The 57,671-nt window shown below is 70.4% G+C and carries 46 protein-coding genes (1 of these 46 running past the window's edge); 22 read left to right on the top strand and 24 right to left on the bottom strand.

The genetic code is table 11. The features are described from left to right. The 8 genes from J2S22_RS25425 to J2S22_RS25390 form a co-directional block, all read right to left on the bottom strand. On the bottom strand, nucleotides 1-450 hold the 5' portion of the coding sequence (locus J2S22_RS25425; RefSeq protein WP_272777585.1) for a MarR family winged helix-turn-helix transcriptional regulator. It extends 48 nt beyond the left edge of the window; only the first 450 of its 498 coding nucleotides appear in the window; its start codon is at nucleotides 448-450; the stop codon falls past the left edge of the window. Nucleotides 451-675: 225 nt separating this feature from the next. After that, on the bottom strand, nucleotides 676-990 hold the full coding sequence (locus J2S22_RS25420; RefSeq protein ID WP_272777584.1) for a flagellar biosynthesis regulator FlaF: 315 nt from the start codon (nucleotides 988-990) through the stop codon (nucleotides 676-678). Beyond that, nucleotides 935-1,366 (bottom strand): flagellar biosynthesis repressor FlbT, encoded by a 432-nt coding sequence (gene flbT / locus J2S22_RS25415; protein WP_272777583.1) that lies wholly within the window; start codon nucleotides 1,364-1,366, stop codon nucleotides 935-937. Before flbT ends, J2S22_RS25420 begins: the two co-directional genes overlap by 56 nt. 362 nt (nucleotides 1,367-1,728) lie before the next feature. Beyond that, nucleotides 1,729-2,094, bottom strand: a complete 366-nt coding sequence (flaF, locus tag J2S22_RS25410) for a flagellar biosynthesis regulator FlaF (protein WP_272777582.1) — start codon at nucleotides 2,092-2,094, stop codon at nucleotides 1,729-1,731. A 277-nt stretch (nucleotides 2,095-2,371) separates the two neighbouring features. Then, on the bottom strand, nucleotides 2,372-4,648 hold the full coding sequence (locus J2S22_RS25405; protein ID WP_272777581.1) for a flagellin N-terminal helical domain-containing protein: 2,277 nt from the start codon (nucleotides 4,646-4,648) through the stop codon (nucleotides 2,372-2,374). Between the two features lie 427 nt (nucleotides 4,649-5,075). Beyond that, on the bottom strand, nucleotides 5,076-7,349 hold the full coding sequence (locus J2S22_RS25400; RefSeq protein ID WP_272777580.1) for a flagellin N-terminal helical domain-containing protein: 2,274 nt from the start codon (nucleotides 7,347-7,349) through the stop codon (nucleotides 5,076-5,078). A 416-nt stretch (nucleotides 7,350-7,765) separates the two neighbouring features. Further along, the gene (locus tag J2S22_RS25395; RefSeq protein ID WP_272777579.1) at nucleotides 7,766-8,185 is read right to left on the bottom strand and encodes a FlaG family protein; all 420 of its coding nucleotides are present in this window, start codon (nucleotides 8,183-8,185) and stop codon (nucleotides 7,766-7,768) included. A gap of 210 nt (nucleotides 8,186-8,395) precedes the next feature. Further along, entirely contained in the window at nucleotides 8,396-9,124 is a 729-nt protein-coding gene (locus J2S22_RS25390; protein WP_272777578.1) for a DUF1045 domain-containing protein, read from the bottom strand. A 224-nt stretch (nucleotides 9,125-9,348) separates the two neighbouring features. On the opposite strand from J2S22_RS25390, the gene J2S22_RS25385 reads away from it, so the two are divergent. After that, entirely contained in the window at nucleotides 9,349-10,503 is a 1,155-nt protein-coding gene (locus tag J2S22_RS25385; RefSeq protein ID WP_272777577.1) for an alpha-D-ribose 1-methylphosphonate 5-triphosphate diphosphatase, read from the top strand. A 113-nt stretch (nucleotides 10,504-10,616) separates the two neighbouring features. Continuing rightward, the gene (locus J2S22_RS25380) at nucleotides 10,617-10,919 is read left to right on the top strand and encodes a hypothetical protein (RefSeq protein ID WP_272777576.1); all 303 of its coding nucleotides are present in this window, start codon (nucleotides 10,617-10,619) and stop codon (nucleotides 10,917-10,919) included. Between the two features lie 114 nt (nucleotides 10,920-11,033). On the opposite strand, the gene J2S22_RS25375 is transcribed toward J2S22_RS25380, so the two are convergent. Beyond that, nucleotides 11,034-11,651 (bottom strand): transglutaminase-like cysteine peptidase, encoded by a 618-nt coding sequence (locus J2S22_RS25375; RefSeq protein ID WP_272777575.1) that lies wholly within the window; start codon nucleotides 11,649-11,651, stop codon nucleotides 11,034-11,036. A gap of 293 nt (nucleotides 11,652-11,944) precedes the next feature. On the opposite strand from J2S22_RS25375, the gene J2S22_RS25370 reads away from it, so the two are divergent. Next, complete coding sequence (locus J2S22_RS25370; protein WP_272777574.1) at nucleotides 11,945-12,688, top strand: metallophosphoesterase family protein; 744 nt, start codon at nucleotides 11,945-11,947, stop codon at nucleotides 12,686-12,688. A gap of 642 nt (nucleotides 12,689-13,330) precedes the next feature. On the opposite strand, the gene J2S22_RS25365 is transcribed toward J2S22_RS25370, so the two are convergent. The 3 genes from J2S22_RS25365 to J2S22_RS25355 all read right to left on the bottom strand — a co-directional run bounded on the left by J2S22_RS25365 (nucleotide 13,331) and on the right by J2S22_RS25355 (nucleotide 16,898). After that, complete coding sequence (locus tag J2S22_RS25365) at nucleotides 13,331-14,209, bottom strand: Crp/Fnr family transcriptional regulator (protein WP_272777573.1); 879 nt, start codon at nucleotides 14,207-14,209, stop codon at nucleotides 13,331-13,333. Nucleotides 14,210-14,805: 596 nt separating this feature from the next. After that, on the bottom strand, nucleotides 14,806-15,192 hold the full coding sequence (locus J2S22_RS25360) for a helix-turn-helix domain-containing protein (protein ID WP_272777572.1): 387 nt from the start codon (nucleotides 15,190-15,192) through the stop codon (nucleotides 14,806-14,808). A gap of 266 nt (nucleotides 15,193-15,458) precedes the next feature. Further along, nucleotides 15,459-16,898 carry an undecaprenyl-phosphate glucose phosphotransferase gene (locus J2S22_RS25355; RefSeq protein ID WP_272777571.1) on the bottom strand — a complete coding sequence of 480 codons (1,440 nt, stop codon included), beginning with the start codon at nucleotides 16,896-16,898 and terminating at the stop codon, nucleotides 15,459-15,461. A gap of 456 nt (nucleotides 16,899-17,354) precedes the next feature. Between J2S22_RS25355 and J2S22_RS25350 the strand changes: the two genes are divergently transcribed. From J2S22_RS25350 to J2S22_RS25325, 6 genes are all read left to right on the top strand, one after another. Then, nucleotides 17,355-18,575, top strand: coding sequence for a polysaccharide biosynthesis/export family protein (locus J2S22_RS25350; RefSeq protein ID WP_272777570.1), 1,221 nt, complete (start codon nucleotides 17,355-17,357; stop codon nucleotides 18,573-18,575). Further along, on the top strand, nucleotides 18,565-20,013 hold the full coding sequence (locus J2S22_RS25345; RefSeq protein WP_272777569.1) for an O-antigen ligase family protein: 1,449 nt from the start codon (nucleotides 18,565-18,567) through the stop codon (nucleotides 20,011-20,013). Before J2S22_RS25350 ends, J2S22_RS25345 begins: the two co-directional genes overlap by 11 nt. Before the next feature lie 123 nt (nucleotides 20,014-20,136). Continuing rightward, nucleotides 20,137-20,754: a hypothetical protein gene (locus tag J2S22_RS25340; protein WP_272777568.1), complete on the top strand. Its 618-nt coding sequence runs from the start codon at nucleotides 20,137-20,139 to the stop codon at nucleotides 20,752-20,754. A gap of 94 nt (nucleotides 20,755-20,848) precedes the next feature. Further along, nucleotides 20,849-23,110 (top strand): AAA family ATPase, encoded by a 2,262-nt coding sequence (locus tag J2S22_RS25335; RefSeq protein WP_272777567.1) that lies wholly within the window; start codon nucleotides 20,849-20,851, stop codon nucleotides 23,108-23,110. A gap of 17 nt (nucleotides 23,111-23,127) precedes the next feature. Beyond that, on the top strand, nucleotides 23,128-23,880 hold the full coding sequence (locus tag J2S22_RS25330) for a hypothetical protein (RefSeq protein WP_272777566.1): 753 nt from the start codon (nucleotides 23,128-23,130) through the stop codon (nucleotides 23,878-23,880). Next, nucleotides 23,868-24,260 (top strand): hypothetical protein, encoded by a 393-nt coding sequence (locus J2S22_RS25325; protein WP_272777565.1) that lies wholly within the window; start codon nucleotides 23,868-23,870, stop codon nucleotides 24,258-24,260. The genes J2S22_RS25330 and J2S22_RS25325 overlap by 13 nt, the downstream gene beginning before the upstream one ends. Here the strand turns inward: J2S22_RS25325 and J2S22_RS25320 are convergent. The 6 genes from J2S22_RS25320 to J2S22_RS25295 are packed head-to-tail and all read right to left on the bottom strand — an operon-like array spanning nucleotide 24,242 to nucleotide 30,827. Next, nucleotides 24,242-24,856: a DapH/DapD/GlmU-related protein gene (locus J2S22_RS25320; protein WP_272777564.1), complete on the bottom strand. Its 615-nt coding sequence runs from the start codon at nucleotides 24,854-24,856 to the stop codon at nucleotides 24,242-24,244. The genes J2S22_RS25325 and J2S22_RS25320 overlap by 19 nt on opposite strands. Next, nucleotides 24,853-26,208, bottom strand: a complete 1,356-nt coding sequence (locus J2S22_RS25315) for an endo-1,3-alpha-glucanase family glycosylhydrolase (protein ID WP_272777563.1) — start codon at nucleotides 26,206-26,208, stop codon at nucleotides 24,853-24,855. The genes J2S22_RS25320 and J2S22_RS25315 overlap by 4 nt, the downstream gene beginning before the upstream one ends. Next, nucleotides 26,205-26,885: an acyltransferase gene (locus J2S22_RS25310; protein WP_272777562.1), complete on the bottom strand. Its 681-nt coding sequence runs from the start codon at nucleotides 26,883-26,885 to the stop codon at nucleotides 26,205-26,207. Before J2S22_RS25310 ends, J2S22_RS25315 begins: the two co-directional genes overlap by 4 nt. Then, nucleotides 26,882-28,219 carry a hypothetical protein gene (locus J2S22_RS25305; protein ID WP_272777561.1) on the bottom strand — a complete coding sequence of 446 codons (1,338 nt, stop codon included), beginning with the start codon at nucleotides 28,217-28,219 and terminating at the stop codon, nucleotides 26,882-26,884. Before J2S22_RS25305 ends, J2S22_RS25310 begins: the two co-directional genes overlap by 4 nt. Continuing rightward, nucleotides 28,212-29,486 (bottom strand): glycosyltransferase family 4 protein, encoded by a 1,275-nt coding sequence (locus tag J2S22_RS25300; RefSeq protein ID WP_272777560.1) that lies wholly within the window; start codon nucleotides 29,484-29,486, stop codon nucleotides 28,212-28,214. The genes J2S22_RS25305 and J2S22_RS25300 overlap by 8 nt, the downstream gene beginning before the upstream one ends. A 30-nt stretch (nucleotides 29,487-29,516) precedes the next feature. After that, a complete protein-coding gene (locus tag J2S22_RS25295) occupies nucleotides 29,517-30,827 on the bottom strand; it encodes a lipopolysaccharide biosynthesis protein (RefSeq protein ID WP_272777559.1) in 1,311 nt (436 codons plus the stop codon). 284 nt (nucleotides 30,828-31,111) lie between these two features. On the opposite strand from J2S22_RS25295, the gene J2S22_RS25290 reads away from it, so the two are divergent. Beyond that, entirely contained in the window at nucleotides 31,112-32,248 is a 1,137-nt protein-coding gene (locus J2S22_RS25290; RefSeq protein ID WP_272777558.1) for a glycosyltransferase family 4 protein, read from the top strand. 235 nt (nucleotides 32,249-32,483) lie between these two features. Next, a complete protein-coding gene (locus tag J2S22_RS25285; protein ID WP_272777557.1) occupies nucleotides 32,484-33,779 on the top strand; it encodes a WcaI family glycosyltransferase in 1,296 nt (431 codons plus the stop codon). A gap of 9 nt (nucleotides 33,780-33,788) precedes the next feature. Here J2S22_RS25285 and J2S22_RS25280 read toward each other — a convergent pair whose 3' ends face one another. The 3 genes from J2S22_RS25280 to J2S22_RS25270 form a co-directional block, all read right to left on the bottom strand. Continuing rightward, nucleotides 33,789-36,149, bottom strand: coding sequence for a glycosyltransferase family 2 protein (locus tag J2S22_RS25280; RefSeq protein WP_272777556.1), 2,361 nt, complete (start codon nucleotides 36,147-36,149; stop codon nucleotides 33,789-33,791). Then, nucleotides 36,146-38,596 carry a glycosyltransferase gene (locus J2S22_RS25275; RefSeq protein WP_272777555.1) on the bottom strand — a complete coding sequence of 817 codons (2,451 nt, stop codon included), beginning with the start codon at nucleotides 38,594-38,596 and terminating at the stop codon, nucleotides 36,146-36,148. The genes J2S22_RS25280 and J2S22_RS25275 overlap by 4 nt, the downstream gene beginning before the upstream one ends. A 160-nt stretch (nucleotides 38,597-38,756) precedes the next feature. Then, the gene (locus J2S22_RS25270; RefSeq protein ID WP_272777554.1) at nucleotides 38,757-39,644 is read right to left on the bottom strand and encodes a hypothetical protein; all 888 of its coding nucleotides are present in this window, start codon (nucleotides 39,642-39,644) and stop codon (nucleotides 38,757-38,759) included. Nucleotides 39,645-39,885: 241 nt separating this feature from the next. On the opposite strand from J2S22_RS25270, the gene J2S22_RS25265 reads away from it, so the two are divergent. From J2S22_RS25265 to J2S22_RS25250, 4 genes are all read left to right on the top strand, one after another. After that, a complete protein-coding gene (locus J2S22_RS25265; RefSeq protein WP_272777553.1) occupies nucleotides 39,886-41,181 on the top strand; it encodes a glycosyltransferase family 4 protein in 1,296 nt (431 codons plus the stop codon). Between the two features lie 563 nt (nucleotides 41,182-41,744). Beyond that, the gene (locus J2S22_RS25260) at nucleotides 41,745-43,241 is read left to right on the top strand and encodes a calcium-binding protein (RefSeq protein WP_272777552.1); all 1,497 of its coding nucleotides are present in this window, start codon (nucleotides 41,745-41,747) and stop codon (nucleotides 43,239-43,241) included. Between the two features lie 275 nt (nucleotides 43,242-43,516). Further along, nucleotides 43,517-45,256 carry a type I secretion system permease/ATPase gene (locus J2S22_RS25255; RefSeq protein WP_272777551.1) on the top strand — a complete coding sequence of 580 codons (1,740 nt, stop codon included), beginning with the start codon at nucleotides 43,517-43,519 and terminating at the stop codon, nucleotides 45,254-45,256. 1 nt (nucleotide 45,257) lies between these two features. Further along, nucleotides 45,258-46,583: an HlyD family type I secretion periplasmic adaptor subunit gene (locus tag J2S22_RS25250; RefSeq protein ID WP_272777550.1), complete on the top strand. Its 1,326-nt coding sequence runs from the start codon at nucleotides 45,258-45,260 to the stop codon at nucleotides 46,581-46,583. Here J2S22_RS25250 and J2S22_RS25245 read toward each other — a convergent pair. The 3 genes from J2S22_RS25245 to J2S22_RS25235 form a co-directional block, all read right to left on the bottom strand. After that, a complete protein-coding gene (locus J2S22_RS25245) occupies nucleotides 46,539-47,444 on the bottom strand; it encodes a SapC family protein (RefSeq protein ID WP_272777549.1) in 906 nt (301 codons plus the stop codon). The genes J2S22_RS25250 and J2S22_RS25245 overlap by 45 nt on opposite strands. Beyond that, entirely contained in the window at nucleotides 47,441-48,226 is a 786-nt protein-coding gene (locus J2S22_RS25240; protein WP_272777548.1) for a SapC family protein, read from the bottom strand. Before J2S22_RS25240 ends, J2S22_RS25245 begins: the two co-directional genes overlap by 4 nt. A gap of 79 nt (nucleotides 48,227-48,305) precedes the next feature. Next, nucleotides 48,306-48,968, bottom strand: a complete 663-nt coding sequence (locus J2S22_RS25235; RefSeq protein ID WP_336417754.1) for a class I SAM-dependent methyltransferase — start codon at nucleotides 48,966-48,968, stop codon at nucleotides 48,306-48,308. Nucleotides 48,969-49,353: 385 nt separating this feature from the next. On the opposite strand from J2S22_RS25235, the gene J2S22_RS25230 reads away from it, so the two are divergent. From J2S22_RS25230 to rfbC, 7 genes are all read left to right on the top strand, one after another. Beyond that, on the top strand, nucleotides 49,354-51,237 hold the full coding sequence (locus J2S22_RS25230; RefSeq protein ID WP_272777546.1) for a glycosyltransferase: 1,884 nt from the start codon (nucleotides 49,354-49,356) through the stop codon (nucleotides 51,235-51,237). Next, nucleotides 51,234-52,469: a glycosyltransferase family 4 protein gene (locus tag J2S22_RS25225; protein ID WP_272777545.1), complete on the top strand. Its 1,236-nt coding sequence runs from the start codon at nucleotides 51,234-51,236 to the stop codon at nucleotides 52,467-52,469. The genes J2S22_RS25230 and J2S22_RS25225 overlap by 4 nt, the downstream gene beginning before the upstream one ends. Before the next feature lie 89 nt (nucleotides 52,470-52,558). Beyond that, nucleotides 52,559-53,677, top strand: a complete 1,119-nt coding sequence (locus tag J2S22_RS25220; protein ID WP_272777544.1) for a polysaccharide pyruvyl transferase family protein — start codon at nucleotides 52,559-52,561, stop codon at nucleotides 53,675-53,677. A gap of 43 nt (nucleotides 53,678-53,720) precedes the next feature. Further along, complete coding sequence (locus tag J2S22_RS25215; RefSeq protein ID WP_272777543.1) at nucleotides 53,721-54,854, top strand: polysaccharide pyruvyl transferase family protein; 1,134 nt, start codon at nucleotides 53,721-53,723, stop codon at nucleotides 54,852-54,854. 97 nt (nucleotides 54,855-54,951) lie between these two features. Then, nucleotides 54,952-55,797 (top strand): glycosyltransferase family 2 protein, encoded by an 846-nt coding sequence (locus tag J2S22_RS25210; protein WP_272777542.1) that lies wholly within the window; start codon nucleotides 54,952-54,954, stop codon nucleotides 55,795-55,797. A 99-nt stretch (nucleotides 55,798-55,896) separates the two neighbouring features. Then, nucleotides 55,897-57,054: a hypothetical protein gene (locus tag J2S22_RS25205; RefSeq protein ID WP_272777541.1), complete on the top strand. Its 1,158-nt coding sequence runs from the start codon at nucleotides 55,897-55,899 to the stop codon at nucleotides 57,052-57,054. 117 nt (nucleotides 57,055-57,171) lie between these two features. Further along, nucleotides 57,172-57,671, top strand: a 500-nt coding sequence (gene rfbC, locus J2S22_RS25200; RefSeq protein WP_307155890.1) for a dTDP-4-dehydrorhamnose 3,5-epimerase, incomplete at its 3' end; no start/stop codon positions are given.

Here is a 57,671-nt window from a genome sequence, read left to right as displayed (position 1 = left end):
CGCCGCCTTCTGCCCGCCCACGATGGCGTCGAGCCGCGCATCGTGGGCCCGGGCGATGGTCTTGAGCTTCTTCAGCATGCCGTGGCCGGCCGGCGTCAGGCTGACGCCGTAGCTCCTGCCGTCGGTGGCGTTCGCCTTGCGGGCGATCAGGCCGCGGCCGTCGAGCGCCTTGAGCGTCGAGGTGAGGGTCGAGCGATCGCGGCCGACCAGCCGGCTGATCTCGGTCGGCGTCAGCCCGGGATTCTCGGCCACCACGGTGAGGAGCGTGTACCAGCCGGGCTTCAGGCCCGCGGCGCCGGCGCCCGCCGCGAAGGCGTTGAACGACGCCTCCTGGGCGATGCGCAGATGATAGCCGACGAGATCGGCGAGGGACGGAGGAATGCGCAGGCCGGCCCCGCCGTCCGCGCCGCCCGATCCGTTCGCGACCTTCTCGGTCGACGTGCCGCGCATGCGTCCCGGTCCTCGCAGCCGCCCCCGTCCGCGAGGCGGGGGGCACGGACCGGCCGCCCGATGCGGCCAGTCCGGTCGCGAGCCTAAGCCGGCCGGGTGGGCGGACGCAAGATACTTTGATGTCCAATCAAATGCCGGCCATCCGCCACCGCCCGGCCGCGGGCGGTGTGCGCCGCCCTCAGGCGCGGCCGAGCAGGCCTTCGGCGATGTCGCGGTTGATGCCGATCAGCGGGCCGACCGCTCGGGACGCGGATCGGCGGCGATCGAGTCGGTGTGGTGCGCCACGTAGAGTCCGAGGCTCGCGAGGCTCTGGCGCACCTCGCAGGGAAGCGTCGGCCGCGGATCGCCGGCCGCCTCCACCAAGTCGTTCCAGAGGCGCCTGTTGTAGGACAGCGCCTCGTCGACGGCGGCTCGGCTGCCGTCCCAGCGGGACTGCACGGCCTGGAGCCGCAGGGCCGCGTCGAGCAGGAGACGGGCCTGGACGTCACGCGGAACGGGCGCGGCCCGTTCCGGACTGTTCGCCGTTGCGATGCAGGGCATGGTCCACCAGCTCCCGCTCGTAGGCGATCAGCTTCTTGGCCTCCTTGAGGGCCTTGTACATCTCGCCTGCGAGGATGTGGTTGTTCACGCTCTCGATCAGCGGCCAAGTGCTCGGCGCCGCCTTGAGGATGTCGCTGACCAGCTTGAAATAGATCTCGTGGTAGGCGCGCGCGTCCTTGGACGTGTACATCAGCTGGATGGCGAGATAGATGCGCTTCGCCGGCGTGTCGGCCGTCTCGGCCGTCAGGATGTCCTTTTCCCGCAGGATCGGCGTCTCCCCCTCGATCAGCAGGCGGGCCCGCTGGTCCGAGTTGGTGATGACGCAGTCCCCGAGGATGATGCGTTCGCCGGGCTTCAGTTCGACCTTGAGGGCCATGGACGCTCTCCGCGTGAGTCTCACCAATCGTTAACCATCTGGTTTAACGAACGGTTAAGGCGCGAAACATGCCCTGTCGTCAGCGGCTTGTCCGATTCGGGCGACACCGGGGAGCGGTCTTCGCGACGCGTCGCCCGTGTCGTCGGGCTGCGATTCGACCGTGGCGCGTCGCGCGGCGGACGCCCGACGGTAGACGTCGCGCGGGCGGCTCGGGGGATATCGGACGGCTGTCGGGCGCGGAGGGAGTGAGGCAGAGCCGGCAGCCGCCGGCGGGCCGCGGCCGGCCGCGGCGGGCGGGTCGGCCCGCCGCGCACCCCGCGGGCTCCGCGGGGCGTCGGTCGTCGTCGGCGTTGCCGGCGAGCTCAGGGCTGGCCGAGCAGGCCGGCCGCGATCTCGCGGTTGATGTTGATGAGGGCGACGAGCGCCTCCGGCCGCGGATCACGCTGGATGTCGAGCGTGTGGTTCATCACGAACAGGCCGAGATTGGCGACGTTCTGCCGGACCGCCGCCGGGAGCTGATGGTCGGGGCTGGTCACCGAGGTCAGGAAGACGGTCCAGAGCTTGCGATTGTAGAGAAGCGCGTCGGCGAGATCGGAGCGGTCCTTCTCCCAGTCCTCGCGCAGGTGCTGCAGGCGGGCCGCCGCCTTGAGCAGCAGGCGGGCTTCGAGCTCGCGCGGATTGGCGATCTGCTGCGCAACCTGTCCATAGGCTTTCGCCGCGCTGTGCATCTGGGGAGACTCCTGGTGCCACGTTCGGCACGATGGCTCTCGTTTTAGCCCTGTGCCGTTAAGACATGCTTATTCAGACGGCCCACTTTGAAAAGGACGCACGCCTGGTTCGTGCGGCTCGCGCGTAGCCGCGTCGATCTCTTCTGGATCGTTGGGAGAGTTTCGGGCGGGCGGCCCGCGGGAGCGCTCCGTATCCGCGCCCCGCGGGAACCGTCGCCGGGGGGAGCGGCGGCGCCGCGGGGCCGTGGCCCCGGAGCCCGCCGCGCCGTCTTCGGCGTCAGCCGAACAGCCGCAGGACGGCCTGGTTCGCCTGGTTGGCGAGCGAGAGGGCCGTGGTGGAGAGCTGCTGGCGGGTCTGCAGGGCCAGCATGTTGGCGCCCTCCTCGTTGGTGTCGGCGAGGACAAGGTTGTCGGCGCCGATCTGCAGCGTGTTCACCATCTGCTTGGTGAAGTCCTGGCGGACCTGCACGGTCGAGAGGTTCGAGCCGAACTTCGAGGCCTGGGTGCGCAGCGTGGTCAGAGCCGTGTTGATCGACTCGATCACCTGGTCGACGATGGTGTTGTCCTGGAAGGACGCGCCGTTCTGCTTGTTGAGGCCGAGGTTCGACGACGAGTAGGTGACGCCCGTGATGGTCAGCGAGCTGGTGCCGCGCTCGTTGAACGTGATCTTGAGGTCGTCGCCGTTGAGAAGGTTGATGCCGTTGTAGGAGGCGTCCTTCGACAGGCCGTCGATCTGGTTGAGGACGTCGTTGTAGTCCTTCTGCAGGCTTTCGCGGGTCGAGTTCGCCGTGCCCTCGTGCTTGACGCCCTTGAGCGTCTGGGCGCTGGTGCCGAGCGCCGTGAGCGTGTTGGTCGAGCCGCCGATGGTCAGCGTGGTCTGGCTGGTGCCCTCGGCGAGGCTGAGCGTGTAGGCGGTGCCGACCACGCTCGAGGTCACGCCGGACAGGTTGGCGAGCGCCGCCGTGAACTCGGCCAGCGTCGACACCTGGGTGGTGCTCTTGCCGAACGTGATGGTCTGGGCGAAGCCGCCGTTCGCCGACACCGTGAACACGTCGCCCTCGGCGCCGCCGGCCGCGATCAGGCGGTCCATCAGGCTGGTCGAGGCGTAGCTGCCGGCCGTCATGCTGAGGGCCGTGGTGGCGAGGCCGGCCGCGATCGAGAAGTCGACGTCGGCGGACTTGGCGACGATCTTCAGCTTTCCGGCCTCGTTCGAGATGTCGAGATTGGCCCCGAGCATCGCGTTGGCCTTGAGCTTGGTGACGACGGCGTCGAGGTCGTCGGTGCCGGCGAGGCCCACCGTCTGGGTCTGCGGGCCGGTGCCGTCGTTCGGGTCGACCGTGATGGCGATGTTGGTGCCGTTGGCGAGGTCGGTGTCGATCTCGCCCAGCGTCAGGTCGCTGTTGAAGGTCTTGCTGAGCAGCGCGCCCATGCCGCCGCGGGCGCCGGAGCCGAAGTTGTAGTCGGCCTCGGCGGCGCTGAGGCCGAGCGCGTCGGCGACGCCCACGTCGGAGAGCGTGAAGCCGATCGAGTTGCCGGTCGCCGCGGAGAGGCCGAGCGAGAAGGTGGTGCCGGAGATCGAGGCGGTCGCCGCGCCGCGATTCGAGTTGATCCACGAATTCAGCTCGGCGAGCGTCGACACCATGCCGCCGCCGTGGCCGAACGTGACGGTCTTGTCGGCCTGGCCGGAGACCTTGAGGATCATGTTCGAGGTGCCGAGCGTACCGCCGCTGTCGATGACGTTGTCGAGCAGGCTCTGCGAGTTGTGGGTCGTGGCGGTCAGGCCGACGGCGGTCAGGGTGGCGGCCGTGGAGCCGGAGCCGGCGGCGCTGATCGAGAAGTCGACGTCGGCCGAGGCCGCGGTCAGAACCATGTGGCCGGAGCCGTCGTTGGTGATGGTGATGTAGTTGTCGAGCGTGTCGCCGACGGTGCCGGACGTGGTGGCGTCGAACACCGCCTGGGTGGTGGCGAAGTCGGCCTCGGTGCCGGCCAGGGTGACGTCGAAGGTCTTGGCGACGCCCGCCACCGTGACGCGGATCTGAACCGTGCCGGCCGCGCCGGCGCCGCCCGGACCGGCGGTCAGGTCGACCGTGCCGGTCTTGGTGCCGATCGTCTCGGCCAGGTTGGTGAAGGAGAGGTTGACGGCCTTCGGCTGCAGGTCGTTGGCGCCGCCGGCGATCGCCGAGCCGATGATCTCGGTCGGCAGCGAGCCGGTGATGCTCAGCGCGTCGTAGGTGGCCGAGGGCGCCGTCGCCGAGCGGGCCTGCTGGGCGATCGACTTGGCCGACTGCACCAGCTTGGTCAGCGAGGTGATGCCGTTGTTCGCGGCCTCGATGGTCTTGATCCCCTGCGCGATCGAATCGAGGAGGGAATTGAGGTCGCCGGCCCGGTCGCCCAGAGACTGGGAGGTGAAGAAGTTCGACGGGTTGTCGAGCGCGGAATTGACCTTCTTGCCGGTGGCGAGACGGTTCTGGGTGGTCGCCATCAGGTCCGCGGTCGCCTGCAGCGAGAGCAGGTTCTGGCGGACGCCGGCGGACAGGGTGATGTTGGACGACATGGGAGCCTCTCCGTCGAAATCTCGGGCCGGCGCCGAGGGCTCGCGGTTCCGATTCGCGGTAGCCTCTTGCCGAACGTGGAGAGCGTAGGGTCGAGATCGTTAACGGCTCGATAACGACGTTCAAAAATCAGCGCCTGAATTCCGGATTCTTTACGTATAAGCAATTTTTGCCGGGTCGGTCCCCTCCGGGCGCCGCATCCACCCGTTTCGGGCGGTCCTTCGGCGCGCCTGCGATCAGGCCGGGAGGAATTCGGCGGCCGCGCGGCCGCGATCGTTAACGTATCGTAAACATCCTCGGCGTGTCGAGCGTGCGGACGTCGGACAGGGCGCGGGCGTCGGACAAAAAGAAAACGGCGGGGCCGAAGCCCCGCCGTCGATGTCGACCCGAAGGTCCCGAGCGAAGGTCCTGTGCGGCAGGACCCGGAGATCAGAACAGCCGCAGGACGGCCTGGTTCGCCTGGTTGGCGAGCGAGAGGGCCGTGGTGGACAGCTGCTGCCGGGTCTGCAGGGCCAGCATGTTGGCGCCTTCCTCGTTGCTGTCGGCCAGCACGAGGTTGTCGGCACCGGTCTGCAGGGTGTTGACCATGCTCTTGGTGAAGTCCTGACGGGTCTGCACGGTCGTCAGGTTGGAGCCGAACTTGGAGGCCTGGGTCCGCAGAGACGTCAGGGCGTCGTTGATCGCCGAGATGGTCTCGTCGATCTTCGTGTTGTCCTGGAACGTGGTGCCGTTCTGCTTGTTCAGGCCGAGGTTCGACGCATTGTAGGTGACGCCCTTGATGGTCAGCGACGAGGAGTTGTCCTCGTTGAAGGCCACCTTGAGATCGTCGCCGTTGAGGAGGTTGATGCCGTTGTAGGAGGCATCCTTCGACAGGGCGTCGATCTGCGCGAGGACGTCGTTGTAGTCCTTCTGCAGGCTCTCGCGGGTGGCGTTCGGGTCACCCTCGTGCTTCACGCCCGACTTGGTCTGGGCGCTGGTGCCGATCGCCGTGAGCGTGTTGGTCGCGCCCGCGATGGTCAGCGAGGTCTGGCTGGTGCCTTCCGCCACGCCGATCGAGAACGCCGAGCCGGTCACGCTCGCCGTGACGCCGGACAGGTTCGCGATCGCCGAAGTGAACTCGGCGATGGTCGAGACCTGGCCCGTGCCCTTGCCGAACGTGATCGTCTGGGCCGCGCCGCCGTTGGCCGCCACCGTCATGGTGTCGCCTTCGGTGCCGCCGCCGGCGATGACCTGGTCGAGGAGGCTGGTCGAGTTGTAGGAGCCGGCCGTCATGTTGAGGGCCGTGGTGGCGGTGCCGGCGGCGATCGAGAAGTCGACGTCGGCAGTCTTGGCGACCAGCTTCAGCTTGCCGGCCTGGTTGGTGATGTCGAGGTTGGCGTTCAGGGTGGCGTTGCCCTTCAGCTTCGTCACCACGTCGTCGAGGCTGTCGTCGCCCGACAGGCCGACCGTCTGGGTCTGCGCTCCGTTGCCGTCGTTGGCGTTGACGGTGATGGAGATGCTGGTCCCGTTGGCGAGGTCGGTCTCGATTTCGCCGAGCGTCAGGTCGCTGTTGAACGACTTCGAGAGCGCCGAGCCCATGCCGCCACGGGCGCCGGTGCCGAAGTTGTAGTCGGCGGTCGCCGCGCTGAGGCCGAGCGCCGTGGTGACGCCGACATCGGTCGCGTTGAAGCCGATCGCATTGCCGGATCCGGCCGCCAGGCTCAACGAGAACGTGGTGCCGGAGATCGAGCCGGTCGCCGCACCGCGGTTCGAGTTGATCCAGGTGTTCAGCTCGGAGATGGTCGAGACCTGACCACCGCTGTTGCCGAACGTGACGGTCTTGTCGGTCTGGCCGGTGACGCTCAGCACCAGGCTGGACGTGCCCGCCGTTCCACCGTTGGCGGTGATCTGGTCGAGCAGGCTGGTCGAATTGTGCGTCGTGGCGGTGAGGCCGACGGCGGTCAGGGTGGCGGCCGTGGAGCCGGAGCCGGCGGCGCTGATCGAGAAGTCGACGTCGGCCGAGGCCGCCGTCAGCACCATGTGACCCGAGCCGTCGTCGGTGATGGTGATGTAGTTGTCGAGCGTGTCGCCGACGGTGCCGGACGTGGTGGCGTCGAACACCGCCTGGGTGGCGGCGAAGTCGGCCTCGGTGCCGGCCAGCGTGACGTCGAAGGTCTTGTCGACGCCCGACGCCGTGACGCGGATCTGCACCGTGCCGGCGGCACCGGCGCCGCCCGGACCGGAGGTCAGGTCGACCGTGCCGGTCTTGGTGCCGATGGTCTCGGCCAGGTTGGTGAACGAGAGGTTGACGGCCTTCGCCGACAGGTCGTTGGCGCCGCCCGCGATGGTCGAGGAGATGGTCTCGGAGGGGAGCGTGCCGGTGACGTTGAGCGCATCGTAGGTGGCGGCCGGAGCCGTCGCCGAGCGGGCCTGCTGGGCGATCGACTTCGCGGACTGCACGAGCTTGGTCAGCGAGGTGATGCCGTTGTTGGCCGCGTCGAGCGTCTTCACCGCCTGGCCGATCGAGTCGAGGAGCGAGTTGAGGTCGCCCGCCCGGTCGCTGAGCGACTGCGAGGTGAAGAAGTTCGACGGATTGTCGAGAGCCGAGTTGACCTTCTTGCCGGTGGCGAGACGATTCTGCGTCGTCGCCATCATGTCCGCGGTCGCCTGGAGGGAGAGGAGATTCTGGCGGACGCCGGCCGAGAGGGTGATACCGGAAGACATGGAGTTCAACCTTTCTGGTTGTGTGCCGTACTGGCAGTGGTGCTTCGACCTTCATGGTCGCCGGCCGTGATCGCACGGCGGAGCGTAAGCAAGCGTAAAGACGGCCGGTTAATTCCGGGATAACATCGGGCCTCCGGTCGGAAACCGAACACATTGGTTTCGATTAGGTTTTCGTTAATCACACCGGTCCGGCGCAGCCCCGGCGCGGGTGGCGTTTCCGGGGCGTCGCGGGCGCTGCCGGGGCACTCCGGCGAGGCCGTCGGCGAGGCGCGGGCAGGGGCGACGCCGGGCGGACGACGCAGCACGGGCGCGACGGGACGGCGGGCGAGGGAAGCGGGGCGGGACGTGTCGGGTCGGCGTGGCGGCCTGACCCGTGCGCATGCGCGGACCGCCGCGGAGCCGCAGGGCGGAGCGCCTCAGATCTGCAGGTCGGCCTGCGTCAGCACGTCGGCCGGGCTCTTTCCCTCCTCGAGCGCCTTGTTGTAGGCGCGCATGCGCAGGAGGGCCTCGTCCGGAACCTGCCGCAGCACCTGGCGGGATCGCGAGTCGATCACCCGGAAGATCACCTCGCGGGTCTCCGGATTGAGGATGACGACCCGGGTGGTCTGCTCGATGGCCTGGCGCGTCTGCGCCTGCAACGGCTGCTCCTGGGCCGGCGGGTTTCCGTGCTGCGCGAGGTCGGGATCGTTCGAGGTCGAGACGTTGGTGCCGAGCGCCGCGACGGTCTGGTGGTTCGGCAGCACGGTCTGGACCGCCGGCACCTCGATGGCCGCAGGCCGAGCATAGTCGCCCATCGGGACGACGCTCGGCGGCCTTATGGTGAGGCTCGTGTCCATGTCACGTCCTGACGGCCTGCGGCCAGTCCTTCGTTCGGCCGCACGTTTCCACCTTCCAATCCCGAATTCTTAAATGTCACGCATTAAGACCTTGTTAGAAAAGATGGTTATCGAGAAATACTTTTGTACGGACAATTTTAACGATTTCCGGTGCAGCCGGGCCGCGGCGCGAATCCCCGCCCGCCAGCGGCCGGGGCGTGCGGTCGGGAATCAGGGGCGCGGCAGGGCCGGGCCGACGGCGGCCTGCGTCGGAAGATCGGCCGCGGCGATGACCCGGAACCGCGCCTGCGGTTCCGGCTGCTTCAGCAGCGCGATGCGGTCGATCGCGAGCGGTCCGGGGCCGAGATGCCGCGCGACGAGACCGGCGAGATGGTCGGCGAGACCGTCGCGGCGATCCGCCGGCAGCGGCCCGGTCAGGGTCATGTGAAAGCGGAACGACTCGAAGACCCAGGGATAGCCCCAGCTCTCGAAGTTCTCGCGCAGCCGCTCCGTGGTGAGCGCGCCCTGCCGGCGGCGGCGGTCCTCCGCGGTGAGCGGGGCACGGAAGCGATCGAGGCGGGTGACGCAGTCGGCGGCGAGACGATCGAGGGCCGGCACCCGCTCGGCCGGAACGACCGCCACGAAGCTGCCGATGGTGCGGACCACCGGCCTGATCCGCGGAATGTCTGGCTGCGCGTGGGCGAGGCGGCGGACGGCCTCGCGCAGTGCCGTCTCGTCACCGCCCTGGGCGAGCCGGAACGGCGCCTTGAGGGTGGCGTGGAAACCGTAGCGGCGCGGCTCCTCGGTCAGCGCCGGCCAGTCCTCCGGCAGGCCGGCGCCGGTCGGCGGCGGCGGCTCGGTTCCGTCGTAGCAGTCGTAGCCGAGGAGGGCGCTGCCGAGCCGATGGAGCGGGTGGGTCGGCGCGGGCACGAAATAGATCGCGTAGCGCGGTGCGGTCACGGCGGCACTCCTCGAACGGACCGGCGGCGCGCACCCATCGCATGAATCGCGGACGGCCGGGTGACGGTCCGGCCGATCCTTACCAGCGTTCCGCCCGAGCCGGAACGACGGGCCGGCTCGTGCTCCCGGCCGGCCCGTCGTATTGCTGTCACGCTGGCATCGTCCACACGGGAGACACGCTGTCGCCCCTCCGGCCTCCGCCCCTCAGACATCCCGAGCCTCGCATGACCGAACCCGCCGATCTCCTGCTCGTCAATGCCCGCCTGGTGCTCGCCGACCGGGTGATCGAGCGCGGCTGGGTCGCCGCGGTCGCGGGACGGATCGTCGAGATCGGCGAGGGGACGGCCCCGGAGCCCGGCGAGGACTGCGGCGGCGACCTGGTGATGCCGGGCCTGATCGAGCTGCACACCGATCACATCGAGGCGCATTACATGCCGCGGCCCTCGGTGACCTGGCCGGCGGCGGCGGCGGTCGTCGCCTATGACGGCCAGATCGCCACCAGCGGCATCACCACGGTGCTCGACTCGCTGCGGGTGTGGCGGGAGGAGGGTGCCGACGAGGTCGCCGGCGAGGCGGCGACGCTGGCCCAGGCGATCGACGCGGCGCGCGGCGCGGGGCTGCTCCGCGTCGAGCATTTCCTCCATCTGCGCTGCGAGGTGCCGATGCCGCATGCCGTCAGGGAGACCGAGGAGCTGATCCACCGGCCCGACGTGCGGCTCCTCTCGCTGATGGACCACACGCCGGGGCAGCGCCAGTTCCGCGACGAGGCGAAGCTGCGGGCCTATTACCGCGGCAAGAAGGCCGGGATCTCCGACGCCGAGCTCGATGCGCTGTTCGCCAGGCGCGTCGAATTCCAGGCCGCTCACGCGCAGGCGAACTACGCGGCCCTGGTCGCGCTGGCACAGGCCCGCGGGGTGCCGCTCGCGAGCCACGACGACACCACGCTCGCCCATGTCGAGGACGCGGTGCGCGACCGCATCGCCGTCGCCGAGTTCCCCACCACGCCGGACGCCGCCGTGGCGTTGCACGGCGCCGGCGTGCGGGTGCTGATGGGGGCGCCCAACCTGGTGCGTGGCGGCTCCCACACGGGCAACGTCGCCACCGTGGACCTCGCCCGCGCCGGCGTGCTCGACATCCTGTCGTCCGACTACGTGCCGTCGAGCCTTCTGTTCGCGGTGCTGCGGCTGCCCGAGATCGTTCCGGCGGTCGACCTGCCCGCCGCCGTCCGCACCGCGACCAAGGCGCCGGCCGAGGCGGTCGGCCTTTCCGACCGCGGCGAGATCGCGGTCGGCAAGCGCGCCGACCTGATCCGGGTGCGCTGGGTCGACGGCCTCTGCGCGGTCCGCCGGGTGTTCTGCGCCGGCCGGCGGGTGGCGTGAGCGCCGCTGCCGCCCGTCGTCCGCGGCGGGACCGCCGCGGATCGTCGGCTTTCGACGATATCCCTTAGAGCGGCCTTAACATTTAACATGGACCCTGCCGGGGCGAGGATCTCATGGCAGTGGCAGCGGTTCTGTTGGTCGGGCTCGTCGGCGCGGTGCTCGGCATGCGCCATGTCGTTCTCAGCGTCGTTCCGACCTTCCTGGTGATGGCGGTGGTGCTGGCGGCGGTCGCCGTGGCCACCGGAATGACGCCCGGCCGCGCCCTGGGGCTCGCGATGCTCCTCGGCTTCGTGCTCCAGGCCGGCTATCTGGCCGGCGTCGCCGTGCGCCATCTCCTCGTCTGCGCCCGCGCCCGGGCGCTCGCGGCGCCCGGGTCTGCGCCGCTGGAGACCTCCGAGAAGTCCCGCGTGTTCTGATGTCGGTCGTTCGGCCTCGCCGGCGCCGGTGTCGGTGCCCGTGAGAGTCCTCGTGCGGCATCGCGCGACGGCACGGCCGGACGGAGCCGGGACCTCGGTCGCGGCGTGTGGCCGTCAGCTCGACGGACGCGCGACCGTCGACCAGAACAGCGGGTTCCGGGGCGACTGCGCCCTCAGCCACCGATAGCGCGGCGTGGCGAGCGGGCGGATGGTGGCGGCGAGATTGTCTGCGACCAGGTCGCCGTCGGTGGTGCGGATCACCAGCACCAGGTGATGCTCGCCGGACGGGACGACGACCTCGGCCAGCAGCAGGTTGCGGGCCGGCCATCCCCGCTTCATCAGCTCGTGCCGCTTGGTCACGGCGTAGTCGTTGCAGTCTCCGGCACGCGGCGCGACCAGCCAGCGCTCGTACGCCACGCCGAGCGTGTTCGGCTCGGCCCGGATCGCCCGGTTCACCTCGATGTTGACGCTGACGAGATCGGCCCAGCGCTCGCTCGTGAGCCGGGTCGGGCCGCCCCGGAATACCATCCGGCGCACCTTGCACTGGTCGGGGTATTGCAGGCAGAAGCGGGTGTGCGCCATCGGCGCGGCCGCCGGCTCGTCGAGCTGCAGCCGGGCCGTCTGCTGCTTGAGGACGCGCGGCAGGCCGTAGAAGGCCGCTTCGGCCCCGAAGCTCCAGCAGCTCGCGAGCAAGGCCGCCGTGATCGCGACCGAACGGACACCTCGTGCCATCACCACCGCTCCATCTGGTCCGGGCGGCTGTCATCGATACACGCGGGCGATTTCGGTCGGGTTCGAGGAGAACGCGCAATTCGAGCCGTATGCGACTCGTCTTTTCGTCGAATCGGTGCGTTTCGCTTAAGCCTTCGGCAACGGCCCGGCCCTCGCGGGGCGCCTCGGGCCGGCACCACGGGAAAGTCCGGAGGCGCCGCCGCGCCGCGGCTCCGCGGTGGATGTGGCCCGACCGATCTGTTATCCGGTGACCGCGAGAACCGGCGCGGCGTGGGGCGCCGATCCGATCGGACATGGATCTGGTGTGGACGTTGGAATCATCGAGGCCGGGACCGCCGTCGCTCCCCGCGGGAGTCCGCGTCTACGCGGTCGGCGACATCCACGGGCGTGACGATCTGCTGCGCGGCGTCTTCGCCCGGATCGACGCGGACCTCGAAGCCCATCCGGTGACGCACGCGATCGAGGTCTATCTCGGCGACTACGTCGACCGCGGCGGAGGATCGCGCGAGGTGATCGAGGCGCTGATCGGCCGCAGCCGCGATCGCGACACTGTCTTCCTGAAGGGCAACCACGAGACCTACGTGACGGGCTTCCTGTCGGACCCGACGGTGCTGCGGACGTGGCGCCAGTTCGGCGGGCTCGAGACATTGATGTCGTACGGGGTGCGGCCGTCGCTGGCTCCCGCCGAGGCGGACCCGATCCAATTGTCGCGCGCCCTGTCTCGCGCGCTGCCCGATCGTCATCACGCCTTCTTCGCGACGCTGATGCCGTTCTTCAGTCTCGGCGACTATTTCTTCGTCCACGCCGGCGTTCGTCCGGGCGTGCCGCTCGAGCGGCAGGCCGAGACGGATCTGCTCTGGATCAGGCAGGACTTCCTGCTCTCGGAGGACTGGCACGGTAAGATGATCGTCCACGGGCACACGCCGGTCCGAGAGCCCGAGTTTCTCGCCAACCGGATCAACATCGACACCGGCGCCTATGCGACCGGACGGCTCACCTGCCTGATCGTCGAGCACGACCGGATGATGCTTCTCTAGAAGCCGTCCGGAACGCGAACGATGCGAATGATAATGATGCGAATGATAATCGGATCTTGTGATCCGACCGGACGGGTCGACCGGTGGCCCGCGGATCTCTCGCGCGCCGCTCCGCCGGAGCGGCGACGTCGCGGAACCTGTCTGGCCGCACCTCGCCGACTCCGCGTCGCCGCGCCTCGGCGGGGCGATCTGATGTCTATTGCGGCAGCCTGGCCGGTCCGTGGGCGGGGGAGCGGCGGTCGTGGCGAGGCGTGCGACACCTCGCTTCCACCGTGATCGTCGCCGCGCGTGGCCGAGAGGCGACCGATCGCCCGAGGGAATGGGATGTCGTCGCGGCCGCGCGCCTCACAGGCTCGTCAGTTCCTTGCGCAGACGCTCGATGTCGCGCGTGGTTTGTTTCACGATCTTCATGAGCGCGGCGTTTTCCTTTTCGAGCGCCACGATCGCGTGCGTATCGCTCCGCATTCGCGCGCTCGCGAGACAGTGGATGGTCGCTGCGGGTCGACGCGGCGGGCGCATCGATCTCGAAGTCTTCACGGATAGCAAACTTGTCCCCATCACCGGTCGGAGGTCTACTCACAAGTTTATCGTGTAGCAAATTCCCGGCCAAAAGAATGTGACACACCTCACAGCGGACGATGTTTAGATCCGGTGCACATCCTTCACGTATTGCGCAGCGATGCGAAGCTGTTCCGGACGAAGAACGCGCAACGTCCGTCCCGACACGCTGACGATCCCGTCTTCGGCCCAGGTCTTGAGCTGGCGGTTCACGGTCTCGCGCGAGACGCCGGCGAACGCTGCAATCAGACGTTGATTGGCGTCGATCGGCAGCACCGCGCCGGGCTCGGGCGCCACGCCGCCGTCTTCGAGCCGGGCGAGGATCCATCTCGCGAGGCGCGCCTTCAGGCTCTGGGACGCCAGGCCTTCGGCGAGACTGGTCGCGTGCCACACCATCTCGACGACGCGGTCGTACGCCTCCTGGGTGGCGGCGGCGTTCTCGAAAACGAGGCGATGGAACAGCATCCGTTCCACCATCAGCGCCTCGCACGACGTGATCGTGGTGACGTCGCAATGCGCGACGTTGCTCGACGCGAGACACGTCAGCCCGATGATGTCGCCGCGGCGGCAGAGGTTGTAGGCCGTCTCGCGACCGTCCGGAGACGTCGCGTGGAGCAGGACTTGACCGTCGAGCACGTAGAGCAGCCGCTCGACCGCGATGCCGCGGTTCATCAGCGGTTCGTCCGGCGGAAACGTCATTCGTCTTCCGTGCGACGTGAAGATTTCGCGGAGAACGCTGTTCTGCATCCAGGGAGAACCGGATCCGGGCGGGCTCGTCGATCTTATCGTATTCAATGCGATCATGATAAGGTCACACGAAGGCATCCCGGACATGCCGGCGGCATGCACCGCGGCGGCCGTCGTTCCGATCTCACATATCCGCACATCGCGAGCCGCCGATCTGACATCTCGCCGCGGCGGAAGCATGGCGGCGGGTCGCGACACGACCTCGTCGGCGATCACCGCTCGGTCGGACGACCGGCGGACATCCGCCGTATTCTCACGACGTGCGGGGAGTGGCGCGTAGGCTCCGTCGTGGCGCTCCCGTACGCCCCATCGGCGGGCGGGCAGTCCGGCCACGCGGCCGGTCAGACTGGACACAGCCGTGCGACGTTCCCGTGCCGTACGGCCGGATGCGCGACGGTCCCGGGACCGCCGCATGCGGGACGGCAAGGACGGGAACGACCCGATCGGATGATATCGTTTCGAACGGACGGTAACATGAGATGTGATCCGCGACGGCCGGGCCGTCCGGACATCACATCGCGCGGGTGGCGTGTCCGCCGGACCGAATCCGGGGCGTCCTCGCCGCGGGCCCGTCGGCGATGCGCGATCCGGACGCGCCGGAGCCGCCGGCGGGTCGTTGCCGGATCGCACCCGCGTGTGGGGCCGCCCGCAGCTCCGGCGTGATCAGGATGCGTCGTGAGGCTCGGACCAGCTCCGAGCGGGCGGCCGACACCGCCGTTCCGCCGACGGTCGCGACCGACCGTAGGTGAGCCGGGCGAGCCGGGGTGACGGTGAGTTCCGGTCGCCGCCTGCGAGAGAGCGGTACGGTAGGCTCAACCGCGACGGGAGCGTCGCGGGCTCGATTCGCTGCGCTCCCTGAGCTCCTCCTCCAGCCCGATCTTCTCGAGCAGCAGGTCGGTGACCAGCCGGCGCAGCCGGCTGTTCTCGGTCTCAAGCTCGTGCAGCCGCGTGGCACCGTCCAGGAAAGGAGAGTCGGCGACCGGGGAGGTGGCCGGGGGTGCGGCGGCGCGGCGTGGCTCGGAATGGTCCTGTGACTTGGCGGACGGTGGGGCGCGAAGCTTCCGCCACCGATGATACGTCATGACGCTGATGCCGAGTGCCTTGGAGATCGCCTGCTGGTTCTTTCCCTTCGCGGCGAGTTCGTCCGCCTGGGCCAGCTTGTCCGCGATCTCTTCGGAGCCGTGACGCCTTCCGACCATCTCAGTCGTTCCTGGCAACTGGTTATTTTCTGCTTATGTGGCTTGTTTACACTGGAATCCCAGAACAAACAAACGCGATTTCACGCGGCGGCCATGCGACCAAATCCCGACAGCAGCACACGTTTTCCCGTTAGACGCTTTAAACGTCCTGTCGGATTTCGACTTGATCTGAATCAATCGCCAGTGGTGCGAAGTAGTATTACGCGAATGCGTTCACAAATCGCGGGATACGATGTCGCATGATATGGTGACAATGCGGGGCGGGATCAATGTCCGTTCGGTTCGCGCAAGAGTTCGTAGACCGTCTTCAAGACGATCCGGCAGTCCAGTGCGATCGTCCAATTGTTGATATACCAGAGATCGAGCAGTACCCGCTTCTCCATGAGGTGGAGCTGCGCGGTTTCACCACGGTATCCGTGGATCTGGGCCCATCCGGTCATGCCGGGCTTCACATGATGCCGGAACGCGTAGTTGGCGATGATCTTGCCGTATTCGTCGTCGTGGACGACCGCGTGCGGGCGCGGCCCGACCACCGACATCTCGCCGCGCAGGACGTTGAGGAACTGCGGCAGCTCGTCGATGCTGGTACGGCGCAGGATGCGGCCGAGCCTGGTGATCCGCGGGTCGACTCGCCGGGCCTGGACCACCGAGGCGCCGTCCTCCAGCACCGTCATGGTGCGGAACTTGAACACGACGAACTCGCGGCCGTTGAAGCCCTTGCGGCGCTGACGGAAGATCACCGGACCGGGTGAATCGAGGCGGACCGCGATCGCCACCACGGCCATCAGCGGGGCCAGCACGGCCAGCGACACCGTGGCGATCGCGATGTCCATCAGCCGCTTGGTGCCGCGCTCCACGGCGGTGAGGGGGGCGCGCTGGATTTCCACCGTGAACGACTGCCGCGCCACCGCGGACTGGAGCTTGAGCACGGCCGAGACGGCGCGGTCCGGCAGGAGCCTCACCGGCAGCGGCGACAGCCGGAAGCGGGCGCGCAGGAGGTCGAGCCGCTCCGGGTCGGACCACGACACCGCCAGCAGCACCTCGTCGAGCGGCACCGCGCGGAGCCGCTCCAAGGCCTGCTCCACGGCCGCCGCGTCGGATGCGCCGCCGCCGCCCGGCAGGGCGACCCGCTCGATCTCCTCGGCGCCGAAGCTGACCAGCAGGTCGCGGCGGGTGACGCGGGCGAGCTCCTCCACGGTTCCGATCAGAAGGGCACGACGTCCGCGGATCGTTCCGCTGACCAGCGCCGCCTGGAGCCGCCGCTTGGCGGTCCGGCGCCACGCGATGAGGGCCGGGCCGCCGGCGAGCGCGAAGCTCAGCACCGATCCGCGCGACACCGCGGCGCCGATCTTGAACAGGAACAGCACCACGGTCAGCGCCAGCACGGCGAAGCACCAGCAGGCCAGGATCCGGGAGTAGCCGCGGTCGCGCTGCAGGAGGTGGGGAAGACGGTAGATGCCGAGATGATAGCCGCCGAGCGCATAGGTCACACAGGCGACGACCCCGAGCCCGGCGAGGGCGGCGACGTCGCTCGGGCTGCCGCCGGCGGCGGCCTGGCAGGCCGCGCCGGCCAGCACGGCCGCCGCGACGATCAGGACCGAATCCGCCAGGGCGAACAAGGGCTCGATGACGCCGTAAGGGAGCCCGCCACGGGCCGGCGGCAGCCGCCCGCCGGCGGCCATGTCGCTTTCCAGGACGCTGGTCACGGTCCACCCGCGCCGACGCCGACGGAGATCTTCATGGCTCGGGGTCACCACGATGTTAGAGGTCGCCTTAACGATAGTATCGAATAAATAACATACCAGCGAGACGAAAGAACGATGTCCGGGTGGCGCGCCGCGTCCGGCGCGGCTCGTGCGTCGTCGGGCGTGCATCGTGCGCACCACAGGGACGCCGGATCCGTCGGATTCCGCCGTCCGGCACGACGATCGCGGGAAAATACCGATCGTACACCCGCGCATGCGATCCGTGTCGCGACGGCGACGGGCGTCATGGAACCCTGCGCCGAGCGCCGCATCGCGGTGTTGCCGCAGTGCAACGTCCCGGACAGAACCACCACCAGTGTGTAATCGAGGCATCGTGCGTCATTGTCCGAGACCGGTCCGGACGGTATCAATAACGTGTCACGTGTTATGTAACGAGTCCGGCTTCGGGGCGGCGGCATGCGAACAGCATCTCTGATGTACGGCGTGGGATGCCTGCTCGTGGCGGTCGGACTCGGCGGCTGTGGCTTCATTCCGATGTCGGGCCCGTCGAGCCTCGAGATCCGCACCGAGACCAGCCCGACGCTCCCCTACGCCCTGGTCCGCCTCGACGCGCACGCGGTCCAGGTGCTGGAGAGCCACGAGCCCAACGTCCTCGGCGGCGTGTTCACCGACCGGCGCCCGCCGAGCGGGATCAAGTTCGGGGTCGGCGACGTCGTCAACGTCACCATCTTCGAGGCGGCGGCGGGCGGCCTGTTCATCCCGATCGAGGCCGGCGTCCGGCCCGGCAACTACGTGACCCTGCCGTCGCAGACGGTCGACAACGACGGCAACATCACGGTGCCCTATGCCGGAGTGATCAGGGCGGCCGGCCGCACCAACGTGCAGGTGCAGAACGAGATCGTCGAGCGGATCAGGAACCGGGCGATCGAGCCGCAGGTGGTCGTCTCGCTGTCCGAGCAGCGCACCTCGCTGGTGAGCGTGGTCGGCGACGTGCGCAGTCCGACCCGCTATCCGATGCCGGCGACCGGTGCGCTCGACCGCATCACCGACGCGCTGACCCGCGCCGGCGGCATCAGCGGCAACGGCTGGGAGACCTGGGTCCTGCTCGAGCGGGACGGCAAGCGCGCCACGGTGCCGTTCGCCAATCTCGTCTACATGCCGGTCAACAACATCTACGTGCAGCCGGGCGACCGCATCTATGTCTATCGCGAGCCGATGAAGTTCCTGGCCTTCGGGGCCACCGGACAGCAGGGCGAGTTCAACTTCGACGCCTGGAAGATCAATCTCGCCCAGGCGGTCGCCAAGGCGGGCGGGCTGTTCGACACGCAGGCGGATCCGGGCTCGATCTTCCTCTATCGCCGCGAGCCGCGCGACGTCGCCGAGAAGCTCGGGGTCGACTGCTCGAAATTCTCCGGTGGGCTGATTCCGATCGTGTTCACGGTGAGCTTCCAGGATCCGGCCGGCTACTTCCACGCCACCAAGGTCCAGATGCGTCCGTTCGACATCGTCTACGTCGCCAATTCGGCACAGGTCGACGCCACCAAGTTCCTGAACTTCCTCAACACGGCGATCGGGACGAGCGACAACGGCGTCAACCTGATCAACGACATCTACATCGCCCGCTACAACAGCCGGATCCATTCCGGGGCGACGGTCGCGACCACCAGTGCGCGGTGACAACGGCGCGCCGTCGTGCCCGAGCGCGCTCGCCGGGGCGGACGGTCACGCGCCGGCGCCCGCGGCGACGCCTCCGTGGACCGGGCGCGTCGCCTTCTGGTGCCTGCTGATCGCCGTCACGGTCGCGCCCCTGCCGTTCGGCTCGCGCGACCCGGCGACCGTGGCGGCATGGTGCGGCTGGCTCGCGATCGGGGTGGCGTTCGCTCCGGTCGGCGGGTTGCGCACGCCGCACCGGCTCGCCGTCGGCGGCGTCGCGGCGGTCGTCGTCGGCTATGCGGTGGTGCTGCACGAGCAGCTCGCGGCTCCCTGGCTCGCGCCCGTCCATCCCGCCTGGGCGGAGACGGCGGCGCTGCTGGGCGTCGCGGTTCCGCCGGTCGGATCGGCGGTGCGCGGGCAGCCGCTGTTCGCGCTCGGCGCGCCGCTCGCCAACGTCCTGGTGCTGGTCCTGGCGATCACGGTGGGGACCGATCGGGACGACGCGAGGCGCATCCTGCGCGCGGTATCGTGGGCCGGCGCGGCCTGTGCGGCCTACGGGATCGCCTCGCTCGTCCTCGCGCCCGGCCTGCTCCTCTGGCGCGAAAAGACCTTCTACGTCGGCAATCTCACCGCCACCTTCGTCAACCGCAACACCGCGGCGGTCTATCTGGGCGCCTGCACGGTGCTGTGGGCCCTGATGCTCATGGACGGGCTGCGCCGGCGCTGGCCGGACGGCACCGATGTGTGGTCCGCGATGTGCGTGGCGCTCGATGCCACGCGGCGGGAGAGCCGGCAGGTGCTCCTGCCGGCCGCCATGACGGCGCTCTGCCTGGTCGCCACCTTCCTCACCGCGTCGCGGGCCGGCACTATGCTGACGCTGCTCGCGCTCGGTCTCGCCGTCCTGATGGTGTTCCGCCGCCGGCTCGCCGGCGTCCGGCCGCTGCTGCTCGCGGCCGCCGGGCTGGCCGCGGCCGCCGTTCTGCTGCTCCAGGTGATCGGCGGAAGCGTCGGCAGCCGCTTCGATGCGCACGGTCTGGCGGATGCGGGGCGGCTCTCCGCCTGGTGCTCGACGCTGGCGATCGTCGCCGCGCATCCGTGGACCGGCACCGGGCTCGGCACCTTCACGACGGTGTTTCCGGCCTACCGGTCGACCGGGATCTCGCTGTGGGGTGTGTGGAACGCGGCCCACAGCACGCCGCTGGAGCTCGCCGCCGAGCTGGGCCTGCCGCTCGCCGGGGCCGTGGTCTTCGGCTTCGCCGCGATCCTGGTCGTGCTCGCCCGCGGCAGCGTGGTGCGCCGGCGCGACCGCGCGATTCCGATCGCCGGCCTCTGCGTCGCGCTGCTCGCCGGCCTGCACACCACGATCGACTTCTCGTTGCAGGTGCCAGGATGCTCCATCGTGGTGTTCGGTGTGATCGGAATCGGACTCGCCCAGTCGTTCCGGAGCGCGGCCGGGCGTTAAGCGGTGCCCGGACGTGATGTTAACACGGGACCGACGGAGGTCCGGCTCGCGGCGAGGCGTGTTTTCGTTTCCCGCCCGTGGCCCGTTATGATAGCGTCGCGCGAACGTCGATCGGAGATGATAATGTTAATCCATCGGGCGATCCGGGCCCTCGCGGGCCTCGCATTGCTGGTCTCGGCCGGTGCGGCGGAGGCGGCGTGCTACGATCCGCGGCAGGCGCTTCCGGCCGAGACGGTGAGCGGCTTCGTCGCCGATCCCGCCGGGCTGCTGAGCCGCCATCCGGACGGCGGGGCCCAGCTCATATCGCAGGTGCGCGACCTGGTGGCGTCCGATCCGGCGACGCTGCAGCCCGTCGTCGGCCTGCTCGGCAGCGCCAATGGAAATCAGCAGTCGGCGATCGGCTCCGGCCTGGGGCAGGCCTACCGGATCTGCCTGCGTCCCGACCAGGCCTTCGCCACCCAGATTCAGCTCGCCGTCGCCGGTTCGGCCAGCAATCCCGCCAAGGATGCCTACGCCCTGATCAATCCCGACACGGCGATCGGCGCGGCGGGCGGTGCCGGGGGCAGCGCCGGCACCGGCATCGGCGGCGCGACCGGCTCGACCTCGTCGTCGGTCGGTCCGTTCGGTGCGGCGCTCGCCAACAACGCCACCGACAATCCCGGCAACAATCTCACCAGCGGCATGACCATCAGCAGCGCCGGCGGCCTGTCGACGTCGACCACCACGGTCAGCGGGCAGTGAGGCGGGCGCCGGCAGCAGCCCGGGCCTGACGCGGGCGGGCCGCCGTCCGGAGCGGACGACCACCCTGTCCCGGGCATTCGCGAGACGGAACGAGATGCTGCAGATCGACAAGCCGACGCAGCCCTCCGAACGGCTGGTGGCCCGGCCGGCCCCCTCGCTCGGCGCCCAGCTGGTGTCGTTCGTCGGGGTCGTGCGCCGGCAACTGCCGCTGATGCTCGTCGTCCTGGCCTGCGCCGCGGCGCTCGGGCTCGCCTACCTGGTGTCGACGCCGGCGCAGTACACCGCCACCGGCACCATGGTGATCGACACCCGCAAGGTCCAGGTGTTCCAGCAGCAGTCGGTGCTCGGAGACGTCGCGGTCGATGCCGGGACGGTGGAGACCCAGGTCCAGATTCTCAAGTCGGAGAACATCAGCCTCGCGGTGATCAAGGAGCTGCGGCTCACCGAGGATCCGGAGTTCGTCGGGCGGGGCGGCGGTGCCCTCGGGGCGGCGATCGGCTGGGTGACGGATCTGCTCGGCGGCGGGCCCGGCGTCCGGTCGGAGCACGACCTCACCCGCCGGGCACTGGAAAAGTTCGAGCAGGAGCGCACGGTCCGCCGCGTCGGTCTCACCTACGCCATGGAGGTCTCGTTCCGCTCGCTCAGCCCGGACAAGGCGGCCGCGATCGTCAACGCCATCGCCGACGCCTACATCGTCGATCAGCTCGAGGCCAAGTACCAGGCGACGCGGCGGGCCAGCCTGTGGCTGCAGGACCGCATCCGCGAGCTGCGCACCCAGGCGTCGGCGGCCGAGCGGGCCGTCATCGAGTACAAGGAGAAGAACAACATCGTCGACACCGGCGGCCGGCTCATCAGCGAGCAGCAGCTCGCCGAGGTCAACAGCCAGCTCATCATGGCGCGCGCCGCGACCGCCGAGGCGAAGGCACGGCTCGACCGCATCAACGACATCCTCAGGCAGGAGATCCCCAACGAGTCGGTCGCCGACGCGCTGAAGAACGAGACGATCATCAAGCTGCGCAACCAGTACGTCGACCTCGCCGGCCGCGAGGCGACCTGGTCGGAACGCTACGGCCGCAACCACATGGCCGCGGTCAGCCTGCGCAACCAGATGCAGGAGATTCGCCGCAACATCAGCCAGGAGCTGCAGCGCATCCAGCAGGCCTACCAGAGCGACTACGACATCGCCCGGGCCCGCGAGGACAGCATCAAGGGCAGCCTCGCCAACGTCGTCTCCGAGACGCAGTCGACCAACCAGGCGCAGGTGCAGCTGCGCGAGCTGGAGAGCAACGCGCAGACCTACCGGGCCATGTACGACAGCTTCCTGCAGCGCTACATGGAGGCGGTCCAGCAGCAGTCGTTCCCGATCTCCGAAGCGCGGCTGATCAGCCCGGCCTCGCGCCCGCTCGACAAGAGCCATCCGCGCACCGGCTTCGTCCTCGCGATCTCGGTCGCCGGCGGGCTGGTTCTCGGCCTCGGCATCGGCTATCTGCGCGAGATCGGCGACAACGCCTTCCGCACCAGCGCACAGGTCGAGGAGATGCTCGGCGCGCCGTGCATCGCGGTGCTGCCGCGGGTCGGCGCTCCGGCCACGAAGGCCGGCGCGACCGCGACGGAGGCGGCGGACGGGCGGATCGCCGCGGGCGACGCGCTGCTGTCCCATGTGGTCGAGGAGCCGTTCTCGCCCTTCGCCGAAGGCATCCGGTCGCTGAAGGTCGCCGCCGACCTCAAGGACATGATCGGCGCCAACCGGGTGATCGGCATCACCTCCACGGTTCCGGCGGAAGGCAAGTCGGTGGTGGCCGCCAATCTCTCGCAGCTGATCGCCCATGCCGGCAGCCGGGTCGTCCTGATCGATGCGGACCTCCGCAACCCCTCGCTGTCGCGGGCGCTGGCGCCCGGCGTGGTGCACGGGGTCGTCGAGGTGATCGCCGGGCGAGTGGCGTTCGCCGATGCCGTGCTGACCGACCGGCTGACGCAGCTCGCCTTCGTTCCGGCCGGCGCCACCGCCAAGCTCCTCCACACGAACGAGGTCCTCGCCTCGGCCGCGATGAAGCGGTTCGTCGACGAGCTGCGGACGAGCTACGACTACGTGATCCTCGACTTCCCGCCGCTCGCTCCGGTGGTCGACGTGCGGGCGACCACCGCGCTGGTCGATTCCTATGTCTACGTGATCGAGTGGGGGCGGACCCGCGTCGACATGGTCGAGCACTGCTTCTCGGGTGCCGCCGGCGTCTACGACCGGCTGCTCGGGGTGGTGCTCAACAAGGCGAGCACCAGTGCCTTCGGCGGCTATGCGTCGTACCGCGGGGCCTATTACGGCGGTCGCTACGGCAGCTACGGCCAGGGGCGCGGCTGAGGACGCATGGCACGGGAATGATGGCGGTGCCGTGGTGCCGGGCCGTTCTGGTCCTCCTCGCGATCGTCGGGCTCGGCTGGTCCGGCACCATGCTGGCGAGCGGCAGGCTGCCGACCGACCTCGACGACCTCGCCGAGACGGTGCTGCGCGGCGAGACCTTCCGGACCGAGGATCTGGAGGCGCTCGCACCGCGCATCGCCGCCGTCGAGGCCGACACCCTCCCGCGGCCCGCCGCGCTGCGCGGCGCCGTCGTGATCACGCTGCATCAGGCCGAAACGGCGATGCGCGACGGGCGCCGGAGCGCGATGGACGAGCGGCTCGCCACGCTCGGCCGCCTTCTGGAGCGGGCGCTGGCGACGATGCCGACCGATCCGTATCTGTGGCTGTCGCTGTTCTGGTACCGCAACACGGTCGAGGGCTACACGCCCGAGAATCTCCCGCTTCTCCTTCGCTCCTACGACCTCGGCCCGGCGGAGGGATGGATCGCCGTGCGCCGCATCCGGCTCGCGCTCGCCGTCTTCCCTCAGCTTTCGCCCGATCTGCAGGAGCGGGTGCCGCAGGAGTTCGCGCTGCTGGTGAACTCGCGCTTTCCCGAGATGCCGGCCGTGCTGACCGGTGCCGGCTGGGCGGTGCGCGACCGGCTCGTGCCGCGCCTCGCCGGAGTGAGCGAGGAGAGCCGGAAGGGGTTCGCGCGGTCGCTGGACGCGATGGGCTACGCGATCGACCTGCCCGGACGCGCGCCGCGGGAGGACCGGCCGTGGACCCGCTGAAACAGGTGCGCGTCGCGGTTCTCGGGCTGGCGGTGGCGGCGACGCTCGCAGGCGTCACGGTCGCCGCCGGCCAGCTCGCGCCGATGCCGCGGCCCAAGGTCGTCGCCGAGCGCGACGGCATCGCCAGCAAGGATTCGATCGGCCGGATCTGCCTCGACGTCGAGACCATCGCGCGCGGGCGCGCCGTCAACCCGAACCTGTTCGATCACATCGTCAGCGTCGAGAACCGTTGTCCGAAGGTGATCAAGGTCCGGGTCTGTCTCCACCGCACCGAGCGCTGCACCCGCGTGGAGGTGCCGGGACTGACGCGCCGGGACGCCGTGATCGGCATCGGCACCGGCACCGAGATCACCCGCTACGTCTATTCCGAGCAGCGCTGACCGTCGGCGTCGCGCAGCACCCGGGCGCGCAGCGGCCGCGCGGGATTGCCGGCGTACACGGTCCACGGCGCGAGGTCCCGGAAGGCGACGCCGCGCGCCCCGAGCACGGCGCCGTCGCCGATCGTCACGCCGGGGCCGACGAACGCCTCGGCGGCGATCCAGGCGCGGGCGCCGATCACGATCGGCTCGGTGACGAGCTGGAAATGCGGATCGGCGACGTCGTGGCTGCCGGTGCACAGATGGGCGCCCTGCGAGACCACGGCGCGGTCGTGCACCGTGATCGGAGCCTGGCTGTAGCAGGTCACGCCCGGGCCGATCACCGCGTTGCGGCCGACCGACAGGTGCGGCGGGTACCAGATCCGCACCGAGCCGTAGATGCGGGCGCCGGGCGCGATCCGGGCTCCGAAGGCCCGCAGGACGAGGCGGCGCCAGCCGTGCAGGGGCGGCGGCGTCCACCGCGCCAGCAGAAGCCACGCCAAGCCCCATGCGGCCCGGAAGGCGCGATTGCGCAGGCCGAAGCTCGGGCCGCCGTCGAGCGGCCGGGCGGCCGCGGCGTCGAGCGGTGCGGCGCTGCGGCGGAGCGGGACGGGCGTCATCGCGGGCTCTCCCCGAACGTGACTTCGCCCGACAGCGTGTCGAAGTTGCCGGGCAGGGCGGTGCGGCCGATCGGCACCGGCAGGACGGCGCGCAGCGGCGCGGCGCCGGGGCGGCGCAGCTCGACTGCCACGTCGCCGATTGCCATGGGGACCGACACCGCGCCGGCGCCGGCCGGCACGCGCGTGGTCTGCGATCGGTCGCCGACCGTGACGGTGACGTCGGCCGGCGCGGCGAGGAAGGTCGCGACATGCACGCGGTCGACGAGCGTGTCGGCGAAGCGTGGGCGGCCGCGCGTCTCCGGTGCGAAGTCGACGACGCCCTCGGCGTCCTCGAGGTGCGGCCGGTAGAAGTAGAACAGCCGGTCGCGCCCGATCGGCGGCGGCCGCCCGTTCTTGAACCAGTCGATGTACCACCGGCTCGCGGCGAGGAATCCGCCGTGGTCCGGCAGCCGCTGCCAGGCCGGGTGATCGCGCCAGACGGTGGCAAACGGCGACGCGAAGGGCTGCAGATAGGTCGCCTCGTTCCAGTCGTTCCAGGTGACGAGCTGCACCCACGGAGTCCCGGACTCGATCGCGGCCCGCCACAGGCGGCGCATGCCCTCGAAGCCGTCGTTCTCGAACACCCGCGCATTGCCGCCGAGGCCGCGATAGCCGGGCGAGATGCCGGCCATGTGGATCCGGCTGCGCCGGGCCAGCAGCGCGGCGGCGTCCCGCAGCTCCGTCTCCAGTTCGTCGTAGGGCCGGCCGGCGCCGAACGTGAACAGCCCGGCGAGCGCCGGCGTCGCGTCGAGCGTGTGACGCAAGCCGGACGCCGTCGCGCCGCTGATCCGCGCCCACAGGCCGCCGCGCGCCGGCAGCAGGTTCGGGACCAGGCGGACCGGAATGCCGCGCTCGCGCATCCCGGCCGAGAAGGTCTCGGCCCAGCGCGGAGTCAGGCCGAAGCCCGAGACGACGAGCGCGCCGTGTTGCGTGAGCGAGCTCGGATGGTCCGCATAGCGTTCTGCGACAGGGATCGAATCCGCGACGTCCATCTGGTCGAAGGAGAGGACGAGATGGAAGTCTGGAAACGCCGCAGCGGCCTCGAACAGGCGCGCGATGATGCGCGGATAGTGCGGCTCCGCCGCGTAGGCGCCGAAGTTGATCGAGAACCCGTCGATGCCGGCGGCGCGGGCCGCCGCGATCTCGGCCGAGAGGTCGGCGACGGTCGCCTCCAGGCCGGAGCGCGGGCAGCACGCCATGTAGTGGGCGAGGACCAGACGCGGCGGCGCCTCGCCGGCGTCGGCGCCCGCCGGCGCAGCGATCGTGACCGCGAGCGCCGCCAGGATCGTCCCGAGACGCCGGCGCGTGCTCATGCGACGCGTCCGACGGTTCGGGAGAAATACAGCGAGGCCGGATCGAGCGGCTTCACCGGGCCGGCCGGCACGCCCGAGTAGAGGATGCAAGACTGCGTCTCGGCGCGGCCGAGCACCGAGCCGGCCGCCAGCACCGAGCGTTCCGGCAGCACGGCACCCTTGAGCAGCACGCAGCGGGTGCCGACGAAGCCGTAGGGGCCGACCGTCACCGGAGCGGAGCGCTGCCGGCAGGCGGCGATGTCGATCCCGTGGGTGAGGATCTGCGTGCCCCAGCCGGCGACGGTCGCGAAGGCGCCGATCTCGACCCGGTTGGTGCAGTCGATCAGGTGCGAGTTGGTGATGGCGGCGTGGCGTCCGATCACCAGCGAGGGATCGCGGTCGGGCTCGTCGCCGAACGCGCCGGCGGCGTCGCGTGGCACCCCGGCGATCTTGTTGAGATTGCCGATCACGGCGTGCTCGCCGAGCTCGAGCCGCGCGAGGTCGCGGACGAGGGTGAGGTGGCCGATGCGGCTGAAGGCGCCGAGCCGCACCGCGCCGGCGCAGACGACCGAGAAGCCGATCCGGGCTCCGTCCTCGATCCGGAAGCCGAGCCCGCGGCGGAGCACGGCGCGCCGTAGCCGCCAGGGCAGCGGCCACAGCAGCAGCTGCGCGACGATGCCGGGGAGCCCGCGCCTCATCGGGGCGACCGCAGGACCGGTGCGGCCGCGCCGGTGCGCGGGCGGACCACCCGGCCGAGGAGCTGGCACAGCAGGATCGGCGCGACGAAGGAGAGCGGAAACTGCACCAGGGTGATCAGCACGCCGTCGCGGAACCACATCAGCGAGACCGGAAGCACCAGCAGGTAGTACAGGGTGGCGAAGGTCGACGTGACGTTGGCGACGAACAGGCGGTAGGCGCCGCCCCACAGGAGTCCGCCCAGCAGGCACCAGACGACGACGCCGGCATAGCCGAGCGACTGCCAGCCCTCGCCGACCACCGTGAACGTGATGCCGATCGGGTATCCGTAGTTGTTGATGTTGTAGAAGCTGATCGGCGAGCCGGTCGGCTTCTCGGGCCACAGTGCCCGCGGGATCGGGGCGGTGAGCACCTCGAGGCTGTTCGAGAAGTAGTTGAACGTCTTGGTCTGGCCGGGGACGATGGTGACGATGTACTCGACGAACTCGAGATTGGCGAAGTCGAGTCCGTCGAAGAAGTGGGCCCGCTCGGTGACGACGCGGGCGCGGGTGACCTCGCCCGTGATCCACTCGGCGACCAGGCTGCGGTGCTCCGACAGCGCGCTGAACATCACGGCGCCGGCGAGTCCGACCGCGACCATCCAGGGCGCCGGCCATCGGCGTCGCCGGTCGAACAGGAACAGCAGCGCGAGCGCGATCGTCATCAGGACGAAGCTGTGCCGCATCCAGCCGATGGTCAGCCGCAGGGCCACGAAGGCGACGAACGGCAGCAGCGCCACCGGCCGGAACCGGTAGGCCCAGGCGATGGCGACGCCGAGCGCGCCGAGCATGAGGTTGGCGTCGGCGATGTAGGCCGAGGTGTCGGTGTAGAGGGTGCGGAACGTCGAGGCGTCGCGCACCATGTTGCGCAGGTCGTACTCGCCGAAATTGATGCTCAGCGCGTAGCGCATCGACATCAGGATCAGCGGCGAGACGAGCAGCAGGGTGACGATCAGCAGGGGGCCGCGGCGGTCCTGCGCGTCCTGCTGCTCCGCGGTCGGGAACCGCATCGGCAGGTTGCCGGTCCACATCGCGCCGAGGAAGAAGCTCGCGAGCCCGAGATTGGCGATCAGCAGCGTGACGTGCTTCACCTCCGGGTCCGGCCAGAAGCGATACAGCGCGTAGACCGAGTTCAGCTCCAGATAGTGCTGGAAGAACGGCCGCACCACGAAGACGAGCCCGTGGAAGGCGAGATAGTAGGCGATCGGATGGAAGATCGAGGCGCAGCGGCTGTTGACGAACAGCAGGCACAGCGCCGCCCAGACGGCGAGCGTGAACAGGAGGTGCAGGTCATACACGGCCGGCGATCTCCGCGACCCGCGCCCGATAGGCGTCGTAGGTGTAGGCCGGCACCGCCGCGAGCCCCTCGGCGCGCTGCTGCTCCAGCAGCAGCGGCCGCTCGATCACGGCGGTGACGCAGCGCATCAGCTCGTCCTCGGACAGCGCGCGCATCAGCAGCTCCGAGTCCTCGGGCAGGACGACGGCGGCGTTGCGCGACTGGATGATGCCGAGCCCGCTCGCCAGCGCCTCGTAGAGCACCAGCCCGGCGCCCTCGAAGTAGCTCGGGAAGAGGAGGCAGTCGGCCTCCGCCATGAAGCGGGCGACGTCCCGGCGGGCGACGGTCGGATGATGCTCCACCCGGTCGGCGAAGCGGGCGAAGGTCTCCGGCGGCACCTGCATCTCGCCCAGGATGGTCAGGCTCGCCGCGGAGCGCGGGATCTTGGCGAACACCTCGAGGACGAGGTGGATGCCCTTGCGCGGACCGGCGAGCCCGGTGAACAGGAACCGGATCGGCCGCTCCGGGCGGCGCAGCGGCCGGCGCGCCGCGGCGAAGAAGTGATCGTCGAAGCAGTAGGCGACGACCTCGATCCGGGCCGGATCGACCGCGGCGGGGCCGGCCTCCCGCAGCGTCGCCGCGCAGAAGTCGGATCCGACCAGGATGCGGTCGGCGAGCGCGTGCTCCGCGTCGGCGCGGTCGATGGTCGCCTGGTCGATGCGCCAGTCGGGCGAGCGGAAGAACGCCGGATACGCGTCGTAGACCTCCTCCATCACGCGGTTGTACGTGGCCGGATGGCCGATGGTGCGGTCCAGGATGGTCGTCACGCCGGCCGCCCTGGCGGCGCGGAACACCTCGAGGGAGGAGAGGTCGTAGCCCCACACGGCGCGAACCGGCTCCCGCGCCAGCAGGCGGGTGACCGGCCGGGCGAAGTCGGTGTTGCTGCGCGCCTGGAAGCGGGCGGCGAGCCGGCGCAGGCCGGCGCGGGCGGCGAGCCGCATCGCCCATTCGGGGCCGTTGTGGGTGCGCACCAGCTGCGGATCGAGGGCGGGGTGATGGAAGCGGCGCAGCTCCGCCTCCACGCGGCGGCGCAGCGGCCCGGGCAGCCAGGGCACGACGCGGTAGGGAAAGCGCTTCGGAATCCAGAAGATCGAGGTGGCGTACCAGCCGAGGTCGGACACGTCCTGCAGGGCGCGCGCCGTCTGCCACGAGTGCTGGGTGCCGGGATGGAACACGCCGATCGGCCGCACCGGCCGCGCCGTCGCTTCGAGCCTCGATGGAGAGTCCATTCGCATCGCCGCGGTGCTCGCTGGTTCGGATCAGGGGGCCGGCACGGCGCGGGCCGGGGCCCAGGCCTTCGCGAGCCCGCTGCGGTCGACCGCGTGGCAGACGCCGAGCAGGCACAGGCTCTCGGACAGCAGCACCGTGCCGGCGATGCCGTCGAGGCCGAACAGGTGCGCCGCCGGCACCGCCGCGGCGACCGAGACGAGGGCGCTCGCCACCAGCACGCGGGCGAAGTCGGCATGGGCGTTGACGGCGAGCAGCAGGTTCGCGGTGAAGTGCCACAGCCCGTGGATCAGCATGGCGATGCCCATCAGCAGCACGAAGCCGGCTTCCGGCACGATCCGGCCGCCCGACCAGATCTCCACCACGGTCCGCCCGAGCAGCACGAAGGCGGCGGCACCGGGCAGCAGAACGCCGGCGGCGACGCCGACATTGACGGCGACGAGCTTGCGGACGGCGGCGTGATCGCCGCGCGCCGTCGCGGCGGCGAACTCCGGCATGGTGGCGCGGTTGACGGCGCCGGTGACCTGGATGGCGACACGGCTCGCGGTGCGCACCGGCTCCAGCACCGCCACGGCGACCGGCGACAGCACGGTGCCGGCGACCAGCGTCATGCCCTGGATGTTGACCGCGAAGGCGATCGGGAAGGCGAGGGTGGCGACCGCCGGCGACAGCAGCCGGCGCAGGTCCGCCGCCGAGGCATGGGCGAGACCGGGCCGCAGATCGGGGACGCGGTGCGTCAGCAGGGCCGCGAAGGCCGCGGTCATGACCGCGCGGCACCCGAGCAGCACGAGGGCGCAGCCGAGATGGTCGGCCCCCAGCAGGGCAGCCCCCAGCATCGCGAGGCATTCGAGGCAGGTGGCGGTCTCGAAGGCGATCGTCGCCGAGGCATAGTGGCCGCTGGCCCGCAGGGCGGCGAGGAACAGGCGCGACACCAGGGCGGCGGCCGCATAGGCCACCAGGACCGCGACGGCGGGCCCGTGCGCGGCCGCCCAGCCGGGCAGCCCGGGCAGGCGGTCGGCGACGAGGAGCGGGCTCGCCAGCGCGACGGCGGTGGCCGCCGCCAGCAGGGTCAGCAGCAGCACCGACTGGAACACCGCGACCACGCGGGCGCGCTCGCCGCGGGCGGCGGCGGCGATCATCTCGGCCGTGGCGGCGGTGCCGAAGCCGAAGTCGCCGAGCGCGAGCCAGGTCGGAATCGTCGCCAGCATCAGCCAGGTGCCGAAGCCGGCGATGCCCCAGGCGGCGGACAGCACCGGCACGGTGGCGAGCTGGGCGAGCGCCGTCAGCCCGACGCCGACGATGTTCGCGACGGTGTTGTCGACGGTCCGCCGCCGCAGGCTCATGGCCGGCGTCGCCCGGTCCGGCGTGCCGGCCGGCCGCGCGCGACCGCACCCGGCCAGGACGGCGCCGACGGACGGGCGACACGCCGGCCGGAGAGGGGCTCGGCGGGGCGGCACGCGGGGAACGGGAACGCGACGTCGGCTGTCATGTGGTCGCCATGATATGTTATGTCAGTATACGACATGCGAGCCCTCCGTTACAAACGTCCGGCCGATCGCGTGATGCCGTCAGGTGAAGAGAATATCATTTTCGTGGTGCGGATGTCGTCGTGCGGATGTTCGCCCCGATGAAGCGGTCCAGGGCGATGCCGATCGCCCTGGTGGCGCCGTTCGCGCCGCCGCTCACCGGCCAGACCGCTTATTCGGCGCATCTGCGGGACCTGCTCGGCCCGGCCGGCGTCGAGGTGCTGGCCCTGCCCGGGCGCGACGATCGCGACGGCCTGCGCGGCTATCGCGACAAGCTTCTCGCGGCGATCGGTGTCATGGGACGGCTGCTGCGCGGCCCGCGGCGGGAGGCCATGGTGGTGGTGCTGGACGGCGGGCTCGGCCTGCTTCTCGACGCCGCTTGCGTGCTGGTCGCCCGGCTGCGCGGGACGCGCACGATCGCCCTCTCGCATCACTCCTTCGCCTACGTGAACCGCGGCAGCCTGCCGATGCGGCTTCTCGTCATGGCGGCGCCGCGCCGCCGCACCGTCCATCTGTTCCTGTGCGGCGCCATGCGGGACGGCTTCGTCGCACGCTACGGCGAGGTGCGCAGCCACATCCTGCCGAACGCCGCCGCCGTCGCCACCGGGCCGGTGCCGGGTGTCCGCGACGCTGCCCGGTTCCGTCTCGGCTACCTCAGCAACATCACCTTCGAGAAGGGCATCCGGGGCTGCATTGCGCTCGTCGAGGCGCTGCTCGCGCGCGGCGCCGACGTGGAGGCCGTGATCGCCGGCCCGGCCGGCTCGGATGCGGTCGCGGCCTATCTGGATGCGGCGGCCGCGCGTTTTCCCGGCCGGATCACCTGGATCGGGCCGGTGTACGGCGCCGACAAGGACCGCTTCCTGTCCGGCCTGTCGCTGCTCGTCTTCCCCACCGACTACGTCAACGAGGCACAGCCGACCGTGCTGCTCGAGGCGCTCGCCCACGGCGTGCCGGTCGCGACCGTCGCGCGAGGCTGCATCGCCGGCGACATGGCCGGCTCCGGCTCGCTCGTGGCGCGCTCCGCCGCGATCTTCGTCGACGAGGCGGTGCCGTTCGCGCTCTCGCTGCTCGACCGCCACCGCGCCGGGGGGCAGGGCGCCGTCGCGGCCGCCGCGGCGGCGCGCTTCGCCGCGATCCGGGCGGCCGCGCGGGACGCCGAAGCCGGTCTGCTCGCGCTGCTGCGCGGCGAGGATGCCGATCTGCCGGCGCCGCCGCCCGGCGCCGGCACGGCGGAGTGACGCCGCTCGGACAGGCTCCGCGCCCAGCGGCCGTGTCCGGCCGGGGGCGCCCGGCCGGGCCATGGTTGCGATATCATCATCGTTATGGTAGTAACGAGACTATAACATAATTCGTCGCGCCGCATCGGCACGACGAGCGCGCCGGCCGCCGTGCGGCCCCGGACGCGAGCGCCGCGGCGGGCGGAGAGCGCCGGCGCCGCGCTCCCAGCCACAGGCGAGACCGGAACCGATCCCCATGCGTATCCTGGTATGCGGCATCAACTATGCGCCCGACCTGATCGGCGTGCCGAAGTACAACACCGAGCTCTGCGAGAGCCTCGCCGGCTTCGGCCACGAGGTGCGGGTCGTCACCGCGCCCCCCTACTATCCGGCGTGGCACACGCCGGCGGCGCATCGCGTCCGGCTCTACCGCCGTGAGCGGCGCAACGGCGTGTCGCTGGTGCGCGCGCCCATCTACGTGCCGGCGCGGCCGTCGGGGGCCAGGCGCCTGCTGCATCACGCCTCCTTCGCGGCGTCGAGCGCGCTGCCGCTGGCGTCGGCGGCGCTGTCGTGGCGGCCCGACATCGTGTTCGCCGTGGCGCCGTCGCTGCTCTCGGCCCCGATCGCCGCGCTGGCGGCCCGGATGTGCGGGGCGACCGCCTGGCTCCATCTGCAGGATCTGGAGATCGACGCCGCCTTCGGGCTCGGCCTGCTGAAGGACGGTGGCCTGCGGCGCGCCATGCTGGTGGTCGAGCGTGGGATCCTCGGGGTGTTCGACCGGGTGTCGACCATCTCGCCCCAGATGATCGCGCGGCTGGAGCAGAAGGGCGTGCCGCGCCACCGGCTCTACGAGCTGCGCAACTGGGTCGACGTCGCGGCGATCCGCCCGGGCGCGCGCGACACCCGGCTCCGCGCCGAGCTCGGCCTCGGCCCGTCCGACGTGGTGGCGCTGTATTCGGGCGCGATGTCGCACAAGCAGGGCCTCGACCTGGTGGTCGCGGCGGCCGCTGCCCTGCAGGCGACCGATCCGCACATCCGCTTCGTGCTGTGCGGCAACGGTCCGCATCGCGAGGATCTGCAGCGGCTGGGGGAGGGGCTGGAGAATCTCCGCTTTCTCGACCTGCAGCCGGCCGAGCGGCTGTCCGAGCTGCTCGCCACCGCCGACATCCACCTGATGCCGCAGCGGCCCGAGGCGGCCGATCTGGTGCTGCCGTCGAAGCTCTCCGGCATGCTCGCGTCGGGCCGTCCCGTGGTGGTGATGGCCGAGCCCGGAACCGGCATCGCCTGCGAGGCCGAAGGGGCCGGGCTGGTGACGCGCCCCGGGAATGTCGACGACCTGGTCGCGGCCGTCAGGACGCTCGCCGCCGATTCCGGGCTGCGCGCCGAGCTCGGCGCCGGCGCCCGGCAGCGGGCCGAGCGCGCATGGGATCGCGGCGCCATCATGGCCGGTCTCGACGAGGCCTTCGCGAGCCTCGGCCGTGCGGCGCGGGCGGGCGGCCCGCAGGTGTCGTCCGCCCTGGGCGAGGTGCGCGGCGGCCCTCCCGGCGGTTGAGCGCCGGCCTCAGAAGCCGTCCGGCATATCGGCCGGCACCGGCGCCTGCGCCGTGCGCGCCCGCCGGTCGCGCGGCGGCCAGGCCAGCGCCGCGTACGGAACCGGATCGAGCGACAGCACCGGACTGTAGAACGGGTCGGCGGCGAGCGCCTCGCCCCAGCGGGAGCGCAGCATGCGCAGCTCCCGCTCGTAGCGGGCGGCGCGGTCGGGGCGGTCGTCGCGGCCCCGGCTCGACGACTCCCGGTGCCACAGGCGGGCGTGCGGCGTCATCACGATGCGGCGGCCGGCGGCGCGCAGCTTCAGGCAGTAGTCGACATCGTTGAAGTTCACCGGGAAGGCGATCTCGTCCATGCCGCCGACCGCCTCCCAGTCGGCCCGCCGGGTGAGCAGGCAGGCCGCCGTGACGGCGCTGCAGTCGTGCGCGACCCGCAGGAGATCGCCGTAGCCGGGGTCGCCGTCGAGCCTGTCGTGGAAGGCGTGCGCGGCCCGGAAGGCGGGGCCGAGCACGATCCCGCCGTGCTGCACGACGCCGCTCGGCCACGACAGTAGCGCGCCGACCGCCCCGACCGTGGGATCGGCGAGGCGCGACAGCATCTCGCCCAGCCAGTCGGCGTCGCGCGCCTCGACGTCGTCGTTGAGCAGGCACAGATGGGGGCCGCCGCTCGCCGCCACGGCGATATTGTTGAGCCGGGCGAAGTTGAACGGCCCCGTGATCCGCATCACCGCGACGTGGCGCGACGGCAGGCCGGCCAGATAGTCCAGGGTCGCCGGATCGCTCGTCTCGTTGTCGAGCACCAGGATACGGCCGTTCGCGCGCGCCACCGCCGGGGCGATTGAATCGAGGCAGCGGCGCAGCAGGTCGTGGCGGTCGCGCGTCGGCACGATCACGGTGACGTCGGTCTCGGCGGCCTTGCGGATCACGTGCACGCAGGGGAGCAACGCGCCGCGGCCCGGCGTCACCTCGGCCCGGGTGCCGCGAGCGCGCAGATGGGCCGTCGTGGCGGCGAGCAGCGCCCGGGGCGACGGCACGACCGGCGCCGGCATCGTCGCCGCCGCGCCGGGCAGATGCACGATCCGGCCGGCCGCCGCGGCGTCGTCGTCCAGCGTCGCGTTGAACAGGCGGAACAGCGAGGCGGCGCCCGCCGCGGCGGCGCGCAGGGCGCGCCGGCGGTCGGTCGCGAACAGATAGGCGCCGTAACCCTGCTCGAGCATGCGCTCGTAGTCGAAGGCCGGCAGCGCCAGCGGCCAGAGCGTGCCGTCGCGGGCGCGCAGGTCGAAGTCGCAGTAGACCGCCGGCGCGTCCGGTGCCTCGCGCACCGCGGCGGCGAAGCGGGCGAGCGCCGTCGGCGCCAGCGCGGCGCCGGCCGGCACGAACACCACGTGGCTCGCCTCGCGGGCGTCGTCGGACAGGAAGGCCCGCAGTGCCTCCGCCTCGAAGGCGGCCGGCTCGGCGAGCGCCGGCATCGCCCCGGCGATCCAGTCGGCGTGGCTCTGGGGCCCGAGGCTCGCCAGCGTCGCGTCGACGTCGCCGGGCCCCACCATGACGATGGCGAGCGGCACCGCGATCGGCTCGGGTGCGGCGAGCGGAAAGCGCTCCCGCCACTCCGCATAGGCGCTCGTCGGCAGCGAGGCCGGGATCAGCCGGTCGAACAGCTCGCCGCGAATCCGCTCGCTCTCCAGGGCCGCGAGGCCGTCGAGCGTGCGGGCGAGGCCGTCCGGAAAGGCGACGAAGGCGAGCGGGCATTCGGGAAAGTCGATCCCGTCCGGCCCGGTGACGACGAGGCGGTGGACCGTGCCGTCGGCGAACCGCTCGGGGAGGTGAGCCTGGAAGGCGCGCACCGGCCGGCGGTCGTCGGGCGCGGCCGGCGACTGGGTCCAGCCGGTCGCCGTCACGGTGGTGATCGGCTCGCCGTCGACCTCGACGAAGACCTCGAAGGCGTCCTCGGGGTTCGGCGCGATCCATCCGGAGAAGCGCAGGCCGCCGAGCCAGCGCACGCCGCCCGCGCCGGTCGTCGCCGGGCTCGGCCCGAACGCCGCGTCGAGCGCGACCGGCTCGCCGATCCGGATGTCGAGATTGGCGAGCCGCACCTCGACGCGGCGGGCGTCGGCGAGCGCAGCGAGGGACGGCGCGAAGACGAAGCCGCAGCTGCCGTCGCCGTCCGTCCGCGCCGCCGGATCCTCGACCGGCAGGTCGGCCCGCATGCTCGCCACCGCGACGCCGTCGATCAGCAGCTCGACGACCAGCCGGCGGCCCGGATCGCCGCGGTCGAGCGCCCAGCCGGAGAACAGGCGTTCGTCGACCCGGTCGAGCCGGCCGTCGAACGGGGCGGCGGTCGGTTCGCTGCGTCTGGCGGCGCTGATCGCGGTCACGGCATCATCCAATCGCGCAGGCGTTCCGCCACGGCGTCGTCGGGGAGCCGCGGGTCGAGCGGGAGATCGCCGCCGCGGGCCGCCACCGCGGCCTCCGACCAGTCGGGAAAGGCGACCGGCCGCGCAGCGGTGCGGGCACGCGCGATCAGCGGGTGCCCGAACAGCGGCGCGCCGATGCCGGCGAGCACGTGCGTCAGGCGATGCGCCTCGATCATCCGGTCGAGCTCGTCCGGCGTCACCGGGCCGGTGACGAACACGGTGCCGAGGCGCAGCAGGCCGATGTCGTCGAGCGTGCCGCCCAGAACCACAATGCGGGCGGCCGGCGCGGTCCGGCGCAGCACGTCGGCGACGGCGCGCAGCAGCCGGTACTCGCCGGCGTCGCCGCGCCCCGAAACGATGCCGAGCCGCGGCGCGGCCGTGCTCGCATCGTCCGGGGCGGAGCGGGGACGCAGGACCGGGGGCACCGAAGCCGCGGCCTCCGCCGCGCTGCGGCGCACCGGATCGCGCACGACGGGACGATCGACGAGCCGCTGCGCGAACCGTTCGGCATCGGCGTCGGGCGCGACGATCCGGGCGGCTCGCGCGACGACCTCGCGGCACTCCGCCATGTGCCGCAGCGTTCCGTCGGCGACGACGACGTCGAGCGGTGCGCCGAGAGTCGTGATCAGGTCGAGCAACCCCTGCGACACGGCGCGGATGTCGACGATCTCGATGCGGGCCGGACGCAGGCGCCGCAGCAGCGCGTCGAGCGCGGCGCGCCCGTCCTCGGTGTCGAGCCCGAACCGCAGCGACTGGGGCAATGCGTCGGCCGGATGGGCGAGGGCCGCGACGGTGCCGCGGCGCGACGGCGCCACCGTCAGCACGAGCGCGCTCTCGCCGGCCGCGAGGGCCCGGCGGCCGCGGGCGCGGGCGATCTCGCCGAGCGCCCCGCCGCCCCCGACGATCACCACGGGATGAGTGGCGTCGAGCGCCGCCGCCTCGAGCCGGCCGCGCGCCCCGCGCAGCGGATCCGCCTCCACGAAGGCGAGGCATTCGGCGCGATAGAACGGGAAGCGGGTGTCGAGGATGTCGAGATTGCGCAGCACCAGCGAGCGCTTCTCCTCCTGGAACGAGCGCGACCCGGCATGCCCGACGAAGACGGACGGGACGCACACGTTGCGGAAGCCGAGGGCGCGCGCCCGCAGGCAGTAGTCGACGTCCTCGAGATAGCCGCGATGGAAGCGGTCGTGCAGCGGGCCGACCGCGCGGGCGCAGGCCGCCGTGACGTACAGGCAGAACCCGATGCCGCTCGGCACGTCGACCACCACGCCGCCGTTCGCCTCCGCGGCGAGCGCGTCGAGTCGCAGGATCTCCTCGACGGCGGGCAGCGGATTGACCTCGTTCGGCACCGGGAAGCTCGCGAACTCGCCGTTGTTGGAGAGCGGCATCGCGGTGCCGATGCCGGGCGCGGCGTACGCCGCCGCCGCGAGCCGGTCGAGGAAGCCGGGCGGCACCACGGTGTCGGCGTTGAGCAGCACCACGTCCTCGTCGACGATCCGCTCGAGAACGCGGTTCACGGCGCCGACGAAGCCGAGATTGCACGCGTTCTCGACGAGCTCCAGCGACGGCGCGGCGGCGATCGCGGCGAGATGCTTGCGGATGCGCGGGTCCGGGCTGGCGTCGTTCACCACGACGGCGCGCACCGGCCCGCCGAGCTCCGGCAGCAGCTGGTCGAGGCACAGGCGCGTCGCCTCGAAGTCCTTGTAGACCGGCACGATCACGACGGTCGGCCGGGTCTCGCCGGCGAACACGCGCAGGGACGGGCGCGCCTCCTCCGGGCGCGGCCGGGCGAGCCCGGCGGGGCGGCGGCTCACGCTCGTCGCGGCCGCCCGTACCGCATGCACGGGCTCCCCGCGCAGCGACAGCAGGATGGTCTGCGGAGCCGGGGAGGGCGGCCGGGCGAGGTCGAAGACGACCGCGCGGGTCTCGGCGTCGCTCAGCCGGTGGAACGGGTCGGCCGGCAGCGACACCGTCATCTCGCCGCCGGCGTCGTCGCGGACCGCGATCTCGAGCGGCGCGTCGCAGCGCCAGGCGGCCCAGCCGCGGATCGCGTCGTCGAGCACCGCGACGGTGGCGAAGCTGCGGTCGCCGCTCGCCCACACGATCGCCAGCGCCTTGCGCAGAACGTCGAGGTCCTCGTCCTGGGCGAGGAGCCGGCGGGCGGCACGGCACTGCTCCGGCCCGCTGCTCCAGGCGAGCATGCGGCGGCAGGCGGCCACGTTGTCGGGGGCGAGCTCGAGGGCACGGCGGCAGTCGGCGATCGCCCACGCGCCGAGGCCGAGGCGGTGCGCGGCCTCGGCCCGCAGCAGGAAACTGTGCGCCTGCGGTGCCGGCGCGATCCGGCAGCGGCGATCGGCGAACGCGAAGGCCCCGGCGTCGTCGCCCTCGCCGAGAGCGCGGGCGGCCATCAGCTCCAGCGCCTGGTGATGTGGCGTGTCGAAGAGGGTGGGGCGGCGAGCCGGCCCGCCATGCCGGGCCACGTGGGACCGGGCGGCCGGGCCGGGGGCGGGGAGCGGGGACGATCCGGCGTTCGGTGGCACGTCGGCGGCCCGCCCGCGATCCGGCCGGTCAGGACTGCTTGGCCGGGCTGCGGAACACGCGCACGCGTCCGCTCGGCCGGGCGACCGGCTCGTCGACGGCCACGGCCGCCGGCCGCACCGGCGAGACCACGGGCATCCTCACCACGGCCCGACGCTCGACCAGATTGACCCGGAGGCCGACCATCGGCTCGCGGCCGGTCGGGCCCGACAGCGCGACGCGCTTGCCGCCGGCGCGCACCGGCGCCGAGCCGAGGAACAGCGCCTCTACGGCCAGGTCGACGTCGCCCGCCATCCCGTCGATCTCCAGGATGATGCCGCTGAGGGGCAGGGCGCGGCCGCGCGTGCCGGCGAACCGGCCGCACGTCGTCATCCGGCTCTGTCCGGCCTGCGATCCACGCCCGCCCGCGAACTTGACGGCGTAACGCAGCTCGAGTCCCGCCGGCTTGTCGGGCCATTCGATGGCGATCCCCTCGATGCGCGACGGCGCCCGCGGGCCGGCCACCCATTCGTCCGCCGCGACCGTCACGTCGCCGATGCCGGCGACATGGCCGAGCAGCCGGAACCCGTCCAGCGCCAGCGGCTGGCCGGCGCCGCCGATCGGACCGGCGCCGTGCAGCGCGTCGCCCTGCGAGAGCTTCTCCACCTTGACGCGCGCGGCGACCGAGCCGTTCGGATGGGACGACGCCACCTCCACCTCGAGGCGCCCGGGCCGCTCGGCACGGATCACGAGGCAGGCGCCGGGCTGCCACAGCACCGGCTCGCCGGCGTCCGGCTCGAGCACCAGATCCAGATTCGCACCGTCGGCGTGGACCCTGACGAACGGCGGCCGTGCGTCGTCCTCGGCGCTCTCGTAACGCAGCAGGAACACGCCCCGCCCGATCTCGACCGGCTTCCTCTGGCCCTTAGCGACCGCCATGACAGCCCATTCCCCTTGCGATTCCGAACATTGCGCCGGGCCGGACCGCCACCTCCGGCGGTCCGGCCGGTCGCCTTCCGGCGCGCGGCGATCCGGAACGCGTCGTCATGATATGATGCGACGACATCAACGTGACGAAGTCCGACGTGGTGGTTCTCATCAGCGAAGTGATATGTAACACATCGTGCCGTGTTCGTCCGGACTCCACAACAGATTTAGATGCGAGGCGCCGTCCCCCGCGATGAACGTGCTGTTCGTCCACAACAATTTCCCGGCGCAGTTCAAGCATGTCGCCCGCGCCCTGGTGCGCGATCCGGGCAACGCCGTCGCCGCAGTCGCCACCCGCACGGCGCGCGGCATTCCCGGCGTGCGGCTGCTGAAATACGGCGTCGCCGACATGGACACGTCCGCCACGCATCCGTTCGCCCGCCGCTTCGATCTCGAATGCCGGCGCGCCGAGGAGGTGCTCTACGCCCTCACCAGCCTGCAGACCTCGGGCTTCGTCCCCGACGTGATCGTGGCGCATCCGGGCTGGGGGGAGACGCTGCCCCTGCGGGCGATGTTCCCGGCGGCCCGCATCGTCGCCTATTGCGAGTTCTACTACGCGGCGACCAATCGGGACGTCGGCTTCGACCCGGAGTTTCCGGCACCCGGCCTCGACGGGCAGGTCGGCCTGCATCTGAAGAACGCGGCGACCCTGCTGGCGCTCGCCGACTGCGACATCGGCCTGTCGCCGACGGAATGGCAGCGCTCGACCTATCCGGCCCAGTTCCACGACAAGATCCGCGTCGTACACGAGGGCGTCGACACCGACGAGATCAGGCCCGACCGGAGCGCCCGCTTCCGGCTGCCGTCCGGCCGCCATCTCGGCCAGGGCGACGAGGTGGTCACCTTCGTGTCGCGCAACCTCGAGCCGCTGCGCGGATTTCACGTGTTCATGCGGGCCCTGCCGGCGATCCTCGCGGCGCGGCCGGCGGCCGAGGTGGTGATCATCGGCGGCGACGATCCGGGCTACGGCGTACGGGCGCCGGAGGGGAAGACCTGGAAGCAGACGATGCTGGAGGAGGTGGGGCGGGCGGTCGACCGTCGCCGCGTCCACTTCGTCGGCCGGGTGCCGTACAGGTCCTTCGTCGCGGCGCTCCAGGTCTCCTCCGCCCACGTCTACTGGACCTATCCGTTCGTCTTGTCGTGGTCGCTGCTCGAGGCGATGAGTGCCGGCGGCCTGGTGATCGCCTCGGACACCGAACCGGTGCGCGAGCTGATCGACGGCCGCAATGGCCGCCTCGTGCCGTTCTTCGACGCCGAGCAGCTCGCCGCCGCCGTGATCGAGGCCCTGGCGCATCCCGAGCGGTTCGAGGCGATGCGGGCCGAGGCCCGGCGACACGTGGTCGAGCTCTACGACTCGGAACGCATCTGCGTGCCGCGGACGCTGGCGCTGCTCGCCGGCGAGGCCGGAGAGACCGCCGGCGCCCACGGGGCGGCGCGTCCCAGCCGCGCGCGCAGCCGGCGTGTGACCTTCGCCGAATCGGCGGACTGATCCGGGCGTGATCGGCGTCCCGCGGGCGCTGCGTCCGGTCCCGTCGTCCCGAATTCCGAATTCCGGCCCGGTGTGGCCCGCATGCGACGCGATGCGCGAGCGGACCGCGCGCCTCCGTTCGTGAAACGACGTACGAAGAGCCGAAGTGATTATCATGCAGACCCGGAGATTTCGCAGGTGCGAAATCTCCGGCGGGCACGATCTCGGCGACGATCGAACGCAATGGACGCGAGAAAAACATGCAGCCGATGCGGAGACGTCGGCTATCGACGTTCGGCGGCGCGGACGATCGGCTCGTATCCGGGCTCGAATACCGTGACATAACACTGGATGTCCGAGACGAAGGTCATGGAGGCCGCCGGCGATCGTGCGTTTATGACGAAAATGAGAAGCATCTCGTCGGCATTAGACTATCGATTCATTAAATATCATGTTGACGCTTTGGATAACGTCGGATTAACATAACTCCGAAGCGGCGGCCCAGGCGGCGCGCAGTGCGCGATGCGGTGCCCGACGTTACGGGCGCAGCCGGGTCGATCATCTTTGAAGAGGGGCGACACGACATGGCAGCTTCGTATCTGACCCAGGCCGAACTCGAAGCCCAGTTGAGCGGGAACGGCGGCAATCTCGATCCCGCCGTCCAGCAGGCCATTCTCGACACCCTGTACGGCAACGCGGGCACCAACGCCTGGATCGAGGAGACCGACACGGTCGACACGATCGACACCGAGACCGAGGCGCTCGACTTCACCGGCACGTCCGCGGTCGTCGACACCGACACGGCGCCCAACCTCTCGGTGGTGATCGGCGACAACGCCGCCGGCACCAACATCACGGTGGTCGGTACCGACACCGAGCGGAGCGTCCTGCTGGCGGGCGGCGTCGGCAACGACTCGCTGAGCCTCTACGACGCGGCGGCCTCGACCGTGCTGGCCGGCTCGGGCGACGACTACGTCGTTGTCGGGAGCGGCGACTCGGTCTCGGGCGGCGAGGGGGCCGACACGCTGGTGTCGGTCAGCAGCGTCGACGGCGCGATCCTCGACGGTGACGCGGGCAGCGACCTGCTCGTCGGCGGCGCGGGAGCCGACAGCCTGTATGGCGGCGACGACAACGACGTGCTGGTGGCCGGCAGCGGCAGCCAGCTCCTGTCGGGCGACGGCGGCGACGACTTCCTCGCCGACTGGGGGACCTCCGGCGGCTCGACGCTCGACGGCGGCGAGGGCAGCGACACCATCTACGGCGCCGGCTCCGATACCCTCTTCGGCGGCACCGGCAACGACAGCCTGGTGTCCGGTAGCGACACGCTCGACTCGGCCCTGCTCGACGGCGAGGCCGGCGACGACACCCTGATCGGCGGCGCCGGCGCCGACTCGCTCTACGGCGGCGACGACAACGACCTGTTGGTCGCCGGCTCCGGCACCGGCCAGCTGCTCGACGGCGGCACCGGCAGCGACACGCTGTACGGCTTCGGCTCCGACGAGCTGCACGGCGGCGACGGTGCCGACAGCGTCGTCTCGTGGTCGAGCACGGGCGTCGGCGCCGAGCTCTACGGCGACGCCGGCGACGACACGCTGGTCGCCGGCGCCGGCGCCGACTCGCTCTACGGCGGCGGCGACGACGACCTGATCGTCGGCGGCTCCGGGGCCGACCAGTACCTGTCCGGCGGCGACGGCGACGACCGCATCGTCGACTACACGTCGGGCGCCTCGACGCTCGACGGCGGCGACGGCAACGATTGGCTCACCGGCAGCGGCGACGACACGCTCGACGGCGGCATCGGCAACGACACGCTCGAGTCGACCGGCGGCGCCGAATCGCTGGTCGGCGGCGCCGGCGACGACACCTTCCTGGTCCAGAGCCAGACCAGCGCCGACACGATCGACGGCGGCGCCGACAACGACGTCGTGGTGTTCGAGGGGCGGGCGACGACCGACGTCGGCGACATCAGCTACGACAGCGGCACCGGCTACTACACGCTCACCTTCACGGACGGTCAGACGATCGAGATCAAGGACGTCGAGACGCTGGTCTTCACCGACGACACCCGCACGCTCTCCTGAGCCGGAGAGACGCCCTGAACGGAACGCCCCGGCCTTCGCCGGGGCGTTTGCCGTTCGGGTCCCCGACACCGCGGGCCGGGCGGCCGGAGCGCGTTGCGCCGCCCGCGGTCGTGCGGTCCCGCGGCCGCCGGGCCGGCGGTATCACATAGTTATGATATGCCGGCCGTATTCGGCCGCATTCGGATGCTAGCCCGGGGCCGATTTGTTATTGTGCGGTGCGGCCTCGACGACGAGCGTCCGTCGCGGCCGCGGCTCGCGCAACTCACGGACGAACCATGAAGCGGAAGCTCTCCTCCCCGACTCTCGCCGAGCTTCGCCCCCTGCTGCCGGCCTACACGACGCTGGGACTGTTCAGCTTCTTCATGCCCGTCCTGTACTTCGCCGGGCCGATGTACATGTGGCAGGTCTACGGCCGCGTGATGGTCAGCCGCAGCGAGAGCACGCTGTGGGTGCTGACCGCGATGGCGACCACCGTCATCGCCCTGATGATGGTGCTCGACTGGATCCGCCGGCAGGCCCTCGACCGTCTGGGCGTGGCCATCGACGATCGGCTCAGCCGATCGTTCTTCGAGCTCCTGCATCGGCCGAAGTCGGCCGCCCGCGCCGCCTCCGCTCCCTCGACGCTCGCCGACCTGAGCACGGTCAGGGACTTCCTGTCCGGCTCGCCGGTGATCTCGATCTTCGACCTGGTCTACATGCCGGTCTACGTCGTGCTGCTGGCGCTGGTGCACTGGGCCTTCGCCGTGGTCGCCATCGTCATCATGGGCAAGATGGTCCTGCTCGCGCTGCTCAATCACGTGCTCGTCAAGGGCGACAGCCGGCGATACCAGCAGATGTCGATCAAGGCGCAGGAGTTCGGCGGGGCGATCGCCCGGAACGCCGAGACGGTGAGGGCGCTCGGCATGCTGCCGGCGCTGCGCGACCGCTGGTACGCCCTGCATTCCAAGATGCTGGGCTGGCGGTCCGCCGGGGCGCGGCGCACCGAGGTGATCGCCAGCATCGTGCGGTTCTCCCGCGTCATGCAGATGATCGTCATCTACGCCGTCGGCGCGTTGCTGTACCTGGAGAACATGGTGGCGCCGGCCTCGATCATGGTGGCGCTCCTCATCATCAATCGCGGCATCGGGCCGCTCGACAGCGTGATCTCGAACTGGCGGGTGTACTCGAACTTCCTCGCCTCGCTCGATCGTCTGGACGATCTGCTGCGCGACGCGGGCGAACGTCCGAGGAAGGTGAGCCTGCCGCGGCCGGTCGGCACCCTCGCCCTGTCCCGCGTTTCCGCCGGCGCGCCGACCGGCGAGCGGATGATCCTGCACGACATCTCGTTCCAGCTCGCGCAGGGCCGCACCCTCGGCGTGGTCGGCGTCAGTGGCGCCGGCAAGAGCTGCCTCGGGCGCGTGCTCGTGGGCATCTGGCCGATCGCGCGGGGCAGCCTCACGATCGGCGATCACGAGCTCTCGCACTGGAACGAGGACGAGCTCGGTCGCCATCTCGGGTATATCGGGCAGGACGTCGAGCTGATTCCGGGCACCATCGCCGACAACATCGCGCGCTTCGACCCCGACACCCCGGAGCGGATCGAGAGGATCATCGCCGCGGCGGAGCTCGCCGGCATCCAGGATCTCGTGAAGGCGCTGCCGGAAGGCTACAACACGCGGGTCGGGCCGGGCGGGCACGTGCTCTCCGGCGGCCAGCGCAACCGGATCGCGATCGCGCGGGCCGTGTACGGCGATCCGAGCCTCGTGGTTCTCGACGAGCCGAACTCGAATCTCGACGCGTTCGGGGAGCAGGCCCTGACGTCGATGATCCAGAAGCTCCAGGCCAGCGGAACCACGGTCGTCATCATCACCCACAAGGTCAACATCCTGAATGTCTGCGACGACATCCTCGTGCTCAACGGCGGCGCCGTGCAGGCGTTCGGCTCGCGCGACCAGATCGTCAACCGCATCCCGCGGCTGAAGGCGCCGACGTCGCTGACCGTGATCGAAGGGGCCCTGGACGGCCGGAGGTCTTGAGATGGACAAGGAACGCATCGAGGACGTCCCGGCCCCGGTCGCTTCGTCCGACTGGAAATCGATGCTGTGGCTGGGCGTCGGCGTGATCGTCTTCACCTTCGTCGGGCTCGGCGGCTGGTCGGCCGTGGCCCGGATCGATTCGGCCGTGGTCGCCGGCGGCATGGTGTCGGTCGAGTCCTACCGCAAGACGGTCCAGCACCTCGAGGGCGGGATCGTGCAGGAGATCATGGTCCGCGACGGCGACGCGGTCCAGGAGGGACAGGTGCTGCTGCGACTCGACCCCACCCGCAGCGGTGCGGCGGAGAAGATCCTGCGCCAGCAGCTCGCCGTGACGCTGGCGCTGGAGGCCCGGCTCATCGCACAGCGCGGCCTCGCCGACGCGGTGGTGTTCCCGGACGAGGTCGCCAAGGCGGGCGGCGATCCGCTCGTCGCCAACGCGATGCAGGACAACCGCCGTCAGTTCGAGGCGCGGCGCGGCAGCCTGCTGCAGGCGACCGAGGTGATCGAGAAGCTGATCGCCCAGGCCCGCAAGGAGGTGGAGCAGTCGATCACCGATCAGAAGACCGCGAGCGACCAGCTCCAGTCGATCGGCCAGGAGCTGCCGAATCTCCGCTCGCTCCTGGAGCGCGGGCTCGTGGCGCTGCCGCGCGTGACCACGCTCGAGCGGCAGGAGATGGCGACGCGGGGGGCCCTGCAGACGGCGAAGATCAATCACGACAAGGCCCGCGAGAAGATCGCCGAGCTGGAGGCGCGGCGCGAGCAGCTCCGCCAGGAGTACCGGCAGGAGGCGGCGAATGCGCTGCCGGACGTGCGCAAGTCGCTCGGCGACCTCGTCCAGCAGATCGTCGTCGCCAGCGATGCGACGAAGCGCGTCGAGGTGAAGGCACCGGTGTCCGGCACCGTGCAGCAGTTGCGCATCTTCACGGTCGGCGGGGTTCTCAAGCCCGGCGATCCGATCCTCGACATCGTGCCGGCGTCGGACACGCTCGTGGTGCGCGCCAAGGTGAGCTCGACCGAGGTCGACCGCATCGTCGTGGGGATGCCGGTGGAGATCCGGGTGCCGCAGTTCACGCAGTACCAGATCCATCCGATCGGAGGATCGGTCCGCAGCATCTCGCGGGACAGCATCGTCGACGAGGTGACGCGACAGCCCTACTTCGCCGTCGAGGTCGCGGTGGAGCGCGCCTCGATCCCGCGCGAGATCGAGGACAAGCTGTCGGCCGGCATGGTGGTTGACGCTCTGATCAGGACCGAGGAGCGCACCGTTCTGCAGTTCCTGCTCTCACCGCTGGTCAACCGCCTCGCCAGCTCGCTCCGCGAGCGCTGAGCCGGGCGGCGGCCCGGCCGGCGTCGCCTCGGGATCCGGCTCGCGCGCGAAGCCGATGTCCTCCGGCCAGAACAGCAGGCCGTCGTCGAGCGCGAGCGGAAAGCGATCGACGTCGACCATCTGCTGGAGCTGACGGTCGAGGGGCGGGGGCGCCGGCTCGCTCGTCTCGTCCGGCTCGGGCAGGGCACCGCGCGCCAACAGCCGCTGCGAGAAGACGGCGGCCGTGGCGATCTCGATGCTGCGGAGGTCGTGGCGGGCCATCGCGGCGAGCGCGCCGTTCTTCAGCGTCGAGAACCGGCCGTGGTCGACCGTGAAGAACTGCGGCGCGTCACCGCGGGACGGCGCCGCCTCGCCGTCGGCCGCCGGAAGCCGCAGCGGCACCAGGAGGTCGGCGATCATCAGCCGGTCGAGCGCGGCCGGAAATCCGGCCTGACCGGCGGCGAGCGTGACCAGCAGCTTGTGGATCGCGGCTATCTGCGGGCCCGGCCGCCCGTCCCGCGCGATCTCGACCGGGCCCTGCGGGTCCAGCACGCCGGCGTCCTCGCGCAGCGTCACCTCGTCGAGCGGATCGCCGCTCCCCTGTCGCAGGTGGAACGGATGGCAGCGCACGGCGATCGGCATGTAGCCGGCCTGCCAGCGGCCGTCGGCATCGAGCGGCGGTCGGGCCAGGTAGCGTGCATCGACCAGCAGCCCGAGCATCGGTCGGGCGGCGACGAAGCGGACCACCACCGGAAAGCTGTGGGCGCAGAGATGCAGCTCACTGTAGCCGACCGGGAGGACGGCGTGGTCCTTCACCCAGCCCTGGTCGGTGGGGAGCGACAGGCGCAGATGCGCCACCTCGCGGAGCGATCGCAGCGTCATGGCCGCACTCGCTCGGAGACGGCGGCGGCGGGGCCGGGAGCGGCTCCGGGCTCGGCGCGGCGCGCCATCTCGGCGACCCGGGCGAGCCGCTCCCTGACATGGGCGCGGGCTGCCGCCACCACCACGCCGGCGCGAAACAGCGAGATGCGATGAAAGCCGAGCAGCTCGGCCGCCGCCGCGCCGTGCCGCCCGACGATATCGCCGTAGGCCCCGGTGGCGAAGGCCTCCTGGCGGGCGACCGACAGGTCCGGAATGCCGATCATCGATCCCTCGATGTCGAAGGTCAGATCCCAGGGCTGCAGCAGATCGGCGTCCGCCAGGGCCCGGCCGACGGCGCGGGTGAGCGGGAGCTGACGCTCGACCAGCTCGAGCATGCGCAGGCGGAGCGTGGTGGCGAGGCTCGGCCGCCCGTCCGCGGCCGTGACCGACGCGCCGATGTCGGTCGGTGCGTCGGCGACGGCGTCGTCGATCAGCCGGGTGCAGGCGTCGTCCACCCGTGTCGCGAGCACGAAGGGATAGGCCTGGAGCACCAGCGGATGCACGCCGCGCAGGCCCGCGGGCTGCGCGCCGGCCTCGTCGATCAGGGCGCGCACGACGACGAGATCGAGGTCTTCCTCGCGCCGCCGCCATACGACCGGGAAGAAGGACGCGAGTCGGAACACCTCGCCGATCACGATCGGGACCACGGCGGTGTCGCGGACGATCCGGTAGGCGACCGGGGCGAAGATGCGGCGGCTCAGGGCGTCGCCGTCGAGGGCGATCGGATGTTCCGCGAGTCTCATCGTCGCCTCCCGGTCGGGTGCAGGTGGGCCGGACGGCGGCCCTCGGGGCATGCGGGCGGGGGATCCGATCGGCGCGACGTCACGATGCCTCGGCCTCGTCGTCGAACAGGTCGAAGCCGACGGCGCGGAGGTCGGCCCGGATCGCCTCCTGGTCCGCCCTCTCCATGAAGGCGAGGGCCCACAGATCGTAGCGGCCGCGCGCGACGAGGACGGCGGGGAAGCCGGAGTCGAGCAGCAGGGTGCCGAGCCGGTCGCAGGTGAACCCGGTGTTGTGGGCCATGTGGACGCTGCCCCGCGTGATCGACCGGCCGTGCCCGAAGATCATGTCGGAGACCGTGATCGGCCCGGCCGGCGACGTGTAGACGACGTGGTCGAGGCCGTGCGCTACGACCAGGGCCGCCACCGTCTCGATGTCCGGCGAGGTGATCAGGGCGAAGCCGTCCGGCTTGAGGACGCGGCGGAACTCGGCCAGCGCCTGCGGCACCTGATGGGCGTAGAGGTGCTCGAGCGTGTGCGAGGACCACACCGCGTCGTAGCTCGCGCTCGCGCAGCCGGCGCTCATGTCGGTGATCGAGGCGATCACGTCCGGCTGCGTCTCGGGCGCGATGTCGAGCCGCGTCTCGTCCCACCCGGCCGGAGCGAACAGGGCGTGCAGCTTGCCGCGGGCCGAGCGCATGCCGCACCCGGCGTTGAGAACGCGCCGGCTCGCCCGGTCCCGGGACGTCGTCCCGGCGCCGCTCACGCGCCGCTCGTCGGCTCCCGTCCCGTCGGGCTCTGCATCGGCGGCGCCCGCGGCGAGGGCTGCCGTGGCCCCGATGCGCCGGTCGTCCGCGCCGGGCGTCCGCTGCGCGCCGTCGTCCGCGGCCCGCGGCGAGATCCGCAGGCGCGGCCCGCGGGCGCGCCCTATGCCATTGCCGGAGCCGACCATTCGATACGCACCTCGCCGAAGAGGTCCGGCCGGACCGCGCCGTACCGGACCGCGCCGTCGCCGGATCGCGACGGACATGACATCGGAATGTGGCATTCGTAGCACATGTTCGGTAATGTGAAATCTATCACACTAATGGCGTATCCCGCTCGCTGGCATATCATGTAACATATCTCGCTGGTCCGTCATGGTAACAACTATGAGTCGTCCGAAGAAGGCCCCGGCGTCGTCCGCCGGTGGGGAGGTCGAGGAGGCGGGCGCGCGCGACGTCGCTCCCGTCGCGGCCCATCCGTCACGACCGGACGTGGTGGAGCTGCGCAGCACCGATCTTCCCTATGCCGAGCTGGACCACGACGCGGCGGTGTTCCGCGGCTTCGCGATCGACTACGTGGTGCGGATCGACGGGCTCGTCTTCGTCTCCGGGTGGGTGGCCGGCTACGAGGGCGCCGAGGTGGTGCGTCCGGGCGAGCGCGGCGGCGGACGGGCGAGTGCCGGCGCCGTGACCTTCTTCCGCCGGCCCGATCTCGAGATGGCGTATCCCGCCTCGGCCGACAAGGTCCGCGGCATGCTCGCGGCGATCGACCTCGGCAAGCGCACGAGCTTCTGGCTGTGCGGGACCCGTTTCGAGCTCGGCGCGCCGCAGGCCGACGATCCCGGACTGGAGCGGCTCGCCGCCGAGCACAAGGCCCGGCTGGGTTTCGTGCTCGCCGCGGCGGGCGACCGGTCCGGTCTCTGCGCCCGCGTCGCCGCCCAGGTCATTCCGATCTCCAGCCCGCGGGCGCGCGGCTTCGTCGAGCAGGCGAAGGGTGTTTCGGCCCACGGCGGTCTCGTCGTCGGATGGGTCGTCACCTGCCCGGGCGTACGCCTCGCGCTCGCCGATTCGGCCGGCGGCTTCGTCTGGGCCGACAAGGCGATCCGCTGGCACCGCCCGGACATCGTCGACGCGTTCGGCCACGAGTTCGGCAACGACACGTTCAACGCCGGGTTCATGCACGCCTGGCGCAGGCCGATCCTGCTCGGGCAGGAGATCCGCCTGATCGCCGTCGACGGCGACGAGGCCTGCACGGTGGCGGCGGCGCGATGGGACGCCGCACCGCAGGAGCCGGTGAGCTTCGCGCGCTGGGCCTTCGCGTTTCCGACCCCGGCCGACCGCTTCTTCGAGCGGCTGGAGCAGCACGACGGACCGATCATCGAGGCGCTGGTGCAGGCCAAGCTGGCCGGCCGCCCGCGCGACCGCGTCGAGCTGTCCGAATTCGGGCGGCTCCCGGCGGACCCGCGCTGTTCCGTCGTGGTGCCGTTGTTCGGGCGTTTCGACTTCATGCTCAACCAGCTCCTCGCCTTCTCGGAGGACGAGGAGATCCGCGACGGTGCCGAGCTGATCTACGTGGTCGACGACCCTCGCATCCTGTCGGACGTGCGGCGCGCGGCGCCCCGCCTGTTCGAGGCGAACCGCGTCCCGTTCCGCCTCGTGTCCGCCGGCGACAACCGCGGGTTTTCCGGTGCCAACAATGTCGGCATCGCGGTCGCGCGAGCACCGAACCTCCTGCTGTTGAACTCGGACGTGATCCCGATCGAGCCGGGCTGGCTCGGCAAGATGCTGGCCGTGCTCGAGTCGCGGGCCGACGTCGGCGCCGTCGGTGCGCGGCTGTTCTACCCGAACGGATCCGTCCAGCACGACGGCATCGCCTTCGCGTGGGAGCCCGATCTGAACGCACACGTCAACAAGCATCCGGGCATGGGGCTCGAGGCGCCGCCGCCGAGCCCCAAGGCGACGCCGCGCACCGCCCTCACCGGCGCGTGTCTCCTGATGCGGCGGGCCGACTATCTGCGCATCGGCGGCCTCGACGAGGGGTTCCTGGTCGGCGACTTCGAGGACTCGGATCTCTGCCTCAAGGTGCGGGAGGCGGGATTCTCGCTCGTCTGCGTGGAGGACGTGAACCTCGTCCACCTCGAGCGCCAGTCGTTCTCCGCCATCGGCCAGGACAGCTTCCGCAACTTCGTGGTCCGCTACAACGCGTGGCGCCACGAGCGCCGGTGGAAGACGGCGATCACGGCCATTCTCGCCGCGGAAGGCGCCTCATGAAGGTTCTCGTCATCGCCCACGGCCATCCCGACTTCAGCGTCGGCGGGGCCGAGATCGCCGCCTTCAACCTGTACCGCTCCCTGAAGGACAACCCGTCGGTCGAGACGGTCGACTTCCTGGCCAGGACCGATCTGCCCTCGGTGTCGCACGGGATGATCGCCATGCGGCGCCCGAACGAGTATCTGTGGCGGCAGGACATGCACGACTGGTTCCTGCTGCGGAGCGCCTATCCGAACGGCATCTACGAGTCGCTGCGCGGGTTCCTGAAGGTCAAGAAGCCCGACGTCGTCTACGTGCACCATTACGCCCATATCGGGCTCGAAATGCTGCGCGAGCTGCGCCGCGAGCTGCCCGACGCCTTCGTCTGCCTCACCCTGCACGAGTACATGGCGATCTGCCTGAACCGCGGCCAGATGGTGAAGGCGCGCAGCAACCGGCTGTGCCACAAGGAGAGCCCGGAAGAGTGCAGCAGCTGCATGCCGGAGCGCACCGCGGAGTCGTTCTGGCTGCGCAAGCACTACATCCAGAAGCACTTCGAGGCGGCCGACATGTTCGTGTCGCCGTCCGAGTTCCTGCGGCAGCGCTACATCGCCTGGGGCATTCCGCGGGAGTACATCGTGGTGATCGAGAACGGGCAGCCGCAGTTCGGCGCGCGGCCGCTCTCCTCGGAGCGGCAGAGCCTCAGGCACCGGTTCGGCTTCTTCGGCCAGATCACCGAGTTCAAGGGCGTCGACATCCTGCTGCAGGCCCTGCATCTGATGCGGACCGACGTGCGGCGGAGCATCCAGGTCGAGATCCACGGCGCCAATCTGGAGCAGCAGGAGCAGCGCTACCAGGACCTGATCGAGAAGCTGCGGGCGCCCCTGATCGTCGAAGGCTCGCTGCGCTGGGTCGGCGCCTACGAGCCGCACGAGCTGCCGAAGCGGATGAGCCGGGTCGGCTGGGTGGTGGTCCCCTCCATCTGGTGGGAAAACTCGCCGATGGTCATCCAGGAGGCGTTCTGCTGCCGCCGGCCCGTCATCGCGGCCGGCATCGGCGGCATGGCCGAGAAGGTGCAGCACGGCGTGACCGGGCTGCATTTCGAGGCGCGCAGCCCCGTCGATCTCGCCGACACCCTGGCCGAGGCCGCCACCACCAGCGGCCTATGGGAGCGCCTCGCCTCCAACATAACGCAGCCGATATCGTATGACGATTATGCGATCGCGTATCTGAGTTTGGCCCGGGCCGGTTGAGCCTAGCCGGCATTTCGACTAACGTCCGAAACAACGCCCAGGTCATGACGGAAATGAGAATGAATGCGCGAAAGCCCAATATCCTCGTGATGATTCCTGCCGGTAAGCGTTACGAGCACGACAAGATCATGATCTACGATCAGGTCCGCTCGGATTACATTAACAGCTACTTCAACACGGGCGACATGATGGTGTACGACTCCATCCTCAAGTTGCTCGACTTCGCCGACCTCGACGTCCTCAAGATCGCCAACCCCACCGAGGCGGACATCGCGCGCTACAACGCGATCTTCGACTACGTGATCCTGCGCGCCTCGAACTTCATCCACGAGTACATGCGGTGGGAGAAGGCGGAGTGGGTGCTCGGGCAGCTGAAGATCCCGGTCTACGCGATCGGGGTCGGGGCCCAGGCGGAGGCGCGCCGCAAGGTCGAGCTGTCCGACGAGAGCAAGCGGATCTGGTCGCTGATCGCCGAGCGGAGCCGCGCGATCGGAGTCCGCGGCGCCTTCTCGGCCGAGGTGCTGGCCGACAACGGCATCAAGAACGTCGAGGTGGTCGGTTGCCCGTCGCTGTTCCGCAACCGCGATCGCGACCTGAAGCTCGCCCTCAAGGCGCCGGCCGACAACAAGCGCATCGCCTTCAGCCTGCGGCGCGAGACCAGCCACTACTACGCGGCCGACACCAAGGCCTTCACCCGGATGCAGCGGGAGCTGCTGCTGCGCGTCTCCGACACCTACGACACCACCGTCACGATCCACGGCGAACCCGAGGAGAAGGCGTTCTTCGCCAAGGACGAGGCCGCCATCGGGCAGGCCACCGAGCGGCTCCGCAAGGCGGAATGGTTCACCCCGGAGAACGAGGCGCGGCTGACCGACATATATCGCAGCAGGCTGTTCCTCAACGACAGGGTCGAGGACTACGACACCATGATCCGCAAGCACGACTTCGCCATCGGCTACCGGGTGCACGGCGTCCTGCCGGCGCTCGCCAACCGGGTTCCGGGCGTGGTCGTCAGCTACGACACGCGTTCGAGCGAGCTCGCCGAGACGTTCTCGATCCCGACCTACTCGGCCGAGGCGATTCTCGAGCAGCCGCTCGAAAAGGTGCTCGACCCCGGACAGTTCGATCCGTTCAAGAAGAACTTCGGGTCGAACTACGACCGCTTCAAGGGCCTGCTCGATCGCTGCGCGATTCCGAACAGGATGTGATGGTGGACGCGATGAACATCGTCCGGCGTGAGAGGGTCTGCGCATGATCGGCGTGCTGGCGGCGAACGACGGGACGGCGACCAATCCCGACATCCAGACCTCCGCCGGTCTGATGCGGGTGACCGGCCGCAACGTCGGAAATCTCGCCTTCTGGTACACGGCGCGACGGCTGCTCGACGAGGAGGTGACCTTCGTCCCGTGGAAGACGGCCGGCAAGTCGCTTCCGAAGGGGCTCAGGGCGTTCGTCATCCCGGCGGCGAACTTCATCGGGACCCACTCCAACCTCGCGCCGATCACCGAGATCGTCCGCGAACTCGACCTCCCGGTGGTCATCGTCGGCCTCGGCGCCCAGTCCGAGCGCGACGACGTCATCCCGCCGGTCGCCGACAACGTGAAGGAGTTCCTGGTCGAGGTGTCGGCCCGGACCCCGTTCATCGGCGTGCGCGGAGAGTATTCGGCGAAGGTCTGCAAGGCGCTGGGCGCGTCCAATGTCGAGGTTCTGGGCTGCCCGTCCGTGCTGATGAATCCGGACCGGAAGCTCGGTGAGACGGTCGCGGCCAGGATGAAGGAGCTGGAGCCGACGAGCATCGCGGTCCACGCGGCCTGCCGGAAGGGCAACCTGACCAGCGTGGAGCGCGAGCTGGTGCGTCTCGTCCAGCTCAAGCGCGGCTCGTCCTACATCGTGCAGCGTCCCCCCGAGCTGATCGCCGCCATGTACCGCGAGACGCTGAACGAGCAGGACTCCGCCTATTTCGGCGAGGTCGCGACGTTTCTCGGCATGTCGGTCGACGAGCTGCGCGCGTTCCTCCTGGACTACGGGCACGTGCCCAGCAGCGTGCCGTCCTGGCAGGTCTACATGAAGCGGTTCTCCTGCTCGATCAACACGCGCATCCACGGCACCATGATGGCTTTCCAGTCCGGGATCCCGTCGCTGTGCGTCACGCACGACACGCGCACCCGCGAGCTCGCGGCGAAGCTCAAGCTTCCCGGGCTCGAGCCGTCGCAGATGATCGAGCATCGCTACGACATCAAGCGGATGTTCGCGGCGACCAAGTTCGACCCCGTGGCGTTCGAAGTGAATCGGGCCGAGATAGCGGCGCGTTACAGGGCGCTGTTCGCGGAGCTCGGGCTGAAGCCGTCGTCGCATCTCGAGTCGTTCGTACGCCGGCCGGCCTGATGGCGGCCGGTCCGGACGGTCGGGACGCTGCGTCCTGCCGCCGCTCGGGGATCCGCCGGCGTCGGATCGGTGAGGTGAAGGGGCGAGGAGCGTTCGCATGAAGATCTGTGCGATCACGCAAGTCTACAACGAGTCGTTCAATCTGCCGATCTGGATCCGGCATTACCGCAAGCAGATCCCGGGCGTCGACCTCCTCGTCGTCGACGACGGCAGCGACGACGGCTCGGTCGCCGCCGTCGCCGGCGACGTTTCGGTGATGAAGCTGCCTCGGGTTCCGTTCGACGACGGCAAGCGTGCGAACTTCGTTTCCGACCTCGCCAGAAATCTGTTCCGATACTACGATCTGGTGATCTACACGGATTCCGACGAGCTGCTGATCGCCGACCCGCGGCGCTTCGAGAACCTGCTGGCCTTTTTCACCGCGGACGAGAGGGAGGCCTACACGGCGATCGGCCTCAATCTGATCCACAAGCTCACGACGGACGCGCCACTCGATCTGTCGGTCCCGATACTCGCGCAGCGGCGGCATGTTCAGTTCGTCTCGCCGATGTGCAAGACCTCGGCGGTGCGGCGGGCGGTGCGCTGGACCGGCGGATTTCACGGCAGCACCGCGCAGCCGAGCTTCGGTGGGCTTTATCTGATCCACAACCGGTGGGTCGATGTCGGCCAGTGTCTGCTCCGGCTTCGCACGACGCGCGGAATCGTCTGGAAGAATGCGGCGTCTTCCGGCCACACCACGGCGGAGTACCGGGCCGTCCTCAAGCGTTTCATCGAACTCGACGACTGCCCGTTCCGGGAGTCCGAGGACTTCCTCTTCGGACCCGAGATCGCCAAGATCGTCGCGGGCATTACCCTCCAGAACGACTACTACAGGATTCCGCAGAACGTCCGGCCACGGGCCGTCTTCGCGCTGCCCGACTGGATTCCGACGGATATCGTCTGACGGCGCGCACCTGCGGGCGCGGAGAGAGACAGCGGCCGCGAGCGGGGCGGTCGACGTCCTGGGGCCGACGTGTTCGGCGAGGAAGACCGAGGAGGTGACATGCGCAAACGACTATTCCCGATCCTCTTGGTCGTGGCGGTCGCGGGCTCCGTCCATCCGGGGCACGCCTCCGACGGTCCCGCCGTGTCGCTGACGGTCGCCGGCGACCAGCAAGTGCTCTACGAATGGAACCGTCAACGCTGCGATGACGAGCAGATTCCGGACTCGCCGGCGCGGGCGTTCCGACGCGCGGACGGCGAGATCGTCCTGATCGCCACCCACCGCACCAACTGGGCGCTCATCGGCAGTGATTTCGCGTCACTGCGGCCGTCCTGCGAAACGCTCCTGCGCGGGACCGACTATCCAGCCGGGACCGGCAAGCTGTGGATCCAGGCGACCTACACCTATGACGGGAAGAACGTCGCGGCGCTGGTCAGCCAGGATCTCGCGATCGAGTCCAGGCAGGCCGGCTGCGATCCGGCCGGGCGCATCGGCAAGTGCTGGCTCAACAAGATCCTCGCCGCGCGGTCGTCCGACATGGGGCGGAGCTTCGATCTTTTCGCTCCGAAGGACCGTGTGGTCGTCAGTCTCTCGGACCGATATCCCGAAGGAGCGGATCGCCGCTACGGAGCCTTCACCACGACGAACATCGTCAGGAAGGACGACGCGTTCTACACGATAGTGTACATGCAGGGCTCGGATCAGGCGGCGTCGGGGAACTGCCTGTTCAGGACGTCGGACCCGATGGATGCGGGGGGCTGGCGCGCGCTGAGCCTCACCGGCTTCGACGTCGACGTCAAGTCGGACGAGGATGCCAGGAGGTGCGTGAAGCTTCCCCATCTCGGTTTCGAGGCGCGGTCGCTCGCCTACAGTGCCAAGCACGGCGTCTGGATCGCAGTGCTGGCCGGCCGCTTTCAGCTTGCCGGCGACGATCGGCCGGTGGCCGGCTTCTATGCCTCGACCTCGCCAGATCTGAAGGCGTGGTCCAAGGTCGCTCGCATCATGCGGGCGCCGATCAAGCCACGCGAGGAGCGCCCGGACCAGTACTGGTACTATCCGTCACTGATCGATCCGGACAGCACGTCCGCGAACTTCGACACCATCGACGGCGATACCGCCGTTCTGCTGTTCACTGTAGGACACCTCAGGAACGGCCGGGGCACCATGAACCGCGACCTTCAGTATGTGCCGGTGAGACTCGAGGCGTCGGTGCCGTAGCTCCGGCGTCGTCTCGGTCCGGCGCTCGGTCACGAGTATAACATCAGGTCGCTTGTATAACATCGGCCGGATGGTAAAGTTCGATCGATCCGCCTTCCTTCGGGAGTGAAAGTCGCTTTGTCCTCCACCTCGCTTCCCCGCCTGATCGTCCCGCGCCGGTTCTCGGATTCGCGCGGGTGGTTCTGCGAGACGTTCAACGCGCGTCGGCTGCTGGATCAGGAGGGGATCGCGGCGGGGTTCGTGCAGGACAACCAGTCGTATTCGGCGAAGCGGGGGACGGTGCGGGGGCTGCATTTCCAGGTGCCGCCGCACGCCCAGGGCAAGCTGGTGCGGGCGGTGCGGGGGCGCATCTACGACGTCGCCGTCGACATCCGGCGCGGCTCGCCGACCTTCGGGCGGTTCGTCGCGGCGGAGCTGACGGCCGAGACGGGCGGGCAGCTGTGGGTGCCGGTCGGCTTCGCACACGGCTTCTGCACGCTCGATGACGATGTCGAGGTCGCCTACAAGGTGACGGACTTCTATGCGCCGGAGTGCGAGGGCGGGATCGCCTTCGACGATCCGGACATCGGGATTCCGTGGCCGGTGGCGCGCGATCTCGTCAGCCTGTCCGACAAGGA

The sequence above is a fragment of the Rhodoplanes tepidamans genome (assembly GCF_030813915.1).
Taxonomy (GTDB): domain Bacteria; phylum Pseudomonadota; class Alphaproteobacteria; order Rhizobiales; family Xanthobacteraceae; genus Rhodoplanes; species Rhodoplanes tepidamans.
The sequence above is the reverse complement of the archived record's forward strand: the minus strand, read 5'-3'. Positions and strand labels throughout refer to the sequence as shown.

Coding starts and splice junctions, on each gene's coding strand:
- J2S22_RS25250 (WP_272777550.1), top strand. CDS start 45,258: ATGGACAAGGAACGCATCGAGGACGTCCCGGCCCCGGTCGCTTCGTCC.
- J2S22_RS25295 (WP_272777559.1), bottom strand. CDS start 30,827: ATGAGCCTGCGGCGGCGGACCGTCGACAACACCGTCGCGAACATCGTC.
- flaF (WP_272777582.1), bottom strand. CDS start 2,094: ATGCACAGCGCGGCGAAAGCCTATGGACAGGTTGCGCAGCAGATCGCC.
- J2S22_RS25225 (WP_272777545.1), top strand. CDS start 51,234: ATGAAGGTTCTCGTCATCGCCCACGGCCATCCCGACTTCAGCGTCGGC.
- J2S22_RS25255 (WP_272777551.1), top strand. CDS start 43,517: ATGAAGCGGAAGCTCTCCTCCCCGACTCTCGCCGAGCTTCGCCCCCTG.
- J2S22_RS25375 (WP_272777575.1), bottom strand. CDS start 11,651: ATGGCACGAGGTGTCCGTTCGGTCGCGATCACGGCGGCCTTGCTCGCG.
- J2S22_RS25240 (WP_272777548.1), bottom strand. CDS start 48,226: ATGAGACTCGCGGAACATCCGATCGCCCTCGACGGCGACGCCCTGAGC.
- J2S22_RS25300 (WP_272777560.1), bottom strand. CDS start 29,486: ATGGACTCTCCATCGAGGCTCGAAGCGACGGCGCGGCCGGTGCGGCCG.
- J2S22_RS25360 (WP_272777572.1), bottom strand. CDS start 15,192: ATGGTCGGAAGGCGTCACGGCTCCGAAGAGATCGCGGACAAGCTGGCC.
- J2S22_RS25330 (WP_272777566.1), top strand. CDS start 23,128: ATGATGGCGGTGCCGTGGTGCCGGGCCGTTCTGGTCCTCCTCGCGATC.
- J2S22_RS25275 (WP_272777555.1), bottom strand. CDS start 38,596: ATGGCCGCCCGCGCTCTCGGCGAGGGCGACGACGCCGGGGCCTTCGCG.
- J2S22_RS25350 (WP_272777570.1), top strand. CDS start 17,355: ATGCGAACAGCATCTCTGATGTACGGCGTGGGATGCCTGCTCGTGGCG.
- J2S22_RS25215 (WP_272777543.1), top strand. CDS start 53,721: ATGATCGGCGTGCTGGCGGCGAACGACGGGACGGCGACCAATCCCGAC.
- J2S22_RS25285 (WP_272777557.1), top strand. CDS start 32,484: ATGCGTATCCTGGTATGCGGCATCAACTATGCGCCCGACCTGATCGGC.
- flbT (WP_272777583.1), bottom strand. CDS start 1,366: ATGGCCCTCAAGGTCGAACTGAAGCCCGGCGAACGCATCATCCTCGGG.
- J2S22_RS25380 (WP_272777576.1), top strand. CDS start 10,617: ATGGCAGTGGCAGCGGTTCTGTTGGTCGGGCTCGTCGGCGCGGTGCTC.
- J2S22_RS25420 (WP_272777584.1), bottom strand. CDS start 990: ATGCCCTGCATCGCAACGGCGAACAGTCCGGAACGGGCCGCGCCCGTT.
- J2S22_RS25335 (WP_272777567.1), top strand. CDS start 20,849: ATGCTGCAGATCGACAAGCCGACGCAGCCCTCCGAACGGCTGGTGGCC.
- J2S22_RS25230 (WP_272777546.1), top strand. CDS start 49,354: ATGAGTCGTCCGAAGAAGGCCCCGGCGTCGTCCGCCGGTGGGGAGGTC.
- J2S22_RS25395 (WP_272777579.1), bottom strand. CDS start 8,185: ATGGACACGAGCCTCACCATAAGGCCGCCGAGCGTCGTCCCGATGGGC.
- J2S22_RS25260 (WP_272777552.1), top strand. CDS start 41,745: ATGGCAGCTTCGTATCTGACCCAGGCCGAACTCGAAGCCCAGTTGAGC.
- J2S22_RS25400 (WP_272777580.1), bottom strand. CDS start 7,349: ATGTCTTCCGGTATCACCCTCTCGGCCGGCGTCCGCCAGAATCTCCTC.
- J2S22_RS25340 (WP_272777568.1), top strand. CDS start 20,137: ATGTTAATCCATCGGGCGATCCGGGCCCTCGCGGGCCTCGCATTGCTG.
- J2S22_RS25405 (WP_272777581.1), bottom strand. CDS start 4,648: ATGTCGTCCAACATCACCCTGTCCGCCGGCGTCCGCCAGAACCTGCTC.
- J2S22_RS25370 (WP_272777574.1), top strand. CDS start 11,945: ATGGATCTGGTGTGGACGTTGGAATCATCGAGGCCGGGACCGCCGTCG.
- J2S22_RS25315 (WP_272777563.1), bottom strand. CDS start 26,208: ATGAGCACGCGCCGGCGTCTCGGGACGATCCTGGCGGCGCTCGCGGTC.
- J2S22_RS25320 (WP_272777564.1), bottom strand. CDS start 24,856: ATGACGCCCGTCCCGCTCCGCCGCAGCGCCGCACCGCTCGACGCCGCG.
- J2S22_RS25290 (WP_272777558.1), top strand. CDS start 31,112: ATGAAGCGGTCCAGGGCGATGCCGATCGCCCTGGTGGCGCCGTTCGCG.
- J2S22_RS25310 (WP_272777562.1), bottom strand. CDS start 26,885: ATGAGGCGCGGGCTCCCCGGCATCGTCGCGCAGCTGCTGCTGTGGCCG.
- J2S22_RS25245 (WP_272777549.1), bottom strand. CDS start 47,444: ATGACGCTGCGATCGCTCCGCGAGGTGGCGCATCTGCGCCTGTCGCTC.
- J2S22_RS25220 (WP_272777544.1), top strand. CDS start 52,559: ATGATTCCTGCCGGTAAGCGTTACGAGCACGACAAGATCATGATCTAC.
- J2S22_RS25270 (WP_272777554.1), bottom strand. CDS start 39,644: ATGGCGGTCGCTAAGGGCCAGAGGAAGCCGGTCGAGATCGGGCGGGGC.
- J2S22_RS25205 (WP_272777541.1), top strand. CDS start 55,897: ATGCGCAAACGACTATTCCCGATCCTCTTGGTCGTGGCGGTCGCGGGC.
- J2S22_RS25385 (WP_272777577.1), top strand. CDS start 9,349: ATGACCGAACCCGCCGATCTCCTGCTCGTCAATGCCCGCCTGGTGCTC.
- J2S22_RS25265 (WP_272777553.1), top strand. CDS start 39,886: ATGAACGTGCTGTTCGTCCACAACAATTTCCCGGCGCAGTTCAAGCAT.
- J2S22_RS25210 (WP_272777542.1), top strand. CDS start 54,952: ATGAAGATCTGTGCGATCACGCAAGTCTACAACGAGTCGTTCAATCTG.